The 54,308-nt window shown below is 67.1% G+C and carries 56 protein-coding genes, 1 tRNA gene and 1 pseudogene (1 of these 58 running past the window's edge); 39 read left to right on the top strand and 19 right to left on the bottom strand.

What is annotated here, in order from left to right; genetic code table 11:
• A protein-coding gene (locus WKR98_RS20070) for an acyl-CoA dehydrogenase (protein WP_124690559.1) crosses the window boundary here: on the top strand, window positions 1-338 show its end. It extends 856 nt beyond the left edge of the window; 338 of the gene's 1,194 nt are visible here — the last part of the coding sequence; its start codon lies off the left edge, out of view; its stop codon occupies window positions 336-338.
• A 3-nt stretch (window positions 339-341) separates the two neighbouring features.
• Here WKR98_RS20070 and prpR read toward each other — a convergent pair whose 3' ends face one another.
• Window positions 342-2,315, bottom strand: coding sequence for a propionate catabolism operon regulatory protein PrpR (gene prpR / locus WKR98_RS20065; RefSeq protein WP_341434513.1), 1,974 nt, complete (start codon window positions 2,313-2,315; stop codon window positions 342-344).
• A gap of 210 nt (window positions 2,316-2,525) precedes the next feature.
• On the opposite strand from prpR, the gene prpB reads away from it, so the two are divergent.
• The 4 genes from prpB to WKR98_RS20045 all read left to right on the top strand — a co-directional run bounded on the left by prpB (window position 2,526) and on the right by WKR98_RS20045 (window position 6,454).
• Entirely contained in the window at window positions 2,526-3,416 is an 891-nt protein-coding gene (prpB, locus tag WKR98_RS20060; RefSeq protein ID WP_341434512.1) for a methylisocitrate lyase, read from the top strand.
• Window positions 3,417-3,549: 133 nt separating this feature from the next.
• A complete protein-coding gene (gene prpC, locus WKR98_RS20055; RefSeq protein ID WP_124690556.1) occupies window positions 3,550-4,725 on the top strand; it encodes a bifunctional 2-methylcitrate synthase/citrate synthase in 1,176 nt (391 codons plus the stop codon).
• Window positions 4,726-4,879: 154 nt separating this feature from the next.
• Window positions 4,880-6,331: a bifunctional 2-methylcitrate dehydratase/aconitate hydratase gene (locus WKR98_RS20050; protein WP_341434511.1), complete on the top strand. Its 1,452-nt coding sequence runs from the start codon at window positions 4,880-4,882 to the stop codon at window positions 6,329-6,331.
• 44 nt (window positions 6,332-6,375) lie between these two features.
• Window positions 6,376-6,454, top strand: a tRNA-Ile gene (locus WKR98_RS20045).
• On the opposite strand, the gene WKR98_RS20040 is transcribed toward WKR98_RS20045, so the two are convergent.
• Window positions 6,411-6,749, bottom strand: coding sequence for a tyrosine-type recombinase/integrase (locus WKR98_RS20040; RefSeq protein WP_341434699.1), 339 nt, complete (start codon window positions 6,747-6,749; stop codon window positions 6,411-6,413). The genes WKR98_RS20045 and WKR98_RS20040 overlap by 44 nt on opposite strands.
• 142 nt (window positions 6,750-6,891) lie before the next feature.
• On the opposite strand from WKR98_RS20040, the gene WKR98_RS20035 reads away from it, so the two are divergent.
• From WKR98_RS20035 to WKR98_RS20015, 5 genes and pseudogenes are all read left to right on the top strand, one after another.
• Window positions 6,892-7,122, top strand: a complete 231-nt coding sequence (locus tag WKR98_RS20035; protein ID WP_341434510.1) for a hypothetical protein — start codon at window positions 6,892-6,894, stop codon at window positions 7,120-7,122.
• A 106-nt stretch (window positions 7,123-7,228) separates the two neighbouring features.
• The gene (locus WKR98_RS20030) at window positions 7,229-8,233 is read left to right on the top strand and encodes a hypothetical protein (protein ID WP_341434509.1); all 1,005 of its coding nucleotides are present in this window, start codon (window positions 7,229-7,231) and stop codon (window positions 8,231-8,233) included.
• Window positions 8,234-8,538: 305 nt separating this feature from the next.
• On the top strand, window positions 8,539-8,970 hold the full coding sequence (locus WKR98_RS20025) for a hypothetical protein (protein WP_341434508.1): 432 nt from the start codon (window positions 8,539-8,541) through the stop codon (window positions 8,968-8,970).
• 111 nt (window positions 8,971-9,081) lie between these two features.
• Window positions 9,082-9,768, top strand: coding sequence for an NYN domain-containing protein (locus WKR98_RS20020; RefSeq protein WP_341434507.1), 687 nt, complete (start codon window positions 9,082-9,084; stop codon window positions 9,766-9,768).
• Window positions 9,722-9,895: pseudogene (locus WKR98_RS20015) on the top strand (type II toxin-antitoxin system Phd/YefM family antitoxin); the annotation flags it as partial. The gene WKR98_RS20020 and the pseudogene WKR98_RS20015, both read left to right, overlap by 47 nt.
• Before the next feature lie 88 nt (window positions 9,896-9,983).
• Here WKR98_RS20015 and WKR98_RS20010 read toward each other — a convergent pair.
• From WKR98_RS20010 to WKR98_RS19990, 5 genes are all read right to left on the bottom strand, one after another.
• The gene (locus WKR98_RS20010) at window positions 9,984-10,193 is read right to left on the bottom strand and encodes a DUF4287 domain-containing protein (RefSeq protein WP_341434506.1); all 210 of its coding nucleotides are present in this window, start codon (window positions 10,191-10,193) and stop codon (window positions 9,984-9,986) included.
• Window positions 10,194-10,284: 91 nt separating this feature from the next.
• On the bottom strand, window positions 10,285-12,201 hold the full coding sequence (locus tag WKR98_RS20005) for a putative bifunctional diguanylate cyclase/phosphodiesterase (protein ID WP_124690551.1): 1,917 nt from the start codon (window positions 12,199-12,201) through the stop codon (window positions 10,285-10,287).
• A 118-nt stretch (window positions 12,202-12,319) separates the two neighbouring features.
• Window positions 12,320-13,021, bottom strand: coding sequence for a DUF1028 domain-containing protein (locus WKR98_RS20000; protein WP_341434505.1), 702 nt, complete (start codon window positions 13,019-13,021; stop codon window positions 12,320-12,322).
• Window positions 13,022-13,049: 28 nt separating this feature from the next.
• Entirely contained in the window at window positions 13,050-14,042 is a 993-nt protein-coding gene (locus tag WKR98_RS19995) for a Bug family tripartite tricarboxylate transporter substrate binding protein (protein ID WP_341434504.1), read from the bottom strand.
• Between the two features lie 28 nt (window positions 14,043-14,070).
• Window positions 14,071-14,823: a GntR family transcriptional regulator gene (locus WKR98_RS19990; protein WP_341434503.1), complete on the bottom strand. Its 753-nt coding sequence runs from the start codon at window positions 14,821-14,823 to the stop codon at window positions 14,071-14,073.
• A gap of 177 nt (window positions 14,824-15,000) precedes the next feature.
• Between WKR98_RS19990 and WKR98_RS19985 the strand changes: the two genes are divergently transcribed.
• A complete protein-coding gene (locus tag WKR98_RS19985; protein WP_341434502.1) occupies window positions 15,001-15,978 on the top strand; it encodes a ketopantoate reductase family protein in 978 nt (325 codons plus the stop codon).
• A gap of 11 nt (window positions 15,979-15,989) precedes the next feature.
• On the opposite strand, the gene bla is transcribed toward WKR98_RS19985, so the two are convergent.
• Window positions 15,990-16,904: a class A beta-lactamase gene (gene bla, locus WKR98_RS19980; protein WP_341434501.1), complete on the bottom strand. Its 915-nt coding sequence runs from the start codon at window positions 16,902-16,904 to the stop codon at window positions 15,990-15,992.
• Window positions 16,905-17,046: 142 nt separating this feature from the next.
• Here bla and WKR98_RS19975 point away from each other — a divergent pair, with 142 nt between their 5' ends.
• From WKR98_RS19975 to WKR98_RS19965, 3 genes are read left to right on the top strand one after another with little or no spacing between them, the layout of a single operon-like run.
• Entirely contained in the window at window positions 17,047-17,637 is a 591-nt protein-coding gene (locus WKR98_RS19975) for a chromate transporter (RefSeq protein ID WP_124690546.1), read from the top strand.
• Complete coding sequence (locus WKR98_RS19970) at window positions 17,634-18,161, top strand: chromate transporter (protein ID WP_124690545.1); 528 nt, start codon at window positions 17,634-17,636, stop codon at window positions 18,159-18,161. Before WKR98_RS19975 ends, WKR98_RS19970 begins: the two co-directional genes overlap by 4 nt.
• Before the next feature lie 42 nt (window positions 18,162-18,203).
• Window positions 18,204-18,419 carry a hypothetical protein gene (locus WKR98_RS19965; protein ID WP_124690544.1) on the top strand — a complete coding sequence of 72 codons (216 nt, stop codon included), beginning with the start codon at window positions 18,204-18,206 and terminating at the stop codon, window positions 18,417-18,419.
• A 1-nt stretch (window position 18,420) separates the two neighbouring features.
• On the opposite strand, the gene WKR98_RS19960 is transcribed toward WKR98_RS19965, so the two are convergent.
• Together WKR98_RS19960 and WKR98_RS19955 are read right to left on the bottom strand one after the other, a co-directional pair.
• Window positions 18,421-19,284: an alpha/beta hydrolase gene (locus WKR98_RS19960; RefSeq protein WP_124690543.1), complete on the bottom strand. Its 864-nt coding sequence runs from the start codon at window positions 19,282-19,284 to the stop codon at window positions 18,421-18,423.
• Between the two features lie 49 nt (window positions 19,285-19,333).
• Window positions 19,334-20,341 carry a Bug family tripartite tricarboxylate transporter substrate binding protein gene (locus WKR98_RS19955; RefSeq protein ID WP_341434500.1) on the bottom strand — a complete coding sequence of 336 codons (1,008 nt, stop codon included), beginning with the start codon at window positions 20,339-20,341 and terminating at the stop codon, window positions 19,334-19,336.
• A 306-nt stretch (window positions 20,342-20,647) separates the two neighbouring features.
• On the opposite strand from WKR98_RS19955, the gene WKR98_RS19950 reads away from it, so the two are divergent.
• On the top strand, window positions 20,648-21,373 hold the full coding sequence (locus WKR98_RS19950; RefSeq protein ID WP_124690542.1) for a DUF2238 domain-containing protein: 726 nt from the start codon (window positions 20,648-20,650) through the stop codon (window positions 21,371-21,373).
• 42 nt (window positions 21,374-21,415) lie between these two features.
• Here the strand turns inward: WKR98_RS19950 and WKR98_RS19945 are convergent, their stop codons facing one another.
• From WKR98_RS19945 to prpF, 4 genes are all read right to left on the bottom strand, one after another.
• On the bottom strand, window positions 21,416-22,903 hold the full coding sequence (locus WKR98_RS19945) for a tripartite tricarboxylate transporter permease (RefSeq protein WP_124690541.1): 1,488 nt from the start codon (window positions 22,901-22,903) through the stop codon (window positions 21,416-21,418).
• Window positions 22,904-22,906: 3 nt separating this feature from the next.
• The gene (locus tag WKR98_RS19940) at window positions 22,907-23,389 is read right to left on the bottom strand and encodes a tripartite tricarboxylate transporter TctB family protein (RefSeq protein WP_341434499.1); all 483 of its coding nucleotides are present in this window, start codon (window positions 23,387-23,389) and stop codon (window positions 22,907-22,909) included.
• Between the two features lie 61 nt (window positions 23,390-23,450).
• Complete coding sequence (locus WKR98_RS19935; protein ID WP_124690539.1) at window positions 23,451-24,404, bottom strand: Bug family tripartite tricarboxylate transporter substrate binding protein; 954 nt, start codon at window positions 24,402-24,404, stop codon at window positions 23,451-23,453.
• A gap of 112 nt (window positions 24,405-24,516) precedes the next feature.
• Window positions 24,517-25,683 carry a 2-methylaconitate cis-trans isomerase PrpF gene (gene prpF / locus WKR98_RS19930; protein WP_341434498.1) on the bottom strand — a complete coding sequence of 389 codons (1,167 nt, stop codon included), beginning with the start codon at window positions 25,681-25,683 and terminating at the stop codon, window positions 24,517-24,519.
• Between the two features lie 228 nt (window positions 25,684-25,911).
• Here prpF and fusA point away from each other — a divergent pair, with 228 nt between their 5' ends.
• Complete coding sequence (gene fusA / locus WKR98_RS19925; protein ID WP_341434497.1) at window positions 25,912-28,023, top strand: elongation factor G; 2,112 nt, start codon at window positions 25,912-25,914, stop codon at window positions 28,021-28,023.
• Here the strand turns inward: fusA and WKR98_RS19920 are convergent.
• On the bottom strand, window positions 28,020-29,018 hold the full coding sequence (locus WKR98_RS19920) for an Lnb N-terminal periplasmic domain-containing protein (RefSeq protein ID WP_124690536.1): 999 nt from the start codon (window positions 29,016-29,018) through the stop codon (window positions 28,020-28,022). The genes fusA and WKR98_RS19920 overlap by 4 nt on opposite strands.
• A gap of 122 nt (window positions 29,019-29,140) precedes the next feature.
• Here WKR98_RS19920 and WKR98_RS19915 point away from each other — a divergent pair, with 122 nt between their 5' ends.
• On the top strand, window positions 29,141-30,337 hold the full coding sequence (locus WKR98_RS19915) for an AI-2E family transporter (protein WP_124690535.1): 1,197 nt from the start codon (window positions 29,141-29,143) through the stop codon (window positions 30,335-30,337).
• A 267-nt stretch (window positions 30,338-30,604) separates the two neighbouring features.
• Here WKR98_RS19915 and gdhA read toward each other — a convergent pair whose 3' ends face one another.
• The gene (gdhA, locus tag WKR98_RS19910) at window positions 30,605-31,948 is read right to left on the bottom strand and encodes an NADP-specific glutamate dehydrogenase (RefSeq protein WP_202865552.1); all 1,344 of its coding nucleotides are present in this window, start codon (window positions 31,946-31,948) and stop codon (window positions 30,605-30,607) included.
• A gap of 319 nt (window positions 31,949-32,267) precedes the next feature.
• Between gdhA and sugE the strand changes: the two genes are divergently transcribed.
• From sugE to WKR98_RS19860, 10 genes are all read left to right on the top strand, one after another.
• Complete coding sequence (sugE, locus tag WKR98_RS19905) at window positions 32,268-32,582, top strand: quaternary ammonium compound efflux SMR transporter SugE (RefSeq protein ID WP_124690533.1); 315 nt, start codon at window positions 32,268-32,270, stop codon at window positions 32,580-32,582.
• Between the two features lie 16 nt (window positions 32,583-32,598).
• The gene (gene murI, locus WKR98_RS19900) at window positions 32,599-33,405 is read left to right on the top strand and encodes a glutamate racemase (RefSeq protein ID WP_341434496.1); all 807 of its coding nucleotides are present in this window, start codon (window positions 32,599-32,601) and stop codon (window positions 33,403-33,405) included.
• 148 nt (window positions 33,406-33,553) lie between these two features.
• Window positions 33,554-34,099 (top strand): GTP cyclohydrolase I FolE, encoded by a 546-nt coding sequence (folE, locus tag WKR98_RS19895; RefSeq protein WP_124690531.1) that lies wholly within the window; start codon window positions 33,554-33,556, stop codon window positions 34,097-34,099.
• Between the two features lie 371 nt (window positions 34,100-34,470).
• The gene (locus WKR98_RS19890; RefSeq protein WP_124690530.1) at window positions 34,471-35,256 is read left to right on the top strand and encodes an ABC transporter ATP-binding protein; all 786 of its coding nucleotides are present in this window, start codon (window positions 34,471-34,473) and stop codon (window positions 35,254-35,256) included.
• A gap of 63 nt (window positions 35,257-35,319) precedes the next feature.
• Window positions 35,320-36,315, top strand: a complete 996-nt coding sequence (locus tag WKR98_RS19885) for an ABC transporter substrate-binding protein (protein WP_124690529.1) — start codon at window positions 35,320-35,322, stop codon at window positions 36,313-36,315.
• A complete protein-coding gene (locus WKR98_RS19880) occupies window positions 36,315-37,163 on the top strand; it encodes an ABC transporter permease (RefSeq protein WP_124690528.1) in 849 nt (282 codons plus the stop codon). The genes WKR98_RS19885 and WKR98_RS19880 overlap by 1 nt, the downstream gene beginning before the upstream one ends.
• An 18-nt stretch (window positions 37,164-37,181) precedes the next feature.
• On the top strand, window positions 37,182-37,955 hold the full coding sequence (locus WKR98_RS19875) for an SDR family oxidoreductase (RefSeq protein ID WP_124690527.1): 774 nt from the start codon (window positions 37,182-37,184) through the stop codon (window positions 37,953-37,955).
• Between the two features lie 81 nt (window positions 37,956-38,036).
• The gene (locus tag WKR98_RS19870; protein WP_124690526.1) at window positions 38,037-38,864 is read left to right on the top strand and encodes an IclR family transcriptional regulator; all 828 of its coding nucleotides are present in this window, start codon (window positions 38,037-38,039) and stop codon (window positions 38,862-38,864) included.
• A 19-nt stretch (window positions 38,865-38,883) separates the two neighbouring features.
• Window positions 38,884-40,134 (top strand): TIGR03862 family flavoprotein, encoded by a 1,251-nt coding sequence (locus tag WKR98_RS19865; RefSeq protein ID WP_341434495.1) that lies wholly within the window; start codon window positions 38,884-38,886, stop codon window positions 40,132-40,134.
• Between the two features lie 56 nt (window positions 40,135-40,190).
• A complete protein-coding gene (locus tag WKR98_RS19860) occupies window positions 40,191-40,400 on the top strand; it encodes a heavy-metal-associated domain-containing protein (protein WP_087840800.1) in 210 nt (69 codons plus the stop codon).
• Here WKR98_RS19860 and dinB read toward each other — a convergent pair.
• Both dinB and WKR98_RS19850 read right to left on the bottom strand, forming a co-directional pair.
• Window positions 40,367-41,443: a DNA polymerase IV gene (dinB, locus tag WKR98_RS19855; protein WP_124690524.1), complete on the bottom strand. Its 1,077-nt coding sequence runs from the start codon at window positions 41,441-41,443 to the stop codon at window positions 40,367-40,369. The genes WKR98_RS19860 and dinB overlap by 34 nt on opposite strands.
• Window positions 41,444-41,468: 25 nt before the next feature.
• On the bottom strand, window positions 41,469-42,203 hold the full coding sequence (locus tag WKR98_RS19850) for a glycosyltransferase family 2 protein (protein ID WP_124690523.1): 735 nt from the start codon (window positions 42,201-42,203) through the stop codon (window positions 41,469-41,471).
• 182 nt (window positions 42,204-42,385) lie between these two features.
• On the opposite strand from WKR98_RS19850, the gene WKR98_RS19845 reads away from it, so the two are divergent.
• Window positions 42,386-43,798, top strand: coding sequence for a DEAD/DEAH box helicase (locus WKR98_RS19845; RefSeq protein WP_124690522.1), 1,413 nt, complete (start codon window positions 42,386-42,388; stop codon window positions 43,796-43,798).
• Window positions 43,799-43,836: 38 nt separating this feature from the next.
• On the opposite strand, the gene gluQRS is transcribed toward WKR98_RS19845, so the two are convergent.
• Window positions 43,837-44,727 carry a tRNA glutamyl-Q(34) synthetase GluQRS gene (gene gluQRS, locus WKR98_RS19840; protein WP_341434494.1) on the bottom strand — a complete coding sequence of 297 codons (891 nt, stop codon included), beginning with the start codon at window positions 44,725-44,727 and terminating at the stop codon, window positions 43,837-43,839.
• Window positions 44,728-44,935: 208 nt separating this feature from the next.
• Here gluQRS and WKR98_RS19835 point away from each other — a divergent pair, with 208 nt between their 5' ends.
• The 11 genes from WKR98_RS19835 to WKR98_RS19785 all read left to right on the top strand — a co-directional run bounded on the left by WKR98_RS19835 (window position 44,936) and on the right by WKR98_RS19785 (window position 54,164).
• On the top strand, window positions 44,936-45,865 hold the full coding sequence (locus tag WKR98_RS19835) for a DnaJ C-terminal domain-containing protein (RefSeq protein ID WP_341434493.1): 930 nt from the start codon (window positions 44,936-44,938) through the stop codon (window positions 45,863-45,865).
• A 2-nt stretch (window positions 45,866-45,867) separates the two neighbouring features.
• Window positions 45,868-46,185, top strand: a complete 318-nt coding sequence (locus WKR98_RS19830) for a chaperone modulator CbpM (protein WP_124690519.1) — start codon at window positions 45,868-45,870, stop codon at window positions 46,183-46,185.
• Window positions 46,186-46,328: 143 nt separating this feature from the next.
• Entirely contained in the window at window positions 46,329-47,171 is an 843-nt protein-coding gene (locus WKR98_RS19825; RefSeq protein ID WP_124690518.1) for an IclR family transcriptional regulator, read from the top strand.
• A complete protein-coding gene (locus WKR98_RS19820; protein ID WP_124690517.1) occupies window positions 47,171-47,968 on the top strand; it encodes an SDR family oxidoreductase in 798 nt (265 codons plus the stop codon). The genes WKR98_RS19825 and WKR98_RS19820 overlap by 1 nt, the downstream gene beginning before the upstream one ends.
• The gene (locus WKR98_RS19815; protein WP_124690516.1) at window positions 47,961-49,640 is read left to right on the top strand and encodes a thiamine pyrophosphate-binding protein; all 1,680 of its coding nucleotides are present in this window, start codon (window positions 47,961-47,963) and stop codon (window positions 49,638-49,640) included. Before WKR98_RS19820 ends, WKR98_RS19815 begins: the two co-directional genes overlap by 8 nt.
• A 3-nt stretch (window positions 49,641-49,643) precedes the next feature.
• Window positions 49,644-51,122, top strand: coding sequence for an aldehyde dehydrogenase (locus tag WKR98_RS19810; RefSeq protein WP_445936128.1), 1,479 nt, complete (start codon window positions 49,644-49,646; stop codon window positions 51,120-51,122).
• Window positions 51,123-51,136: 14 nt separating this feature from the next.
• On the top strand, window positions 51,137-52,096 hold the full coding sequence (locus WKR98_RS19805) for a VOC family protein (protein WP_124690515.1): 960 nt from the start codon (window positions 51,137-51,139) through the stop codon (window positions 52,094-52,096).
• Window positions 52,097-52,126: 30 nt separating this feature from the next.
• Window positions 52,127-52,429 (top strand): hypothetical protein, encoded by a 303-nt coding sequence (locus WKR98_RS19800; RefSeq protein WP_371695517.1) that lies wholly within the window; start codon window positions 52,127-52,129, stop codon window positions 52,427-52,429.
• Window positions 52,429-52,656, top strand: a complete 228-nt coding sequence (locus WKR98_RS19795) for a recombinase-like helix-turn-helix domain-containing protein (protein ID WP_124692444.1) — start codon at window positions 52,429-52,431, stop codon at window positions 52,654-52,656. Before WKR98_RS19800 ends, WKR98_RS19795 begins: the two co-directional genes overlap by 1 nt.
• Window positions 52,657-52,666: 10 nt before the next feature.
• Window positions 52,667-53,686, top strand: coding sequence for an aromatic ring-hydroxylating oxygenase subunit alpha (locus tag WKR98_RS19790; RefSeq protein WP_124690513.1), 1,020 nt, complete (start codon window positions 52,667-52,669; stop codon window positions 53,684-53,686).
• Between the two features lie 58 nt (window positions 53,687-53,744).
• Window positions 53,745-54,164 (top strand): RidA family protein, encoded by a 420-nt coding sequence (locus WKR98_RS19785; RefSeq protein WP_341434492.1) that lies wholly within the window; start codon window positions 53,745-53,747, stop codon window positions 54,162-54,164.
• Window positions 54,165-54,308: the final 144 nt, after the last annotated feature.

The following is a 54,308-nucleotide window of genomic DNA, read 5'->3' as shown; positions in this document are numbered from 1 at the left end:
GCCCGCTGGCCGCCAACCAACTGGTGCAGAAGAAGCTGGCCGACATGCAGACCGAGATCACGCTGGGCCTGCAAGGCTGCCTGCAGCTGGGCCGGATGAAGGACGCCGGGACGGCGGCGGTGGAAATCACCTCCATCATGAAGCGCAACTCCTGCGGCAAGTCGCTGGACATCGCCCGCGTGGCGCGCGACATGCTGGGCGGCAACGGGATTTCCGACGAGTTCGGCGTGATCCGCCACGTCGTCAATCTCGAGGTGGTCAACACCTACGAAGGCACGCACGACATCCATGCGCTGATCCTGGGCCGCGCCCAGACGGGCATCCAGGCGTTCTGCTAGGCGTCACGGGGCGCCGGGCGGCGCCTCTTTCAGCTTGCGCCACAGCGTGGCGGGGCTGATGCCCAGTATCCGGCACGCCGCCGCGCGGTCGCCGTGGCAGGCGTCCAATACCCGGCGCGCATGGGCCGCCTGGCTGGCCCGGGCGATCTCGTCCAGCGACGCGAAGGCGGCCCCGTCCGGACCGGCGGGCGCGGTCTCGTCCGTGCCGCCGTACAACTCGGGCACGGTAATTTCCAGTTCCAGCTCCAGTTCCTTGCGGCCGATCTTGCGGCCCGCGTGCGAGACGGCCACCCGCTCCAGCACGTTCTCCATCTCGCGCAGGTTGCCGGGCCAGGCGTAGTTCGCGCACAGCGACCGGACGAAGGCCGGCAGGCGCACGGGCCGCGTCATGCCCAGCCGCCGCTGCGCGCGGGCGTAGAGTTCCTCGGCCAGTTCGTCGATGTCGCCTTCGCGCTCGCGCAGCGGCGGCATGGTGATGCGCAGGATGTTCAGGCGGTAGAACAGGTCCTGCCGGAAGTCGCCGGCGCGCACCATGGCCTGCAGGTCGCGGTGGGTGGCGGCGACCACCCGCACGTTGACCGCCACCGGTTCCAGCGCGCCCACCGGCAGCACCTGCCGTTCCTGCAGCACGCGCAGCAGGCGCACCTGCAGGGCCAGCGGCATGTCGCCGATCTCGTCCAGGAACAGGGTGCCGTTGTGGGCCGCCTCGAACAGCCCCGTCTTGCCGCCCTTGCGGGCGCCGGTGAAGGCGCCTTCCTCGTAGCCGAACAGTTCGCTTTCCAGCAGGGGTTCGGGAAAGGCGGCGCAGTTGATGGCGACGAAGGGAAAGTCGCGGCGGGGGCTGGCGCGGTGCATGCCTTGTGCCAGCACTTCCTTGCCGGTGCCGCTTTCACCCTCGATCAGCACCGTGGAGCTGACGCCGGCGTACAGTCGGGCCAGTTCGCGCACCCGCTGCATGGGACCCGAGCTGCCCAGCAGGTCGTCCAGGTCGTAGCGCGTGCCGGATGGCCGCGCCGGCGCGCCGGTACGCAGGTTGCGGTCCACCCGCTGGATGGCCTGGGCGTCCTGTGCCGTGACCACCGCGCCCAGCAGTTCGCCGCCGCTCAGGATGGGGATGCGGTTCAGGATCAGCACCTTGTCGCGAACCTTCTGGATGGTCTCCAGTTCCTTCTGCCCGTGCCGCAGGGGGCCGTCGAGCGAGATCGCCGGCGCGGCTTCCTCCAGCGGCTGGCCGATGGCCTGCTCGCGCCGCAGGCCCAGCAGGCGCTCCATGGGCGGATTGAGCGACTGGATGCGGCCTTCGGCGTCCACCGCGGCCACGCCCTCGTTCAAGTGGGACAGCACCGTGTTCAGGTATTCGCGGCGGCGCTGCTCGATGCGCGTGAGCCGGGCCGCCTCGATGGCGTCTTCCAGCGCGACCCGGATCGAATTGGTGGAGTACAGGAAAACGCCGGCCAGGCCCTGCTGTTCGGCCAGGTCCGAGACCAGTCCGGGGCCGACGATGACCTCCAGCCCGGCGAGCTTGAGCGCTTGGACCTGCAAGGCGGCGTCCTCGGTCGTGACGTAGCTGTGGCTGGGAAAGTCCAGCCCGAAGGCCTGCTTGAAGGCCTCGGCCTCGGGAAAGGTGGAGGCGTGCGTGACCAGGGCCAGGCGGCTGGACAACTGCCTGGCCGTGGTCAGGGCGTGCATGACGTCGAAGCCCGTGACCTTGATCAGGATGACCGGCACGTCCACGTGCTGGCGCAGGTAGGCGCCGTTCGAGCCGCCCGCGACCACCGCATCGACCAGCCCCTGGCGCGCGGCTTCGTTGATCGAGCGGGCCGCCGTCTCGAAGCCTTCGTCGACGATGCGGAAATCGGCCTGTCCGGCGTAGCCGGGCGCCAGTTCGGCGAAGGCGCGGGACACGCGGCTGATGCCCATGGTCCAGATGACGGGCCGGGATTGCGAGCGGGCGGGAAGGGCGGCTGGAAGTTCCATGGCAAGATCCGGATTGCAGATTTGATTATATAGATTTCAAATATGAAATTAATCCGGCGGTCGAGACAGGGGGACGATGATCAGGATGAATAGGCCCGTCTCCAGGGAAGCCTTGGCCCGTGCGGCTCGGCGCGGGGAAGCGCGGCGCGGGCCCACGCATGGCACGGTCTTTGCAGTAAGCTGAGTTTTCCCCCAGTCCGAGTCATCGCCATGACCTCCTCACGACCCGCCTCGCCCGGCGCCCGCTTCCGCCAAGCCCTGCGCGAAGAACACCCCCTGCAGATCATCGGCGCCATCAACGCCAACCACGCCTTGCTGGCCAAGCGCGCGGGCTTTCGCGCCGTCTACGTGTCGGGCGGCGGCGTGGCCGCCGGGTCGCTGGGCATGCCCGACCTGGGCATCAACACGCTGGACGACGTGCTGATCGACGTGCGCCGCATCACCGACGTGTGCGATCTGCCGCTGATGGTGGACATCGACACCGGCTTTGGTCCGTCGGCCTTCAACATCGCGCGTTCGGTCAAGAGCCTGATCAAGGCCGGCGCGGCCGCCTGCCACATCGAGGACCAGGTCGGCGCCAAGCGCTGCGGCCACCGTCCGGGCAAGGAAATCGTCTCGGCCTCGGAGATGGTGGACCGCGTCAAGGCGGCGGCCGATGCCAAGACCGATCCCGACTTCTTCCTGGTGGCGCGTACCGACGCCATCGCGGTTGAAGGGCTGGACGCCGCCATCGAGCGCGCCCAGGCCTGCGTGGAGGCGGGCGCCGACGGCATCTTCGCCGAGGCCGCCTACGACCTGCCCACCTACCGCAAGTTCGTCGACGCCGTGAAGGTGCCGGTGCTGGCCAACATCACCGAGTTCGGACAGACGCCGCTATTCACGGTGGAGGAACTGCGCAGCGCCGACGTGTCCATGGTGCTGTACCCGCTGTCCGCCTTCCGCGCCATGAACAAGGCCGCGGAAACGGTCTACACGGCCATCCGCCGCGAAGGCCACCAGAAGAACGTGATCGACATGATGCAGACGCGCGAGGAGTTGTACGATCGCATTGGCTATCACGCGTTCGAACAGAGCCTGGATACCCTGTTCAAGAAGAGGTAGACCCCCCCCTTACGCGCTGACGCGCGCCCCCCAGGGGGCGATGCGGGTGGACCGGCGGAGCCGGATCCACCGCATCCTGGGTCTGGTAAGCGTTTCCTGGATGTGTGGCAATTGTTACGGAGCGAGTGAGACGATGAGCGCAACAGTATCGAATCAGAAGGACCAGCCGGCCGCGGGACCGAAGCCGAAGAAGTCGGTGGCCCTGTCGGGCGTGATGGCGGGCAATACCGCCTTGTGCACGGTGGGCCGCAGCGGCAACGACCTGCACTATCGCGGCTACGACATCCTGGATATCGCCGACGAATGCGAGTTCGAGGAAATCGCCTATCTGCTGGTGCACGGCAAGCTGCCCAACCGCAACGAGCTGGCGGCCTACAAGACTAAGCTGAAGGCGCTGCGCGGGCTGCCCGCGAACGTGAAGGCGGCGCTCGAATGGCTGCCCGCGGCCAGCCATCCCATGGACGTGATGCGCACCGGAGTGTCGGCCCTGGGCTGCGTGCTGCCCGAGAAGGACGACCACAACCTGCCCGGCGCGCGCGACATCGCCGACCGGCTGATGGCCTCGCTGGGATCGATGCTGCTGTACTGGTACCACTACAGCCATCGCGGCGAGCGCATCGACGTCGACACCGACGACGACAGCATAGGCGGGCACTTCCTGCACCTGCTGCACGGCAAGCCGGCGCCCGCCTCGTGGGTGCGGGCCATGCACACCTCGCTGAACCTGTACGCCGAGCACGAGTTCAACGCCTCCACCTTCACCGCCCGCGTCATCGCCGGCACCGGCTCGGACATGTACTCGGCCCTGACCGGCGCCATCGGCGCGCTGCGCGGCCCCAAGCATGGCGGCGCCAACGAAGTCGCCTTCGAAGTCCAGAGCCGTTACGACACGCCCGACGAGGCCGAGGCCGACATCCGCCGCCGCGTCGAGAACAAGGAAGTGGTGATCGGCTTCGGCCACCCCGTCTACACCGTGTCCGACCCGCGCAACCAGGTCATCAAGGGCGTGTCGCACCGCCTGTCCAAGGAGTCCGGCAACATGCGGCTGTACGAGATCGCCGAGCGCCTGGAATCGGTGATGTGGAACGTCAAGAAAATGTTCCCCAACCTCGACTGGTTCAGCGCCGTCAGCTACCACGAGATGGGCGTTCCCACCGCGATGTTCACCCCGCTGTTCGTGATCGCCCGCACCGCGGGCTGGTCGGCCCACATCATCGAACAGCGCATCGACAACAAGATCATCCGCCCCAGCGCCAACTACACCGGCCCCGAAGACCGCAAGTTCGTGCCGCTGGCCAAGCGCAAGTAAAGAAAAGACCGCTTCATTCCTGCAATAACCAACATCCTTCAACCAATCAAACCCGCAAAGCGCAAACCGCCCATCCAGGGCACCGCGGATCCGGCTCCGCCGGTCCGCCAGTGCCGCCCCCTGGGGGGCGCGCGAAGCGCGTAGGGGGAGCCCCATGTCTTCCGCTATCTCTACCGTTCGTCCGAAGCCCGACCAGGTCCTGGTCGACATCGTCGACTACGTCCTGAAAAAGCGCATCACCAGCAAGCTGGCCTACGAGACCGCGCGCAACTGCCTGATCGACACCCTGGGCTGCGGCCTGGAGGCGCTGGAGTATCCGGCCTGCACCAAGCTGCTCGGACCCATCGTGCCCGGCACCGTCGTGCCCAACGGCGCCAAGGTGCCCGGCACCCAGTTCCAGCTCGATCCCGTGCAGGCCGCCTTCAACATCGGCACCATCATCCGCTGGCTGGACTTCAACGACACCTGGCTGGCCGCCGAATGGGGTCATCCCTCGGACAACCTGGGCGGCATCCTGGCCACGGCCGATTGGCTGTCGCGCCAGGCCGTCGCCGCGGGCAAGAAGCCGCTGACCATGCGCGACGTCCTGACCGCCATGATCAAGGCGCACGAAATCCAGGGCTGCATCGCGCTGGAGAACTCCTTCAACCGCGTGGGCCTGGACCACGTGGTGCTGGTCAAGGTCGCCTCCACCGCCGTGGTCGGCCAGATGATGGGCCTGACCCGCGATGAACTGATCAACGCCGTGTCGCTGGCCTGGGTCGACGGCCAGAGCCTGCGCACCTATCGCCACGCGCCCAACACCGGCTCGCGCAAGAGCTGGGCCGCCGGCGACGCCACCAGCCGCGCCGTGCGCCTGGCGCTGATCGCGCGCACCGGCGAAATGGGCTATCCCTCGGTGCTGAGCGCCAAGACCTGGGGCTTCTACGACGTCCTGTTCAAGGGCCAGCCCTTCAAGTTCCAGCGCCCCTACGGCAGCTACGTGATGGAGAACGTGCTGTTCAAGATCTCCTTCCCGGCCGAGTTCCACTCGCAGACCGCCGTCGAATGCGCGATGGACATCCACAAGCAGTTGCAGAAGCAGGGCCGCAGCGCGGACGACATCAAGAAAATCACCATCCGCACCCACGAAGCCTGCATCCGCATCATCGACAAGAAGGGCCCGCTGGACAACCCCGCCGACCGCGACCACTGCATCCAGTACATGGTGGCCGTGCCCATCCTGTTCGGCCGGCTGACCGCCGGCGACTACGAGGACGAGATCGCCAAGGATCCGCGCATCGACCAGCTGCGCGACAAGATCGTCTGCGTCGAGGACCCCGCCTTCACCAAGGACTACCACGACCCCGAGAAGCGCTCCATCGCCAACGCGCTGACCGTGGAATTCAAGGACGGCAAGAAGCTCAAGGAAATCGTCTGCGAATACCCCATCGGCCACAAGCGCCGCCGCAAGGACGGCATCCCGCTGCTGGAGGCCAAGTTCCGGACCAACCTGGCCCGCCGCTTCCCGACCAAGCAACAGGACACCATCCTGGGCGTGTCGCTGGACCAGCAGGCGCTGGAGGCCATGCCGGTGCATGAGTACGTGGATCTGTACGTGATCTGACCGGTCCCGGCCCAGGGCGCAACTCGGTGTAGAATTGCGCCCTCGGGCCTCTAGCTCATGCCTGGTTAGAGCAGCGGACTCATAATCCGTTGGTGCTCGGTTCGACTCCGAGGAGGCCCACCAAGTATTGACGCGGGTTCCGAGGCATTTGCCTCGGATTCCTGCGGTGGGGTGGTGGGGATTTCTTGCCGATCTCCCCTACAGCCTTTCTCAGCGCTGCCGTTGCCAGGTGCGCATACCGCTTCGTGGACTGGGCCGACTTGTGCCCCAGGACCGCCCCGACCGTATACAGGTCGATCTCCCGGTTAATCATTTCGCTTGTTGCCGAGTGGCGCAGGTCGTGGAAATGTAGCCAATCCATCCCGACAGCCTCGCGTGCCGCCCGAAAATGCCGGGAAATCGTGCTCTGGTCGGGCATGGCCATGCTGGAGCAGCATCGAATCTTCGGGTGAGTCGGCACGTAGCGCGGGTCGCCGCTCTTGGTGTCCTCGAGCACGGATAGGTCGCCCTCAACCTCTCGTTTCTGGATTTCTCCCATGCGCATGCCGGAGTAGAACGCAATGCGGATGGCGGCCCGGCTCGCGCGGTTTGCCGCCATCTCTCACAACCGCGCGGGCGATATCGGCCGCTGCGACGGCATGCTGGCGGCCGTAGATCAGGATCAGGTTCTGGTCATTGCCTCAGGCCACGGCCCGCGCCACCAAGATCATGATGTCTGCGCCGTGAACCTTGCGGCCCGCTTCGTTGATGTTTTTGATGCCCATTCCCATCCTCTTGGTGTGTGGGGATGAGGTGAATATTAGCGATGCTGCTTGATTGTGGTGAGGCGTGCCGGCTGCACGATGTTGGTGCGACGATGTATTATGAGTTACACAATGAAACGTTAAGGAGGTGGGGATGGTCGCTACGACAGGTGGCGTTGACGAAGCTCGTGAGATGGCGCATGCAATTAAGCGTCCGCGTGACGGATTCGCAGCCGCTATCGTGATCGGGATCTTTCTAGCCGTCGCCGGGTGTGCGCCCGTACCTCCCCGACCCTACCAATCTTCAAGGTATGTGCAGCCCAGTCATCCGACGGTTTCGCACGCTTATGAAGTAAAGGTCGTCGATAGCAACGGGGTTCTGATCCCCGGGGCTGACGTGGAAGTCAAGACTCGAGCGGTGCCCGACGGTCCAGAAAACTTTAACCAATGTAAGGCTAGCGGGGACGGCGCGTGCGCCATAACTGTGACCGCCTCATCTTTCACGAGCTACACGCGAAACTATTCTTCGAGAGCCGTTTTCTCAGCCAAAAAAGAAGGCTTCTACAGCGGGTCAACAACGCTATTCAATGATTTCGGCTCAAGCGACTCAAAAAAGAGTCAGACCGTTAGCGGGCAGGTTGTGCTCTATAGGCCGGATGATTATTTGAGTTCCGCGCTTAAAGAGAACCGGCAGGAGGCGCAGTTGGCGAAGAGTGCCGCTGACCTGGTTTCCATGCTGCGTCTCGAGAGCATCCTCGCAAACGCTGACGTAGTGCTCGGTGGGATAGATTTGTCGTCGTTCAAAGGGAAAAAGTATCTTCAAGTTAAGATTAATAGCACAACTGTCTATAACTATTTGAAGCTCAATAAATATGGAATTGGCAATCGACTCTTTGATGACGTTGTGCGCAAGGTCCTATCGCCATTGAACGACAAGACGCCCCTGCCTCGATCAGTGTTCGGCTATGACTTGATCGTCTATGGGCATGGGCGTAGCTTTGCTGACGAGTATTCGCGTGCCGACAAAATTGAGTATCGTTTCTTAATGCCGGCCTCTACGGTGAAAAAGTACAAGGAAAAAGACATCTCCGGGCAGCAGTTGCTGGACGCGTCGGTAATCCTAATGGATGACGAACGGATTGATCTGAAACTGAATTAGGTAAAAAGGGGGGAGGGAATGAAGCGAGCCCCCTCGCTACTACTTGCAGGCCTGGTGCTGCTCTTCGGCTGTAGCAAGGTCGAGTCAGACCAGGACCACGCGCGTAGCGCCCCTGGCAAAGCGATGCTGCCGACGCTGCTTGGGCCGGGCCCGGATGCGCCTGGCGGCGAGCCCGCAGCGCCATCCCGGCAGCCAGAGTACCGATAGGCGTGCAGACGTCTGCACGCCCGCAACACTCCGTGCATGCGCGCGAGGGCAGGGAAACTAGGCAACAAACGGCCCAGCTCGGACGCTACGAAGAGAATATGACTACGAAATTCAATTGGTGGGCACTTGGAATAGGGCTTGAGGCAGTGCTACTCGCTTTGGCGCCAATGCTGCTGCTGGCCCACCTTCTGGCAATTGCTGTAGCTGCGGCGATGTTTAACGTTGAAGCTGCTGCTGGGTCTGGAGCTGGCGTTGACGACGAGGACTTGAGACTCGCTTTCCTCGCCATCTTGGCCTTCGTGGTCACGATTTGGTCGTTGATCCAGTATTGGATTCTTGCCGTAGCGACCTCAAAGAGGAACCTGTACCGGTTTGGGCTGGGCTTCTGGCTTGCTGTCGTTGGCACGATGGCCCTGACGGTATCGCTCGGGAAGATCGCCCTATTCGGGCTCCCCGTTGTGATCGGGGCCATCCATTTCATCGCTATCCAGGTGCGTTGGCGGCGAAGAGAGGTAACGGTCCGGGTCTAGCCTCCAGCCCAAACGGTTTGTCCAGAGCGGGTTCAGGCAGACGGCGTGCAGACGCCTGCACAGGCACAATACTCCACCAGAGAGCGGCAATGAATACTTTGGGGAGAGGCAATGGCAATTGGTGATGCCCGGAGACTTGCGGTGCTTATCGACGCAGACAGTGCTTCGTCGAAGGTGCTGAAAGCGCTACTTGAAGAAGAGGCCAAGTACGGCACCGCGACGGTGAAGCGGGCGTACGGCGACCGGGCGACGCAGAACCTTGGCGGCTGGAAAGCGCAACTCCATCGGTATGCGGTGCAGCCAATTCAGCAGTTCGCCTACACCGAGGGGAAGAACTCGACTGAGTCGGCGTTCATCATCGACGCGATGGACTTGCTCTACGCTGACAACGTCGATGGTTTCTGCCTGGTATCGTCGGATAGCGACTTCACCAGGCTCGCGACGAGGCTTCGGGAAGCGGGGAAGGTGGTCTACGGGCTAGGAGAGAAGAAGACTCCTGCGGCTTTCATCGCGGCGTGCGACAAATTCATCTTCGTCGAGGTGTTGCAGGAGGCGCCGGAGGCGGCAGCAATGCTATTTTTTGGGGCTATGAACATCGCCCAGGTCCTGGACCAGAGCCAGATCAGTCAAGCCGCTTTCGCTGAAAGCGTCGGTGTTTCCCAGTCGATGGTGTGGCAGTGGATCGAAGGGAGGCGGCCGGTGCCGGAGAAGCGCTGCACTCGGATAGAGCGCATCGCCAACGGTGCGGTAATTCATCACGAATCGGGGCAAATCTACGCATGTGTTGTTGAGCTTTGAGGACTATCAGCGGCTTGCGAAGCAGCGGCGCAATATTGCCGACGCGCCGGCGATGCCGGATGTCGAGGATATCGAGTTCGAGCCGCCTCGTGTGACTATTGAATCTCAGCCGGCCGATCTTTCATAGTGCGCGTGCTGGATACCAACGTGTTATCTAAGCGAAGCAAAGTACGGCCTTGTCAGGCCGTTGGAGTGTGGTGCCAGCGTACGGAAATCTACCGTTGAGCCAGATGCCACGCCACCAGCGCATTGGCATGTCCATGCCCCAACTGATGCTCCGACTTCAAATGTGTCACCAGTTCCATGTGCTTGAGCGGCCCAGCCTTCTTGAGCACCTGCATCCAATGCTCGATGGGTTCGCCGTGCTTCTTCTCGATCGAAGGGAAGTAGGACGCCGGACCGGTGACCTTTTCTTGGGTTGCCATGTGGACCTCGGTAGGATGTGTCGAGAGCCGGCCAGCCTGTGAGGCGACCGGTGCCACGGTACGACGAATGAAGGCGGCCGAAATCGACAGCTTATAGAGCCGATTCCGCGTCCTGGCTCCGGTAGCCTCGCGCCAACCACCCCGCGGCCAACTCATCCCCACTCAACGCCCGCGAAAAATAAAACCCCTGTCCCAAGGTAAACCCGATCTCCCGCAACTGGTTGCGCTGGGCCTCGGTCTCGATGCCTTCGGCCACCATGTCCAGGTGCATCGCGCTTCCCAACCCGTAGATCGCCTGGCAGACGATTTCCGCGTCGTCGCTGGCCCCCAGGTCGTCGATCACGCTCTTGTCGATCTTGATGCAGTCGAACGGCAGGGCTTTCAGGTGGCCGATGTTCGAGGCGCCGCTGCCGAAATCGTCCAGGGACAGCGGGAAGCCCAGGGCCTTGAGGCGGTTGAGCACGTTGATGGACAGGTTGGGGTTCGTCATGACGGAGGATTCGGTCAGTTCGAACTCGATCTGCGTGGGGCTCAGGCCGTGGTCCAGCACGCAGCGCAGGGATTTTTCAGGGAAGTCGTCGTCCAGCAGTTGTTTCGCGGAAAGGTTGACGGACGTTACCGGCGGGGTGAAGCCGCGCCTGCGCCATTCGACGAGTTGGCGGCAGGTTTCCTGGAGCACCCATTCTCCCAGGGGAACGATCAGGCCCGAGGTTTCGGCCACGGGAATGAATTCATCGGGAGCCACCTTGCCCAGGGCGGGTGAATGCCAGCGGCACAGTGCCTCGACGCCGTGGAGCTTGCCGGTATCCAGGTGGACCTTGGGCTGGTATTGCAGCAGGAATTCGTTGCCGGTCTCGACCGCGCGCCGCAGTTCCACTTCGAGTTTCATGGGGCGGACGGCTTGTACGATGGTGTTTTCGTCGTAGACCTGCAGCCGGTTTTCCCCCAGCGTGATGGAGCGCGCCAGGGCCTGGTTGCCGTGTGCGATGAGCGTTTCGAGGGCATCGTGGTCGCCCGAGGACGAACTGATGCCGATGTTCAGGCTAAGGTGCAGGTCGCGGCCATGGGAGTGGAAGGGGCGGCGGAAGGCGGCGAAGACGTTGTCGACCAGCGTGACAGTCTCGTCCAGGCGGTCGGCCATGACGAACAGGCCGAAGGTGCCGTCGTCGAAGCGCGACAGGGTGGGGTTCTTCACCACGTCCTCGAGCCTGCGGGCCGCCTCGGTCAGCAGGGACTCGGACAGGCTGGGGCCCAGCGTCACGCTGACGTTGCGCAGCCGGCGGATGGAGATGAGCAGCACGGTGATCTTGTCGTCGGAGCCGGCGAGTTTTCGCAGCGCGGCATCCAGTTCGAGCCAGAAGCCGGCCCGGTTCAGCAGGCCGGAGGCCCGGTCCCGGACCAGCAGCGTCCTGACCAGGTCCTGCTGTTCGTTGAGCTTGCGGCCGAGGTTGGTCTTCTGCTGGATGAGGATGAGCATGCCCCCGGCGATCATGGTTACGCAGAACTGGGAGAGCGGCATGACGATCAGCAGCGACCCGGTCACGTGGGCCAGCCACAGCGCCGCGGCCTGGTTCAGCGAAGCCCAGGCGCCCATCGTGGCAAGGGAGCCCGCCGAGACCGCGCCGGGTTCGGGCACCAGCCGGGTGCGCCAGCGCGCCAGGACGACGATGCCGAGGAAGATGGTGGCCAGGACGGCCACGCCTATGGGTGCCGCGGGGCCGCCTATCCAGCCGCGGGTGATGGCGCCGATGGCCAGGGACACGACCGCGGGGATGGGGCCGCCGAAAAGGTAGGCCAGCACCAGGATGGCGCCCCGCATGTCGGCGATCGTGTACTGTCCGTGGTGGACCGAGGACATCATGGCCAGCCACATCGCGGCGCCGAACAGCACCGACATGTGGAGATTCCCTTGCCTGCCGCCGGGCAGCCATGCCCTGAGCGCGACATAGACCGAAGTCAGCGCGATTGGAGTCAGGGCGGACAAAAGGAGGGGGAACAGGGTGTTCATACGTTCCCGCGCGGAAGGTGCGACTCCTCACCCCCGGCGCGGCGGATTACGGTCTGGCTTCAAAAGTGTAATCGCATAATCGATCCTGGACGTGGTGGAACGGTATTGTCAGGAACCCTTACCTTGGTCCCCCCTGGACGCCGGTTTCCTTCCTCCAGAGATCATCCCGGGGCATGCTGGGATTGGCCGGCCGCCGGTCGTAGTACGGAATCAGGGGCACATACAGGCCGTACAGGCGGCGCAGCTCGCCGATGGGCTCGTCGTGTTCGTCCACCCGCAGGTCGACCCAGGCGTAGGATTTCCTGTTGTGCACCAGCAGCGCGGCGGAGTGCTGGCCGGCCACCTGGCCGCCGGCGTCGCGCGCCGCTTCCAGCACGCCAACCAGGCGGTCGGCCAGCTCCAGGTCGGCGTGCCGCTCGAAGGCGTCGGACATGGCGGTAAGCGTGCGCTCGCTGGTCAGGCGGTTGCCCAGCACGACATAGTCCTGTTTGGCGACGTGGCCCTTCCAGTCCTCGTTGTCCTTGCCGGTCACGGCGGCGGTCCGGCCGTCCTTGTCGATGACGGCGATCTGCCGCCAGGCGATGTTGTCTTCCCCGTCGCTTTCGATGATGTCGTTCAGCACCTTCCGGGCGGAATAGCCCTGTTCCAGCAGCGACAGGCCCAGCGGCCCCAGGCGGGGGTCGCCGTTGGCCTGCACGACCAGCCCCCCTATGCCGGGCCGCAGGAACGGGCACTTGGCGCCGATGGCCATGGGGCGCGTGGCGATGGCGATGCCGAACATGCCCGTGCGCGGGCAGCGGGCGATCACGGAAAACGTCATGGATACCTCCTTGGGGACGGGGTGGTGGCTAGTCGACCTTGACGTTGGCCGCCTTGATGATGGCGGCCCACTTGGGGATCTCGGCGCGCAGGTAGGTATCGAACTGTTGGGGGCCGGCGCCGATGATCTCGGCGCCGAAGCCGTCCATGCGCGTCTTGATGTCGGGCGAGGCGAGCGCGGCGGCGATGTCCTTGTGCAGCCGTTCGATGACGGGCTTGGGCGTGCCGGCTGGCGCGAAGATGCCGAACCAGACCGCGACGTCGTAGCCGGGCAGGCCGGCCTCGGCCACCGTGGGCAGGTCGGGCAGCGACGCCGACCGCTTGGTGCCCGCCACCGCCAGCGCGCGCAGGCGGCCGGCTTGGATGTGGGGCAGCAGGGCGGGCGGGTTCTCGAAGGCCATCTGCACCTGGCCGGACAGGAGATCGTTCAGCGCCGGGCCCGTGCCCTTGTAGGGAACGTGGACGATGTCGACGTGGGCCAGGTATTTGAAGAGTTCGCCGAACAGGTGCTGCGAGGAACCGTTGCCGGTGGACGAGAAGTTGAGCTGGCGGGGGTGGGCCTTGGCGTAGTCGATCAGCTCGGGCACCGAGCGGATCGGCAGCGAGGGATGGACCACGAGGATGTTGGGCACCACGGCGGCCAGCGTGACGGGCGCGAAGTCGCGCATGGGATCGTAGGGCAGCCGGGGATACAGGCCGGGCGCGATGGAGTGGGTGGGCGAGCTGCCCATGACCAGGGTGTAGCCGTCGGCCGGCGCCTTGGCCGCGTAGTCCGAGCCTATGGTGCCGGCCGCGCCGGGGCGGTTTTCCACGACCACCGGCTGGCCCAGCGATTCGGTCAGCTTCTGCGCCAGCGCCCGGCAGAAGATGTCGTTGGCGCCGCCGGGCGCCCAGGGGCTGACCAGCTTGACCGGCCGCGCCGGATACTCCTGCGCGACCGCCTGACCGCTTCCCGTGGCGACCCCCAGCAACAGGTAGCGGGACCACTTCGACAACTTGCCTTTCCATCTGCTCGAGCGCATGGCGTGTCCTTAGAAAGACGACGAGGGATCAGTTGCCGGCTCCCGCCTTGGGATAGAGGGTGGCCGTGTATCGGTAGCGTTCGGGGTGATAGACCGCATCGACGATCTCCACCGGCCGGTTCTGCACGTCGTAGTAGATGCGGGTGGCGCGCAGCACCGGTGTGTTCCGCGAGATGTCCAGGCGGGCGGCGATCTCGCTGGTGGCCGCCATAGGCTCGACGAGCTGGTCGGCGTGGTCGATGCGGACGTTCAGGTGGGTCTGGAGGTATTTGACCGGCGGCAGCGGGCCGGCCACCTCGGCGGCGCCTATGCCGTCGGCCACGTGTTCGGCGAAGTAGAAATGGGCGTAGTCCAGCGGTTCGCCGGGCGCCACGTGGTTGACCGCGCGCACGCATTTCCATTTCTGCGAGCCCAGGCCGAACAGTTCGCGCAGCCTGGCCGGCAGGGGCGTCCAGGCCTCGTCCACGACGCTGACCTGGTTGCGCGGCAGGACTTCGTCGATCACGCCGACCAAGGTGACATCCTTGGTGGCCCGGCGCGGATCGTTGACGAAGGTGCCGACGCCGCGGCGGCGGACGATCAGGTGGCGGGCCAGCAGTTCCTCGACGGCCTTGCGGACGGTGATGCGGCTGACGCCGAACTCGCGGCACAGGCTGTCTTCCGGGGGCAGGGCGTCCCCGGGGACGAGCTGGCCGCTGGCGATGCGCTGGATGAGGTGCTCGGCCACCTGCCGATACAGCGGCGCGCCGCCTTCGGTCAGCAGCGGGTTGGGAAGGTCCATGCGTGAGTCATGCCGTCATGATGTGAAGGCATCATGACGGCATGACATCATGATGTCAATGGAATGTTGACGAGATCGCGCACGCCGGCGGTTTCATGCCAGGGGGGCGGCATGAAAGAATAGCCATGCCGGTCTTCATCGAGGCCGGGGCCTAGACTCTTTGGATACTCTTTCACCATGAACAAGGTTTGCATCTTCGGCGCCGGGGCGGTGGGCGGATACATGGCGGCTCATCTGGCGCGGGCGGGCGTCGACGTGTCGGTCGTCGCCCGCGGCGAGCACCTGGCGGCCATCCGCCGCGACGGCCTGCGGTTCATCGGCCCCGACGGCGAGTTCACCGTGCGCGTGGCGGCCAGCGACCGTCCCGCCGACCTGGGGCCGCAGGACCTGGTCGTCTCCACGCTCAAGGCCCACGGCCTGCCGCCGGCGGCGTCATCGATGCGGGCGCTGCTGGGAGCCGATACGCCGGTGGTCTTCGCGGTGAACGGCATTCCGTGGTGGTATCTGGCGGCGTTGAGCGGAGGCGCATCCTCGGTATCCCGGCTCGATCCGGAAGGCACGCTTGCGCGCGAGCCGGGCCTGGCGCGGACGCTGGGCTGCGTGATCCGTTCGCCCAACGAGGTCGTCGGGCCAGGCGTGGTGCGCAACAATTCGCGCGCCAGCAGTTTCGTGGTGGGCGAGCCCGGCGGCGCGTTGTCGCCGCGGCTCGAGCAGGTGGTGGCGCTGCTGCGGCGCGGGCTGCCGGGCGCGGCGGCTACCGGGGACATCGGCCGGGAGATCTGGAGGAAGCTTCTGCTCAACGTTCCCAGTTCGCTGCTGTCCTGCCTGACCCAGTCGCCATCGTCGGGCCTGCTCGCGGATTCCGCCACGCGCGAGCTGTATGCCCGCCTTGCCCGGGAGACCTGCGCGGTGGCGGCCCGCTACGGCGTCGCCATGGAGTTCGACCTGGAGGGGCAGGTGGCGGCCACGGGATCGAACCCGCATCCGCCGTCCATGCTGCAGGACCTGCTGGCCGGACGCCCGCTGGAGCTGGACGCGCAGTTGTTCGCGGTCCAGGACCTGGCTCGGTCGGCCGGCGTGGATACGCCCATGCTGGACGTGATGCTGCCCTTGCTGGCGCGCCGTGCGCATGCGCGGCCGCCCGCGCACGGCTGACGGGTGTTCGCCTATCTGTTTTCCGGCCGGCCGTAGAGCCGCCCCGCCAGTTCCGCCACCTTGGCGATGACCTGGTCCTTGACCTCGTCCGATACCCGTGTGCTGGCGACGTAGACCGACATCAGGATCGCGGGCCGTCCGGGCGGCCAGGCGAGCCCGATGTCGTTGGCGCCTACCTTGGCGTAGGTGCCGGTCTTCTCGCCGATGCGCCAGCCGGCCGGTATTCCCGCGCGCAGCCGCTTGTCGCCCGTCGTATTGCCGACCAGCCACGCCTGCAGGCGTTCGCGCGATGCGGGCGACAGGGCCTCGCCCACCGCCAGCCTGCCCAGCGTGCGCGTGATGGCGTGGGGCGTCGTGGTGTCCAGCATGCCGGTGGCATGGGGCACGTTCAGCTCGGGTTCGTAGCGGTCGCAGCGCGTGACGCCGTCGCCCAGGCTGCGGATGAAGCGCGTCAGCGCTTCCGGGCCGCCGAAGCTGCGCAGGATGAGATTGGCGGCGGTGTTGTCGCTGGTGGTCACGGTGGCATGGCAGAGCTCGGCCAGGGTCATGCCGCGATCACCGACGTGTTTCCCGGTCACGGGCGACCAATTGACCAGGTCCTGCCGGCTGTAGCGGATCCGCCGGTCCAGCGAGTCTTCGCCCCGGTCATGCCGGGCCAGCACGAATCCGGCGGCGAGCAGCTTGAAGGTGCTGAGCATCTGGAAGCGTTCGTCGGCGCGGCGGCCGATTTCCTCGCCGGAAGCGGTATCGACGATGCACACGCCCAGTCGTCCGTCGGCCAGCCGTTCCAGGCGCGCCAGCTCGTCCAGGGCGGCGTTGCGAGTCGAGACCGGCAGGGTGCCCGCCGGCTGGCCGGCCCAGGCGCCGCGCGCGCCGCAGGCAAGACCGGAAAGGACGAGGGCATGGAACGAGCGGCGTGTGGTCAAGGATGGTTCCTCCAAGGCAGGGAATGGCAGCCCGCGCGAAGGCGGGGCCGTATTCTAGCCTCGGTGGCGGACCGGCCCGGGCGTTAAGCTATTCGACATCCCAGATCCGTAAGATGACGGTACTTCCCGCGATAGGCCCGCCATGCCCCAGACCTTGCCGCCCGCTTCCGCCGACAGTGGTTCCCGGCTTCCTTCCGTGCTCCAGATCTTCCTTGCTTTCACCAAGATCGGCCTGACCAGCTTCGGCGGCGGGCTGAGCGGCTGGATGCTGCGCGAGTTCGTGCAGCGCCGGAACTGGCTGTCGGAGGCCGAGTTCCTGAGTGGCCTCGCGCTGGCCCAGGCCTTTCCGGGCGTCAACGTGGTCAATCTGGCGATCTGGGTCGGCTTCCGATTGCGCGGCGGCGTGGGCGCGCTGGCCGGCGCGCTGGGCCTGGTGGTGCCCGCCATGGTGCTGGCGCTGGTGGTGGTGGCCGCGTTCGCGACGATGGCGACGTCCGATTCGGTGCACCTGGCGCTGGCCGGCGTGGCGGCCGCGGCCGTGGGATTGTCGCTGCAGACGGGGCTGCGCGCCGCGCGCCGGGCCGCGCGAGGCGTGCCTGCCCTGGCCGTGATGGTCGTCACCTTCGTGGCGATCTTCCTGTTGAAGCTGCCCTTGCTGTGGGTGGTCGGCGCGATGGCGCCGCTGTCCATCGGGCTGGCCTATCTGCGCCTGCGCGAGGGTGGGCAGGCATGAGGCTCGCGCAACTGCTGGAAGTGGTCCTGGTCTTCGCGCCGCTGTCCTTCCTGACGGTGGGGGGCGGGCAGAGCATCGTGGCCGACATCCACCGCCAGTCGGTGGATGTCTATGGCTGGGTGACGAATCCGCAGTTCATGGACCTGTATGCCTTGTCGCGCATCATCCCCGGGCCGGGCGCGCTGCTGGTGACGCTGGTGGGATGGCAGGCGGCGGGGTTGGCGGGCGCATTGCTGGCGTCGGCCGCGATCTTCATTCCCAGTTCGCTGCTGGTCTATGCCCTGGCGCATCTGTGGACCCGGTTCAAGGGCACGCGGTGCATACGCGCGATCGAAGCGGGCCTGGTGCCGGTGGCGGCGGGCATGGTTCTGGCTGCTTCATGCACCGTGCTGCGCGCCGCCGAGGGCGGCGCCTGGGCCTGGGGCGTGGCGGCCGCCTCGACGCTGACGCTGATGTACACGCGGCTCAGCCCGTTCCTGATGCTGGGGATAGGCGCCGTGGTGTTCCTGGTGGCGCTGGGTTGAGGTGTGATGAGGGCGGGCGAATGCCGCGCCAAGGAGTCGAAGATGGAAGACTGGACGTTGCAGGCAAGAGGCTGGGTCAATGAACGCAATTTCGAGATCGATACCTCGCCGGGCGAGGACGGCTACCGGTTCCAGGTGCGGGTGCTGGGATTTCCGTTGATGCGGGACAGCGAGGTCTTCGCTTCCGCGGAGGAAGCCCGGACGGGCGCGGTGGCGTTCCTGGAGCGGCAGTTCCAGGCCCCGGTCGAGCTGGAATGAATCAGCCTGGATAGGCCCGGCGGACCGAGCGGATGAAGCCGCGCACGGCGTCGTCGTAGGCGGCGCCGCTGCGGCTGGCGCCGGAGTGCGACGCTCCTTTCAGCCAGACCAGTTGCTTGCGCGGGGATTGCCGTGCCGCCGCCAGCAGCGCCTCGCTCATGGCGGGCGGGACGACCCGGTCCTCGGTTCCGTGCATCAGCAGCAGCGGCACGCTTAGTGTTTCGATGGCGCCGCGCGAATCGAAGGGCTGCGTGACGAGCAGGCCGAAGCCGGGAATGCCGGCCCAGCGCGTGGTGGCGATCATGTCGCGGATGCTGGTGAAGCTGGCTTCGACGATCAGGCCGGCCACCGGTATCGGCGGATCGAGGCGGGCCATCAGGTCGATCGCGATGGCGCCGCCCAGGCTGTGGCCATAGACGAAGCGGCGGGCGGGATCGGGCTGGAGCCGGGCCAGTTCGCGCAGGGCCACCTGGGCGTCCTGCCGCACGCTGGCCTGGGAGGGCAGCCGGGGCGACGAGGCGCCGAAGCCGCGATAGTCGATGGCGAGCATCGAATAGCCCAGCCCGGCCCAATGGTCCATGCGGAACGCGCTGCCGTTCAGGTTCCAGCGCGAGCCGTGCAGGTACAGCACCGTCGGGGCGCCGGGATCGGGATGCCGCCAGTACCAGGTCCGCAGGGTATCGCCGCCCGGCATGGGCAGGTCATAGACCTGGGTGCCGGCCGGCGGCTCGCGCCACCACGAGCGTTCGCCCAGTTCGACCGAGAAGATCATCCCGCGCTGCCAGCGGTCGAGCGCGACATAGCCCGCGCTGGCAAGCGCGAGCACGCAGGCGAGGGCGGCAAGACGGCGGATCCACATGCTCATTCCGAGCGCCGGATCCGCCGGAGGTTCCCGCATGGGGCGGGAACGCCGGTCAATCGGCCTGGATGCCGAATTCCTTGACGACCTTGCCGAAGAACGCGTATTCGTCGGACGTCAGCTTGCCCAGGGCTTCGGGCGTGCTGGACTTGGCGAAGGCGCCGAAGACGCGCATCTTGGCGACCACGTCGGGCATTTTCAGGATTTCGGCCATGTGCCCGTTCAACGTGCGCACGACCTCGGCCGGCGTGCCCTTGGGCGCGTACAGGCCCTGCCAGGCGGCGATGTTGATGTTCTTGTATCCCAGTTCGGCCATCGACGGCGCGTCCGGGGCGAGCGGGGTGCGTTCCGCCGCGCCGTTGGCCAGGATGCGGATCTTGCCCGAGGCAAGGTAGGGTTCCACCGGGCCGTAGGTCATCCAGCTCAGCGCCACGTGTCCGCCCAGCAGGTCGTTCACGGCGGGCGCGACGCCCTTGTAGGGGACGTGAGTGATCTTGACGCCGGCGGCCTGGTTGAAGAGTTCGCCCAGGATGTGCATGGGCGAGCCCGAGCCGGGGCTGGCGTAGGTCAGGGCCTTGCCCGCCTTGGCGTCCTTCAGGACCTGGGCGATCGAGGTGTAGCCCGAGGCCTGGCCGGCCACCAGCAGCAGGGGCTGGGACGCGGTCTGGGTGATGGGCGAGAAGTCGCGGGCGGGGTTGTAGGTGTCGGCCGAATTGGTCTTGACCACGTGGGTGGCCATCGAGAAGGTGCTGGGGGCCAGCAGCAGCGTGTAGCCGTCGGGCTTGGCGCGCGCGACGTAGTTGCTGCCGATGATGCCGCTCGCGCCGGCGCGGTTCTCGACGATCACGGGCTGGCCCAGGCGCTGCGTCAGCTTTTCGCCGAACAGGCGGGCCATGGCGTCGGTGTCGCCGCCGGCGCCGTAGGCGACGACGATGGTGATGGGCTTGGCCGGATAGTCGGCCGCCATCGCGGGAAGGGATGTGGAGATCGCGCCGGCGGTCGCCAGCGCGGCAGCCAGCGCGAGCGTGGCGCGCCTGCCGGATTGGAGTTGCGTAAACATCATGATGACCATCTGCATAGAAAGGAGAGTGGCTGGCAGGCGGGGACGGGGCTCGTGGCCCAGCCGGGGGACCGGCCGGCGGCGCATGCGCGTGCATGCGTGGCGAGGTTATACCGCAGCCGTTCGCGGCGCGGCTCCCGGCTTTGTATCTTCCAGGGAAAGCGATAGGTTGGCTGTCCGCAACATGCCAGGGGTGAAACGGCGCTGAAACGCGCGGACCCGTGATGGGGCGATCCCGCCGGAGCGGCGCGCGCCGATGGCGTAGACTGGCTGCTCCGCATGGCCGCAGGAGGCAAGATGGAGACAGGCATGGACACGGGGCACCGGCGCTACGTGGCGCGGCTGGCGCTGGCGTTCGCGGTGATCTGGGTGGCTCTGGCCATCGATCCGCTCGACCGTTCGGACTGGGCGCTGGAGAATGTGCTGGTGATTGGATTTTGTATCGGACTGGCCGCGAGTTGGCGGCATTTCCGGTTTTCGCGCCTGTCGTACACGCTGATCTTCCTCTTCCTGTGCCTGCATGCGATCGGCGCGCACTACACCTACGCGAAAGTGCCCTACGACGCCTGGTGGCAGGCGCTGGCCGGCCGCAGCTTCAACAGCCTGTGGGGCTGGGAGCGCAACAATTTCGACCGCGTGGTGCACTTCTCGTATGGCTTGCTGCTGGCCTATCCGATACGCGAGGTCTTCCTGCGCGTGGCCGATGCGCGGGGGTTCTGGGGCTATTTCCTGCCGCTGGAGTTCACGCTGGCGACCTCCGCCATGTTCGAACTGTTCGAGTGGATCGCGGCCGAGGTCTTCGGCGGCGACCTGGGCGTGGCCTACCTGGGTACCCAGGGCGATGTCTGGGACGCGCACAAGGACATGGCCCTGGCCGCCTGCGGGGCCGTGGTGGCGATGATCGCCACGGCGGCCGTGAACCGTTGGCTGCAGCGGGACTTCTCGCGGGAATGGGCGGACAGCCTGCGGGTCAAGGACCCGCGTCCCTACGGCGAGGACGAGATCGCCCGCATGATCCGGCAGGCGCACGAGTAGCGGCAGCCGGCGCCGCGGGCCCGAGCCCGCGGCGGACCGGGCTCAGGCTTCGCGTTTGAGCCTGCGCAGCAGCAGGGGCAGCACCAGCGCGGCTGCGGCCAGCGCGAGCAGCGTGGCCGAGGTCGGCGTCGACACCAGGATCAGCGGATTGCCCTCGCCCACGGCCAGGGCGCGCCGCAGCTGCGTTTCCGCCATGGGCCCCAGGATCAGGCCGATCAGGACCGGCGCGATGGGGAAATCGTAGACCCGCATGACGTAGCCCATCAGGCCGATGCCGAACATCATCGCCAGGTCGGTCCACGAGGTCGCCACGCCCCAGATCCCCACCATCGCGAAGATCAGGATGCCCGCATACAGGTAGGGGCGGGGGATCAGCAGCAGCCGCACCCACAGGCCGACCAGCGGCAGGTTCAGCACCAGCAGCATCAGGTTGCCGATGTACAGCGAAGCGATCAGGCCCCAGACCAGGTCGCCGCTGTTGGTGAAGAGGAATGGGCCGGGCTGCAGGCCGTAGCTCTGGAAGGCGGCCAGCAGCACCGCCGCCGTGGCGGACGTCGGCAGGCCCAGCGTCAGCAACGGCACCAGCACGCCGGCGGCCGCGGCGTTGTTGGCGGCTTCGGGGCCGGCCACGCCTTCGATCGCGCCCTTGCCGAATTCCTCGGGATGCTTGCAGAGCTTGCGTTCGATCGTGTAGGACAGGAAGGTGGGGATTTCGGTGCCGCCGGTGGGCAGCGCGCCGATGGGAAAGCCCAGCGCGGTGCCGCGCACCCAGGGTTTCCAGGACCGCTTCCAGTCCTGGCGCGTCATCCAGGTGCCGCCCGACAGCGGATTGATGCGCGGCGGGGCCTGGCTGTAGCGGCTGGCGACATACAGGATCTCGCCCACCGCGAACAGCGACACCAGCACCACCGTCAGCTCGATGCCGTCGAGCAGGTCGGCCGAGCCGAAGGCCAGGCGGGCCTGCCCGGTCTGGCCGTCGATGCCCACCACGCCCATGGCCAGGCCCAGGAACAGCGCGATGAAGCCGCGCACGCGCGAGGTGCCCAGCACCACCGAGACGGAGGTGAAGGACAGCACCATCAGCGCGAAGTAGTCGGCCGGGCCGAACACGAAGGCCAGCTCGGCGATGGCCGGCGCCACGAAGCTCAGGGCCAGCGTGGCGATGGTGCCGGCCACGAAGGAACCGATGGCGGCGGTGGCCAGCGCGGCGGCGCCGCGGCCGGAGCGTGCCATCTTGTTGCCTTCCAGCGCGGTCATCATGGAGCCGCTCTCGCCCGGCGCGTTGAGCAGGATGGAGGTGGTCGAGCCGCCATACATGGCGCCGTACAGGACGCCGGCGAACATGATGAAGGCGGCGGTGGGCGCGATCTGCACGGTAACCGGCAGCAACAGCGCGATGGTGAGCGCCGGGCCGATGCCGGGCAGCACGCCGATGGCGGTTCCCAGCACCGAGCCGAGGAAGGCCCAGAACAGGTTCATGGGCTGCAGCGCGACGCCGAAGCCGGTCAGCAGGGCGTTGAAGGTATCCATCGATCACCACCCCGCCGGAGGAAAGGCCAGGCCCAGGCTCACGCCCAGGTGCGAGAAACCGAGCCAGCAGATCACGCCCAGCGCGAGGCCGATGGCGCAGTCGAACACCACGCGCCGCGAGCCGAAGGCCCGGGTGACCAGGGCGAACGACCCCATGGCGGTCAGGGGAAAGCCGAGCGGCTGCATGGTCAGCAGCGGCAGCGCGGCGCCCGCGGCGGCCCACAGCAGGGCCGGGCGCGAGGCGCCGGCATCGGCCTCGGCGTTCTCCACTTCCTGGGGCGAGAAGTTCTCGCCGCGGGCGATCTGCACCAGCAGCAGGATGCCCAGGACGATCAACGCCGCGCCGATGGCGCTGACGAAGAAGCCCGGGCCCAGGGCGGCATAGCCGCCGATCTGGGGCAGGGTGCCGCCTTCATAGAGCCAGACCGCGCCTATGGCCATGACGGCCAGGCCCAGCCACCAGGGGCGCCTTCGGGGTGTTGTCATCGTGTCGTCTCCGATGGGCGCCGGCGGCGGCGCCCCGTGCCTTTTTATGTTGGCGTGGACCTTACTTGACCAGTCCGACGTCCTTCAGCACTTCGGCCTGGCGCGCCTTTTCCTTGGTCAGGAAGGCGGCGAAGTCGTCGCCGGCCAGATAGGCGTCGTCCCAGCCGCGATCGGCCAGCGCCTTCTTCCACTCGGCCGAGGCGTGCAGCTTGGCATAGCGCTGCAGCCACATGTCGCGGCCGGCCTTGCTCATGCCGGGCGCGCCGATGATGCCGCGCCAGTTGCCGATGACCACGTCATAGCCGCTTTCCTTGAGCGTGGGCGCGTCGACGCCCGGCAGGCGTTTCTCGGAGGAGACCGCGATGATGCGGATGCGGCCCTGGTCGACGAAGGTCTTCAATTCGGACAGGCCCGAGATGCCGATCTTGGCTTGCCCGCTGGCCAGCGAGGTGACGACTTCCGCGCCGCTGGTGTAGGGCAGGTAGTTGACCTTGGTCGGGTCGAACTTGGCCGCCTTGGCTAGCAGCGCGGCGGTGACGTGGTCGGTGCCGCCTATCGAACCGCCGGCCACGGCGGTGCCGCCGGGGTTGGCCTTCATCGCCTGGACCGCGTCGGCGATGGTCTTGATGGGCGAGTTGGGCGCCACCACGATCGCGCCGGCGTCGTCGGTCAGCCGTACCAGCGGCACGGTCTGGTCCAGCGTGATGGGGGATTTGTTGGTGATGATGGCGCCGATCAGGATCGCGCCCATGGACATGATGGCGTTGTCGTCGCCCTTGCCGGTGCGCACGAACTCGGCCAGCCCGATGGTGCCGCCCGCGCCGCCTTTGTTGGTGACCTGGAAACCGTCGGTGAAGATGCCGGTCTGCTGCATGATCTGCAGCGGCACGCGCGCCGCGCCGTCATAGCCGCCGCCGGGGCCGCCGGGGGCCATGACCTTGGCGGGGGCCGCGATGCCGGCCAGCGGCACGACGGCGATGGCGAGGGCTGCAACCGTTTTCTTGACGAACTTCATGCATGTCTCCTTGCTGCGAGGGGCGGCGGAAAAGCCGCCTGATAAATAGGGAACGGCAAGGGGCCGTTCCGCTACGAATACAGTATCCGTCCAAACGCGCGCGGGCGGGAAGTCATTCCCACGGCGGCACCAGCACCACGCCGTCCATCAGCCTGCGGGCCGTGCGGCTCATGGCCACAAGTGCGACGCTCCAGCGCCCGTCCCGGCCATGCGCCTGGGCGCCCACCTTCAGCGTGCCCGACGGGTGGCCGAAGCGCAGTTCGCCGCGGGCGCCGCCCAGCACGTTGGCCAGGACCGTGCCGGGTACGGCTGCGGTGGCGGCGATCGCCACCGCGCCGGTTCCCGTCATGGCGTGGTGCAGCTTGCCCATGGAAAAAATGCGCACGTTCAGATCGATGTCGCCGGCGCCGACGGCGCGGCCGCTGGCGGCCGTATAGGCCGCGGCCGGGGCGGCGAAGGCGAGCTTGGGCGTGTGCTGGCGGTGTGCGGTGGCCTGGGCGGCGTTGGGCGCCAGTCCCATGGCCACGGCCGCATGGGCGCGGATGGCCTCGGCCCGGGCCAGCAAATCGGCGCGGCTGTTCACATCGGGTTGCAATTCCGTGCCGGCGAGTCCCAGGGACGACGCGGCGACGAAAACCGTGGGGTTGCCGGCGTTCACCAGCGTTGCGCGGATTTCCCCCACTCCCGGAACGGTCAGCACGTCGGCCGCGCGGCCGGTGGGAAACATCGCGCTGCCGGGGCCTTCGCCGCCGCCGGGGTCCAGGAATTCCAGCCGCACTTCGGCCGCCGGGAAGGTCACGCCGTCCAGTTCGAAATCGCCCAGTTCCTGGACCTGGCCGCCCCGCACCGGTACGTGGGCGATGATGCGCTTGCCCAGGTTGGCCTGCCAGATGCGGACCACGGCGAGGCCGTCGCCCGCCGGCCGCACCAATCCGCGATGGATCGCGAAGGGGCCGACGGCGGCGCTGAGGTTGCCGCAGTTGCCGCTCCAGTCGATGACGGGCTGGCCGATGGCGACCTGGCCGAACCAGTAGTCGACGTCGCAGTCGGGGCGGGTGCTGGGGCCCACGATGACCACCTTGCTGGTGCTGGAGGTGGCGCCGCCCATGCCGTCTATCTGTTTCTCGTAGGGGTCGGGGCTGCCGACGACGCGCATCAGGACGCGGTCGCGGGTGGAGGGATCGGGGGGGAGGTCGGCGGGCAGGAAGAACACGCCCTTGCTGGTGCCGCCGCGCATGTAGAGGGCGGGAATGGCACGCTGTCTGTCGGTGGCGGTCATGGCGGGTCGAAGTGCCGGTTTCAGATTGTTTTCAGGAAACGCGCCCATATTTACGAGATTACTACGAGGCGCGCGGCGCGCGGGAATGCCCCGGCTGCCATCAGGGGTGTGGTACGCAGCCCCTCCCGGCCTGGCCCGAATCGGTGCAAACTAGCTTCCTTCGCCGTTTCCTACCCGGAACCGGCGCGGCTCGCGTTTCGTTCCATCAACCCTTTCGACGAGATAGCCATGACCCGCAAGACCCCCATCGAGCGCTACCGGAACATCGGCATCAGCGCGCATATCGACGCCGGCAAGACCACGACGACCGAGCGCATCCTGTTCTACACCGGGGTCAATCACAAGATCGGGGAAGTCCATGACGGCAATGCCACCATGGACTGGATGGAGCAGGAACAGGAGCGCGGCATCACCATCACGTCCGCCGCCACCACGGCGTTCTGGAAGGGGATGGCGGGCAATTATCCCGAGCATCGCATCAACATCATCGACACCCCGGGGCACGTGGACTTCACGATCGAGGTCGAGCGCTCGATGCGGGTGCTCGACGGCGCCGTCATGGTCTACGACTCGGTCGGCGGCGTGCAGCCGCAGTCCGAGACCGTCTGGCGCCAGGCCAACAAATACCATGTGCCGCGCATGGCTTTCGTCAACAAGATGGACCGCGTGGGCGCGGACTTCTTCCGCGTGCAGCGGCAGATCGTCGACCGCCTGAAGGGGCGGGCCGTCCCCATCCAGATCCCGGTGGGCGCCGAGGACCATTTCGAGGGCGTGGTGGACCTGGTCAAGATGAAGGCCATCATCTGGGACGAGGCCAGCCAGGGCGTGCGCTTCGAGTACCGGGACATCCCGGCCGGGCTGCAGGCCACGGCCGTCGAGTGGCACGACAAGATGGTGGCCGAGGCGGCCGAGGCCGACGACGAGCTGATGGACAAGTACCTGAACGGCGACACGCTGACCGAGGACGAGATCAGGCGCGGGCTGCGCAAGCGCACCGTGGCGGGCGAGATCGTGCCCATGCTGTGCGGCAGCGCGTTCAAGAACAAGGGCGTGCAGGCCATGCTCGATGCCGTCATCGATTACCTGCCGTCGCCGGTGGACGTTCCGGCCATCAAGGGCGTGGACCTGCACGACCTCGAGATCGAACGCCATCCGTCGGACGACGAGCCGTTCTCGGCGCTGGCCTTCAAGATCATGACCGATCCCTTCGTCGGCCAGTTGATCTTCTTCCGGGTGTATTCGGGCATCGTGCGCTCGGGCGACACGGTGTTCAATCCGCTCAAGGGCAAGCGCGAGCGGCTGGGCCGCATCGTGCAGATGCACGCCAACGAGCGCCGCGAGATCAAGGAAGTCTACGCGGGCGACATCGCGGCCGCCGTGGGGCTGAAGGAAGCCACCACCGGCGATACGCTGTGCGAGCCGGACCATCCCATCATCCTCGAGCGCATGGTGTTTCCCGAGCCGGTCATCTCGCAGGCGGTGGAGCCCAAGACCCAGGTCGATCAGGAAAAGATGGGCATGGCGCTGAACCGGCTGGCGCAGGAGGACCCGTCCTTCCGCGTGCGCACCGACGAGGAGTCGGGCCAGACCATCATCTCCGGCATGGGCGAGCTGCACCTGGAGATCCTGGTCGATCGCATGAAGCGCGAGTTCGGCGTCGAGGCCACGGTGGGCAAGCCGCAGGTCGCCTACCGGGAAACGGTGCGCTCGGCGGTGCGCGACGTCGAGGGCAAGTTCATCAAGCAGTCGGGCGGGCGCGGCCAGTACGGCCACGTGGTGATTTCGCTGGAGCCGCAGCCGGCCGGCTCGGGCTATGCGTTCGTCGACGCCATCAAGGGCGGCGTGGTGCCGCGCGAGTTCATCCCCGCGGTCGACAAAGGCATCCAGGACACGCTGGGCTCGGGCGTGCTGGCGGGCTATCCGGTGGTGGACGTGAAGGTCACGCTGACCTTCGGTTCGTATCACGACGTGGACTCGAACGAGAACGCGTTCCGCATGGCCGGCTCGATGGCTTTCAAGGAAGCCATGCGGCGCGCGAACCCGGTGCTGCTCGAGCCCATGATGAGCGTCGAGGTCGAGACGCCCGAGGACTTCATGGGCAACGTGATGGGCGACCTGTCGTCGCGGCGGGGCATGGTGCAGGGCATGGAGGACATCGCGGGCGGAGGCGGCAAGCTGGTGCGCGCCGAGGTGCCGCTGGCCGAGATGTTCGGCTACTCCACCACGCTGCGTTCGCTCACGCAGGGGCGCGCCACCTACACCATGGAGTTCAAGCACTACGCCGAGGTGCCGCGCATGGTGGCCGACGTGGTCATCGGCCAGCGCAAGCAAGGGGGTTAGGGCTGCGCGATGCCCGGCACGCCGCGCCGTATGGCGGCCGAGAAATCCGGATCGGCGTCGGCGTCCCGCGCCCGCTGGGTGATGCGGCCCAGCCGCTTCAGTTCCGCCAGCGGGTGCGAGGTGTCCAGCCCGCGCACGTCGTAGATGTAGCCCGGCAGGTAGCCGGCCAGGACCAGCCGGTAGTCCATGGGCAGGCCGGGAATGATCCGCGTCATCATGTGATAGACGATGGTCGTGCAGTTGGCCGTGATGGTGTGGTAGAAGCGTGGCGTCGACACCAGCTTGTTGGCTTCGTCCACGTAGGCCAGGAACAGCGACATCATGGCCTCGCGCGGCATGGATACCCGGTACAGGTAGTCGTCTTCCTCGCGGATGTTGGTGCGCACGCGGACGATGTCGCGTTCGTCCGCGGCCACGACGCTGGTCTCGAACTCCTTGAAGAAACCGCCGATGGACGAGAATTTCTCGTGCCGCTCCTTGCGGATCTCGACCGAGAACACCAACTGCCGGCCGTCCTCGAAGCCGAACGACACCAGCGTGTGAGCGATGGCCTCGATGGTCCAGTAGGACAGGATCAGGTCCACGCTGGCCAGTTTGGTCAGGTCGTAGCTGCGCGTCTCCCAGCGCGGGGTGTAGTCGGCCGGGCCGCGCCAGTCGAAGTTGCGCACGTTGCGCAGCGTGACCACGTGGCCGTCGACCTGGCCCGTGGTCATCTGGGCGACGTCGTCGGCCCAGACCCTGTCGTTCGACGGCGCGATGCTGTGCCACCAGGCCAGCAGCAGGCCGAAGCCCACGACGTACGCGCCCACGCCCCAGGCGGGCCGTCCCGCCAGCGTCAGCCACAGCATGCCCAGGCCGAAAGCCGCGCCGGCCACGGCCGCCGCGATCCGGACGGGCAACGGACCGGGGACCTGATAGCGCAGGGCGAAAGCGGCCCACAGCGTGGTGGGCAGGAAAACCAGGACGGCCAGCGCCGACAGTAGAAAAGTTCGCATGGACCCGAACATACCACCGCCCGCGACGATGCGGCAGTCCCCTCGAGAAGCCGCCCCGCAATGCGCTTGCTAGCTGGTACAGTTGTCGGCGACGTTCCTCGGCTTACCGCTCGCGACCATTCATGACGCTTCCTGTCTTTTCCGCCCGCCTCGTGGCCCGCTGGCTGCTGATTCTCATGCTGCTGGCCGGCGCCTACTTCTTCAGCGGGTTCCTGGTTCCTGGCCTGGCCGCGCTGATCATCGGCCTGGCCAGTTGGCCGCTGTACCGGCGCTGGGTCCGCATCTGCGGCGGCCGCACGGCGCTGGCGGCCTCCAGCGCGCTGCTGGTCATCGTCGTCGGGCTGATCGTGCCCTTCGCCTATTGCCTGTCCTATGCGATCCAGGAGGCCAGCAACCTCATCCGCTGGCTGCTCGAGGCCAACCGCGAGGGGCTGGCCGTCCCGCACTGGGTGGCCGGGCTGCCGCTGGTGGGCGAGCGCCTGGCGGGATACTGGGAGGAACACCTGACGCGGCCGCACGCGCTGGGCGCCTGGGTGCAACTGATCAGCGGCGAACACCTGGGCAACATCTACCGGGTCGTGCTGTCCACCACGGGCAACGTCTTCCACCTGGCGCTGACGGTGGTGTTCATGCTGATCATCCTGTTCTTCGTCTACAAAGACGGCGAACGCATGGTCGGCCAGCTCGACACCGTGGGCGAGCGCGTGCTGCCGGCCCGTTGGACCCGCCTCTCGCGCGTGGTGCCGGCCACCATCAGCGCGACCGTGACCGGCATGGGCCTGATCGCCATCGGCGAAGCCGTGGTGCTGGGCACCGCCTACTGGATCGCCGGCGTCCCGTCACCGGCCCTGCTGGGCCTGATCACCGGTTTCATGGCGCTGGTGCCCGGCGGCGCCCCGCTGGCCTTCACCATGGTTTCGCTGTACCTGATCGGCTCGGGCAAGCTCATCGCCGGCATCGGCCTGTTCGCCTGGGGCACGCTGGAACTCTTCATCGTCGACAAGACCCTGCGCCCCCGTCTGGTGGGCGGCCCCGTCAAGCTCCCTTTCCTGCCCACCTTCATCGGCCTGGTGGGCGGCGTACAGACCATGGGCCTGGTCGGCCTTTTCGTCGGCCCCGTCCTGATGGCCCTGCTGGTCGCGATCTGGCGCGAATGGCTACGAGAGGAAAGCCCCCCCCTACGCGCTTACGCGCGCCCCCCAGGGGGCGGCACTGGCGGACCGGAAGGAAAGCCCACCCCCATGCGGCCTCCGGCCGCTCCCCCTCAAGGGGGCGGCACTGGCGGACCGGCAAAGCCGGATCCGCGGCGCCCTGGGTAGGGGGCAAAACAAAATGGCCTCGCTTCAAAAAAGCGAGGCCATTTTTTTCATTTCCAACCGCCGGTAGCCAGCGAAGCACCGGCGCTACAACCCACGAAACCCGTACTAGACCCAGGATGCGGAGGATCCGGCTCCGCCGGTCCTCGCGCATCGCCCCCGGGACCCGGTGCCGGGCCGCCCCAAGGCGGGTCCCGGCCCCCTTGGGGGGCTGCCGCGTAGCGGCTGGGGGCTCACCAGACTGGGCGCCCGTAAGGGCGTAGGGGGGGGCTAGTACACCCCTTGAGCCATCATCGCGTCGGCCACCTTCACGAAGCCGGCGATGTTCGCGCCGTCCACGTAGTTGATGGAGCCGTCGGCGCGGCTGCCGTGGCGCACGCAGTTTTCGTGGATGTCCTTCATGATGGCGCGCAGGCGTTCGTCGACTTCGGCGTGGTGCCACGACAGGCGTTGCGAGTTCTGCGCCATTTCCAGGCCTGACACGGCCACGCCGCCGGCGTTGCTGGCCTTGCCGGGGGCATACAGGGTGCCCGCATGGGTGAAGACGTCCACGGCTTCCAGCGTCGAGGGCATGTTCGCGCCCTCGGCCACGCACAGCACGCCGTTGCCGACCAGGGTCTCGGCGTCCTTGTGGTCGAGTTCGTTCTGGGTGGCGCACGGCAGGGCGATGTCGACCGGGATGTGCCAGGGGCGCTTGCCGGCCTCGAACGACAGCTTGTTGCGCGCGGCGAAGTCGGTCAGGCGGCCGCGCTGGACGTTCTTGAGATCCATGATCTCCTTGAGCATGTCGACGCTGATGCCATCCTTCACGTACAGCGTGCCGTCGGAGTCGGACAGGCTCACGACCTTCGCGCCCAGGTCCAGCGCCTTTTCGGCGGCATACTGCGCGACGTTGCCCGAGCCGGAGATCGACACGGACTTGCCGTCGAAGCTCTGGTTCTTGCGATACAGCATCTGTTCGGCGAAGTAGATGGTGCCGTAGCCGGTGGCCTCGGGACGCATCAGGCTGCCGCCGAAGGCCAGGCCCTTGCCCGTGAACACCGCCGAGGCGCTGTTGGACAGCTTCTTCATCATGCCGGCCATGAAGCCCACTTCGCGGGCGCCCACGCCGATGTCGCCGGCCGGCACGTCGGTGTCGGGGCCGAGATGGCGGTAGAGTTCCAGCATCAGGGCCTGGCAGAAGCGCATGACTTCGCCGTCGCTCTTGCCCTTCGGGTCGAAGTCGGAGCCGCCCTTGCCGCCGCCCATGGGCAGGGTGGTGAGCGAATTCTTGAAAGTCTGTTCGAACGCCAGGAAGCGCAGGATGGACAGGTTGACCGACGGGTGCAGCCGCATGCCGCCCTTGAAGGGACCGATGGCCGAGTTGTGCTGGATGCGGAAGCCGCGATTGACCTGGGTCTGGCCCCGGTCATCGACCCAGCATACGCGGAACTGGATGATGCGCTCGGATTCCACCAACCGCTCCAGCAGGCCGTGCTCGGCGTAGCGCGGGTGCTTCTGCAGGAAAGGCCAGAGGCTGGTCATGACCTCCTTGACGGCTTGCAGGAACTCCGGCTGATGAGGATCGCGCAGGGCGACCTGCGAGAGAAAGCTGTCTAGGCTGGCGTGTTTCAATATCGGCTCCGTTGAATGTCCGGGCGCTTGGGGTCGTCCTGCCGCAATCAGCTGCGAGCGGCGTCGAGGGCTGCACCTTTTGCGTGCGGCAATTGCTCTGATGTGGTGCGTTACACCGAAAAAACGCGGCATTGTAATCGCGTTTTTCCGTCATCATGTCGGTAAACCCCGACTTTATGCACGTATTTAGTGCGATCTTTAAAAAGGGACGGAGCGGGGTGGTGAAGTGTTTTTCCCTATTTAAATAGGGACGGAACGAGGTGGGGACGACCCCGCTGGGCATGACGAATGGGGACGGCCCCGCAATGAGGATAAAACCATGGCTTGGACCCTTTTGATCATCGCCGGACTGATGGAGGTCGGCTGGGCGATCGGTTTGAAATACACCCACGGATTCACGCGATTGTGGCCGTCGGTGGGCACCATCGCCGCCATCGTCGTCAGCATGGCGCTGCTGGGCGTGGCGATGCGCACGCTGCCGGTAGGGACCGCCTACGCCATCTGGGTGGGCGTGGGCGCGGTGGGTACCGCGGCGCTGGGCATCCTGCTGTTCGGCGAGGCCGCCAGCCCGGCGCGCCTGGCCAGCCTGGGGCTGATCCTGGCGGGTATCATAGGGCTGAAACTGGCTTCCTAGCGCGCATTTCCATCCCATGACCACCGCCGCTCACGACGGATCCCTAGGCATTTTCGACTCCGGCGTGGGCGGCATCAGCGTGCTGAGCGCCATCCGGCAGTCCTTGCCGCACGAAAACCTCCTCTACGTGGCCGATAGCGGCCATTTGCCGTATGGCGAGAAAACGCCGGCCTACATCGTGTCGCGCGCCCTGCGCCTGGCCGAGTTTTTCCTGTCGCACCGGGCCAAGGCGGTGGCCATACCCTGCAACACGGCCACGGCGGTCGCGGTGGAGGCCCTGCGCGACCGCTACCCGGACCTGCCCATCGTCGGCATCGAGCCCGCCGTCAAGCCGGCGGCCCGGCTGACGCGTTCCGGCGTGATCGGCGTGCTGGCCACCACCGGCACGCTGCTCAGCGACCGCTTCCACGCGCTGGTCCGGCGCGAGGCGCCGGACGTGGAAGTGCTCCTCAAGCCTTGCCCCGGCTGGGTATCGCTGGCCGAAGAAGGCTGGACGCCGGACCAGGACCGTCTCGTGGCCGAGCCGCTGGCGGAGCTGGTCGAGCGCGGCGCCGACGTGCTGGTCCTGGGCTGCACGCATTTCCCCTTCCTGATCGATCCGATCCGGCGCCACGTGGGGCCGGACGTGGCGGTGCTGGAAACCGGCGTCCCCTTCGCCCGCCAGTTGCAGCGGCAATTGCTGGCCCATGGACTGGCGCGCGAGGCGGGCGGGGGCGGCGTTTCCTTCATGACCAGCGGGGATCCGGCCGAGACCGCGCGGCGCATCGCGCGCCTGACGGGGCAAGAGGCCGCCGTGGCGCGCCTGCCCCGGGAATATTGCTGAACCGCGGCGGCGGCCGGGATTCGGGATCGAGGTAGGGCCTTTCCGGCTACGCCCGGGGCGATGGGGTATCCTCACGCCTTCCGCGGGCCTTCGCGCCGCGCCCGGTCGGTCCAGCGCCGCCGTTTCCACGGATACCTCGGGAGCCTTCATGTCGCTCGAACAGAACTACACCTCCATACTCGAACAGCTCGGCGAGGACCCGGGCCGGGAGGGCCTGCGCGATACGCCCAAGCGCGCCGCCAAGGCCATGAAATACCTGTGCCAGGGCTATACGCAGAACCTGGACGAGATCGTCAATGGCGCCCTGTTTTCGTCCGACACCAACGAAATGGTGCTGGTCAAGAACATCGAGCTGTATTCCCTGTGCGAGCACCACCTGCTGCCCTTCATCGGCAAGGCCCATGTGGCCTACCTGCCCAACGGCAAGGTGCTCGGCCTGTCCAAGGTGGCGCGCATCGTCGACATGTACGCCCGGCGCCTCCAGATCCAGGAGAACCTCTGCCTGCAGATCGCCGAGGCCGTCCAGGAAGTGACCGACGCCCTGGGCGTGGCCGTGGTCATCGAGGCCCAGCACATGTGCATGATGATGCGCGGGGTCGAGAAGCAGAACTCGTCCATGGTCAGTTCCGTCATGCTGGGCGCGTTCCGCGAGAATCCCTCGACGCGGGCCGAGTTCCTCGAACTGATCCGCTAGCCGGCACGGCCGCGCCGCGCGGCCTGGCGCACCGGCCGGGTGCGGTTTCCTTTCTTCCCGCCCGTGGATGGTGCGATGCCGCACCGCCACGGCGCCTTGCGCCTCGTCGTAGGGGCCGGTTTTGCCCTGGTCCGGAGTTTGCTACGGCATCGGTAGTGGTTTACCCCAGTCGCGCCTCCAAAATCGAGGCGCTATATTTTTGCCACTGTTCCGTATATGAGATGAGGTTTCGTATTTAAGACGACGAACGATGCCGGCCCAGCGATCGAATAACACTATCGCAGTGTCCGGCCCCCCGCAACCACGGGGATGGGGCAGTTCCGCTCCCGTTCGCCGCCGGATCGAAGCTTCGGTTCCTACAGGCCCGCAACATGAATGAAATCGAGTTCCGCAAGGTTGGCAAGCGCTTCATGGATCGCCAGACGGGAGAACCCCGCACCGCGGTCACCGACGTCAATCTCAGCATACGCAGCGGCGAGGTGGTGTCCATCATCGGCCCGTCGGGTTGCGGCAAGAGTACGTTGCTGAACATGGGCGCCGGCCTCTACCTGCCCAGCGAGGGCGAGGTCTACGTGGGCGGCGAGCGCGTCACCAAGCCCGTGCGCAAGGTGGCGTTCATGCTGCAGAAGGATTTGCTGATGCCGTGGCGCACCATCCGCGCCAACGTCGAGCTGGGACTGGAAATCGACGGTGCCCCGGCCCGCGAGCGCAAGGTGATCGCCGACGAGCTGTTGGCCAAGTGCCACCTGAAGGGCTTCGAGGAACACTATCCCTACCAGTTGTCGGGCGGCATGCGCCAGCGTGCCGCGCTGGCTCGCACGCTGGCCGTGGACCCGCAGGTGCTGCTGCTGGACGAACCGTTCTCGGCCCTGGATGCGCAGACCAAGATGGTGCTGCAGCAGGACCTGGCCAAGATGGTGTACGAGAAGCGCAAGACGGCGCTGTTCATCACCCACGACCTGGTGGAGGCCATCGCGCTGTCCGACCGCCTGCTGGTCATGAGCGAGCGTCCCGGCACCATCATCGAGGAAATCGTCGTCGACCTGCCCATGCGGGACAACCCGCTGGAGCGGCGCAAGCTGCCGGAAATCGGCCCGCTGCAGGGGCGCCTGATGGAGTTGCTGAAGGTCGGCAAGGAAACCGCCGAACTGCACTGACCGTCCATTTCTCCCGATCACGCACGTCGCGCCCGTGGGCGCCCATTCTTTACAGGAAGCCCTATGAAAAAAGCTCTGGTCTCGTTCAGCTTCAAACTGGCCGCCGTCGCCGTGGCTGTCGCCTCGCCCTTCGCCGTCCACGCCGCGCCCGAGGAAGTGAACTATCTGCTGCCCGCGCCGCCCACGCTGCCGGCCTTCGCCCCGTGGATGATCGCGCAGCAGCGCGGCTACTACGCCGATGAGAACATCAAGGTCAATTTCGTGCTGGGCAAGGGCGGCGTCGACGTCGCCAAGCAGATCGGCGCCGGCAATGCCGTGATCGGCGGCGCCATCGGCGACACGCCCATCATCGTCCGCGCCAACGGCGTGCCGGTGAAGGCCGTCGCCGTGCTGGGCGCAGGCTCGCTGTCGGCGCTGGCGGTCAAGAAGAACGGTCCGATCAAGTCGGTTCCTGATCTCAAGGGCAAGACCCTGACCGTGATCTCGTACAGCGACACGACCTACTACGCGCTGCTGGGCACGCTCAAGAAGTACAACCTGAGCAAGAACGACGTGTCCATTCAGGCCGCGGGCCCGGCCGGCGTCTGGCAGCTGTTCGCCGCCGGCAAGTCCGAGGGCATGGCCGCCACGCCCGACTGGCTGGTCGATGCCGACGAGGCCACCAACGGCAACGTCGAGTACCTGAAGGTCGACAAACCGTTCAACAGCATGGCGCAGGCCATCATCGCCTCGGACGAAACGATCAAGAACAACCCGGACCTGATCAAGCGCCTGGTGCGCGCGACCCTGCGCGGCATGCAGGACGTGATGAAGGATCCCAAGAGCGCCGCCGCCACCTACGCCCAGGCCGCGCCGGCCTTCAAGGGCAAGGAAGAGAAGCTCGAGCGCATCCTGCGCCTGTACAACAAGTACGTGTACGCCGACCAGAAGGTGCTGGGCCAGATGGACACCGCCCGCCTGGCGGAAGTGCAGAAGTTCTACGTGTCGGAAGGCATCGTGTCCAAGGCCGCACCCTTGACCGATCTTTATACGAACCAGTTCGTCGGGGTTGAGCGGTAATGTCTGTATCCGTATCCAACGAAAACGCGCCCGCCGCGGCGGGCGCCGCCAAGCCGGCGGCCCGCCCGTTCTTCTCGGGCAAAGTCGCCACGGCCGCCGGCAGCCTGCTGGTCCTGGTGGTGTTCCTGGCCGCCTGGGAATGGGGTCCCGGCCTGCTCAAGATGCCGGAATTCATCCTGCCCCGCTTCAGCCGCGTGGTCCAGGAATTCGGCCATATGTGGCAGACCAGCGAGCTGCTCATGCACAGCGGCATCACCGCGTTCGAGGTGATCGTCGGCTTCATCCTGGGCGCCTTGCTGGGCCTGGTGGTGGGCGTGGTGCTGGGCCTGTCGCCCACCACCGAATCCATCCTGTCGCCGTACATCCTGGCGCTGCAGATCGCGCCCAAGGTGGCCTTCGCGCCGCTGTTCGTGATGTGGCTGGGCTACACCATCTATCCCAAGATCCTGGTCGCCATCCTGATCGTGTTCTTCCCGGTCATGATCAACGTGCTGTCGGCGGTGCGCACCGTGGATCCGGACATGGTCAACCTGGTCCGCACGCTCAACGCCAGCCGCTGGCAGATCTTCCGCCTGGTCGAGTTCCCGTCGGCGCTGCCGGCGCTGTTCTCGGGCCTGCGCATCGCCTCGACGCTGGCCGTCATCGGCGTGACCGTGGGCGAACTGGTCGGGGGCAACCTGGGCCTGGGCTTCCTGCTGGTCGACGGCGAGGGACAGGGCAATACCTCGGCCGTGTTCGTCACGATCGCGGTGCTTACGCTGATCGGCATCGTCGCCTACGCGGGCGTCGTCTGGGCCGAGAAGCGCGTACTTCACTATCTGCCGCGCGCGGCCACCACCACGGTCTGAGCGCGGGTAATGGGAGCAATGTTGGATTCAAGCACTATCGGTAATCTCCTGCGGGGCCGCCGCATCCTGGTGACGGGCGCGGCGCGCGGGCTGGGCTACGAGTTCGCGGTGGCGCTGTGCCAGGCCGGCGCGCAGGTGGCCATGGCCGACATCCTGGCCGACACGCTGAAAGAGGCGGTCGAGTCGCTGCAGGCGCGGGGCTTTCCGGTGCACGGCATCGAAGTCGACCTGGGCGACAAGGCCTCGGTCGAGCGGTGCGCGGCGCGCGCCGTCGAACTGCTGGGCGGGTTGGACGGGCTGGTGAACAACGCCGCCATCACCAACTCGGGCGGGCGCACGGCGCACCAGCTCGAGGTCGAGGTGTGGGACAAGGTCATGCAGGTCAACGTGCGCGGCACCTGGCTGATGTCCGTCGCCTGCCACGCGGCGCTCAAGGCGTCGGGCCGGGGCGCCATCGTCAACCTGGCGTCGGACACGGCCCTGTGGGGCGCGCCCAACCTGATGGCCTACGTCGCCAGCAAGGGCGCGGTCACGGCGATGACGCGGTCGCTGGCGCGCGAGTTCGGCGCCGACAACATCACCGTCAATGCCATTGCCCCGGGGCTGACCCTGGTCGAGGCGACGGAGTACGTGCCCGAGGCGCGGCACCAGCTCTACCATGACCAGCGGGCGATCCACCGCGAACAGGTGCCCGAGGACGTGAGCGGATCGGTGCTGTTCGCGCTGTCGGACCTCGCGCGCTTCGTTACCGGGCAACTCCTTCCGGTCAACGGCGGTTTCGTGATGAATTGAAAAAAGCGGGCGGCGTGGCCGGCACCGCCCGTCGGGACCGGTATCATTCCGTCCGCAAGCCATCAGACAGTCGGTCACACCATGAGCAAAGGGAATATCTCGGAGGTCGCGCAGGACAAGTATCTCGTCCCGGCGCTGGAGCGCGGCCTGCTGTTGCTGGGACAATTCAGCCACGTCGACCGCAAGCTGTCGGCCCCCGAACTGGCGCGCCGCCTCAGCCTGCCGCGATCCACCGTCTTCCGGCTGCTGATGACCCTGGAGTCCATGGGCTTCGTCCAGCGGGCCGAGGGCGGGCACGACTACCGGCTCGGACTGGCCGTGCTGCGGCTGGGCTTCGAATATCTGGCCTCGCTCGAACTGACCGAACTGGGCGCGCCCCTGCTGGAGCGCCTGCGCGGCGAGATCGGGTTCTCGTGCAACCTGGTCGTGCGCGATGGCCGCTCCATCGTCTACGTCGCCAAGTCGTCGGCGCCCACGCCCTTCACCAGCTCGGTCCACGTCGGCACGCGGCTGCCCGCGCACGCCACGGTGCTGGGCCGCGTCCTGCTGGAGGATCTCACGCTGGACGAACTGCGCGAGCTGTTCCCCGAGGAACACCTGGCCAGCTATTCCTCCAGCACGCCCACGACCGTGATGGATTTGTACGAGCTGGTGCAGAAGGACCGTGAACGCGGCTATGTGCTGCAGGAAGCCTTCTTCGAGGCGCGGGTCTCGACCATCGCCGCGCCGGTGCGCGACGCCACCGGCCGCATCGTGGCCGCGCTGGGCGCCACGATCCCCTCGTCGCGCTTCGAGCCCGAGCGTATCGACGACCTGGTCGGCCGGGTGCGCAACACCGCCATGGAGTTGTCCCGCCTGTTGAATTATTCGCCCGAGAAACTGGCCATGGGCCGGGTCGTCAACCTGTGAACGGTGCGCCGTGCCGGCCATGGCCGGGCCGTTGACCGCGTCCGGTCGCGCCGCTGTGGTGGGCGCCGGGCCGGCGGGCCTGATGGCCGCCGAGGTACTGGCCGGGGCGGGCATCGCGGTGGACGTCTACGACGCCATGCCGTCGGTGGGCCGCAAGTTCCTGCTGGCAGGCATAGGCGGCCTGAACATCACCCATTCCGAACCGGCGGCGGCCTTCCTGGCCCGCTATGGCGATCGCGCCGAGGCGCTGGCACCCATGCTCGAAGCGTTCGGCGCCCGGGCCATATGCGATTGGGTGCATGGCCTGGGCATCGAGACCTTCGTCGGCTCCTCGGGCCGGGTCTTTCCCAAGGAAATGAAGGCCGCGCCGCTGTTGCGCGCGTGGCTGCACCGGCTGCGGGGGCAGGGCGTGCGCCTGCACATGCGGCATCGATGGCTGGGATGGGAGGAAGGCGGTGCGCTGGCCTTCGACACGCCGGCCGGCCGCGCGGTCCAGCACCACGATGCCGTGGTGCTGGCCCTGGGCGGCGCGAGCTGGCCGCGGCTGGGATCGGACGCGGCCTGGGTGCCGTGGCTGGCTGGGCGCGGCGTGCGCATCGCACCGCTGGCGCCTGCCAACTGCGGTTTCGAGATCGACTGGAGTCCGCATTTCCGCGAACGCTACGCGGGGCAGCCGGTACGCGCGGTCACGCTCGCCATGTCCGACGAGCAGGGCGAGTGGCGCCGCGGCGGCGAGTTCGTCGTGTCCGGCTACGGCGTCGAGGGCAGCCTGGTCTATGCCGCCTCGGCCCGCCTGCGCGAGGCCGTCGCTCGCCACGGCCACGCCGAATTGCGGCTCGACCTGGCGCCCGGGCTGGGCATGGAGCGTGTCGCCGAGGAACTGGCGTGGCCGCGCGGCAGCAAATCCATGGCCAACCATCTGCGCGCGCGTATCAAGGTGGATGGCGTGAAGGCGGGCCTGCTGCGCGAGATCGTGCCGGCCGCCGATTTCCACGATCCCGCCAGGCTGGCCGCCTGGGTGAAGTCGCTGCCCTTGACGCTGCGCGCGCCGCGTCCCATCGACGAGGCCATCAGCAGCGCCGGCGGCGTGGCGTTCGACGGCATGGACGAACACGGCATGCTGGGCGCGCTGCCCGGTGTCTTCTGCGCCGGCGAGATGCTGGATTGGGAGGCGCCCACCGGCGGCTATCTGCTCACGGCCTGCCTTGCCAGCGGCCGCTGGTCGGGGCAGGGTGCCGCCCGTTGGTTGGCGCGGCGCAACGGCGCTTGACCTTGCCATCGTGGGAAGGGAAATACTGGCTACACCATCAAGAAAGGAGTCATGCCATGTTTGAATTCCAGGTGCAGGGAATGAGCTGCGGACACTGCGTCAAGTCCGTCACCCAGGCGGTGCAGTCCGCCTACCCCCAGGCCCATGTCGAGGTCGACCTGGGCGCCGGGAAGGTGCGCGTCGACCAGGCCGGCGATGCCGCGCGCATCGCCAAGCTGATCGAAGAGGCCGGCTACACGGTGTCGGGTTCCGAAACCGTCGGCTGATCGCCGAACAGCGCGAGCTGTCCGCCGGGGGCGCCCAGGCGCACGCCCAAGCCCATCAGCCGCACGGCGCGCGGGTTGCGGCGGAAGGCCGTGGCCAGCAGGATGCGGAATTGTTCCTCGTCCAGCGCCGCGCCCACGCCTTCGGCGGTGGTGCGGTTGAAGTCCGAGAAGCGCAGTTTCACGAACAGTTTCTGGATGTGGTTCTGGGCATCGGCGCGCCGCACGCGCGCGTCGAGCTGGTCCAGCATCTCGCGCAGGAGCGCCTGGCACGCCTCCAGCGTGTGCAGGTCGGTCACGAAGGTCTGCTCCACGCTGACCGACTTGCGTTCACGGGTGGGCGAGACCTCGCGCAGGTCGATGCCGCGGCACAGGTCGTGCAGGCGTTCGCCGAACGCGCCGAATTCGTCGCGCAGCCGGTCGTGTTCCCATTCCCGCAGGTCGGCGCAGGTCTCGACGCCCAGCGCCTTGAGCCGCGCGCCGGTCACCTTGCCCACGCCGTGAAGCTTGGCGACGGGCAGGGCCGCCACGAAGGTGTCCACGTCCTGCGGGCGCACCACGAACAGGCCGTCGGGCTTGTTCCAGTCGCTGGCGATCTTGGCCACGAACTTGCTGGGCGCCACGCCCGCCGAGACGGTGATGCCGACGGCCTGGGCCACGCGCTGCCGGATCTCGCTGGCGATCCGCGTGGCGCTGCCCTGCAGCCGGTCGCTGCCGGTCACGTCCAGGTAGGCCTCGTCCAGCGACAGCGGTTCGACCAGTTCGGTGTAGTCGCGGTAGATGTCCATGATCTGCGCCGAGGCCACGCGGTACATCTCCATCCTGGGCGGAATGATGAGCAGGTCCGGGCACAGCCGCACCGCGCGCGCCGACGACATCGCCGAATGGACGCCGTACTTGCGCGCCTCGTAGTTGCAGGTGGCCACCACGCCCCGGGTCTCGGGCCGCCCGCCCACGGCCAGCGGCCGGCCGCGCAGGCTGGGGTCGTCGCGCATTTCTATCGATGCGTAGAAGCAGTCGCAATCGCAGTGGATGATCTTGCGCATGGCCGCATTCGCCGGTTGGCCGCGCCTATTTCAGGCTGAGCTTCGCATAGCGATAGAAGCTGCCGGCGGCCGCGGTGGCCGCGAGCAGGAACCCGTGGCGGCCGTCCAGGAAGCCGCGCTTGAAGACGTACAGCCGCACGAAGGTCCAGGCGCCATGCCCGATCGCGGCACCCACGCCGGCGCGCCGGCCGCGCGCGTGCAGGGCCTGCGCGCTGTCCGTGGAATAGCGGTTCATCTTGGCGATGGCGCTGTCCAGGTCGGGATAGGTGTAGTGCAGCAGATGCGGCGCCAGGTGTCCCACCGCGCCGTCGGCGACCACCTTTTCGTGCACCAGGTCGTCGCTGAAGCGGGCCGTGCCGCGCCGGAACAGGCGCAGCACGCGGTCGGGCCACCAGCCGCTGTGGCGGATGAAGCGGCCGCAGAAACTGGACAGCCGTGGCATGTCGTAGGCGTCGTGGCGCGGTGCGCGCAGGACGTCGGCGATCGCGGCGGCCAGTTCGGGCGTCACCCGTTCGTCGGCATCGATCGACAGCACCCAGTCGCCGGTGGCCAGGGCCAGCGCGCGGTTCTTCTGCGGGCCGAAGCCGGGCCAGTCGGGGGTGGTCTCGACCCGGGCGCCGTGCTGGCGCGCGATGTCCACCGTCTCGTCGGTGCTGCCCGAATCGACCACGACGATCTCGTCGGCGAAGCGGACCGATTCCAGGCAGTCGGCCAGGTTGCGGGCCTCGTTGCGGGCAATGATGATGACGGACAGGCGCATGTCGCATGCGGAGCAGGGTGGCGATGCCGCCATTACAGCATGGTGCGCCGGGGCGGCGGGCCCGTCCGCCGCCGGTTTTTCCTTCTGGCTGACAGGCTGGCTTTTGGGGTAAAATCTAAGTCTTTGATTTTTCTGGACTATTGATACGCATCATCGTGTTGCGGCATTGGTGGTCCCCCACCATGACAGATACAGCGGCATCAGGGCCCAGTTCTTTTGCCGATTTCGGCCTGCACCCCGACATACTCAAGGCGGTCGTCGCCACTGGGTACACCATTCCGACGCCTATCCAGGCGCAAGCAATTCCGGTCGTCACCAGCGGCCGCGACGTAATGGGCGCAGCGCAAACCGGAACCGGCAAGACCGCGGCTTTCACCCTTCCCATCCTCCATCGGCTCATGCCCTTGGCCAACCACAGCGCATCGCCTGCCCGGCATCCCGTGCGCGCGCTGATCCTCACGCCCACGCGCGAGCTGGCCGACCAGGTGGCCGATAACGTCAAGCGCTACAGCCAGTTCACGCCCCTGCGCGCGGCCGTGGTCTTCGGCGGGGTCGACATCGGCCCCCAGAAGGAAGAAGTGCGGCGCGGCTGCGAGGTGCTGATCGCGACCCCGGGACGCCTGCTCGACCACGTCGAGCAGAAAACCATCAATCTGGGCCAGGTCGGCATGCTGGTGCTGGACGAGGCCGACCGGATGCTCGACATGGGCTTCCTGCCGGACCTTGAACGCATCATCCGCCTGCTGCCCCAGCAGCGCCAGACGCTGCTGTTCTCGGCCACCTTCAGCAACGAGATCCGCAAGCTGGCGCGCTCCTACCTGACGCAGCCGGTCGAGATCGAGGTCGCGGCGCGCAACGCCACGGCCGACACCGTCAGCCAGATCGCCTACAAGCTGAGCGGCGACGCCAAGCGCGCGGCGGTCGTGCACCTGGTCAAGTCGCGCGGCCTGAAGCAGGTCATCGTGTTCTCCAACACGAAGATCGGCACCGCCCGCCTGGCGCGGCAGCTCGAGCGCGACGGCGTGCGGGCCGAGTCCATCCACGGCGACAAGACCCAGGCCGATCGCATGAAGGCGCTCGAGGCCTTCAAGGCCGGCGAACTGGAGGTGCTGGTGGCGACCGACGTCGCGGCCCGCGGCCTGGACGTGGCCGGCGTGCCCTGCGTGATCAACTACGACCTGCCCTACAACGCCGAGGACTACGTGCACCGCATCGGGCGCACCGGCCGTGCCGGCGCGACGGGCGAGGCCATCGCGCTGTTCGCGCCCGAGGAAGAGCGCTTCCTGCTCGACGTCGAGAAGCTGATCAAGCGCGAGATCCCGCGCGGCCAGCTGGACCTGCCGGCGTCGGTGCTGGCATCGTCGCGCGGCGAACGCGATCGCGAACGTCCGGTCCGCAGCCATGGCGGACGCGGCGAACGTGGCGAGCGCCATCGCTACGAGCCGCCGGCCAAGCCCGTCGACGATTTCTTCTTCCGCCCCTACGTGCCCGCGAACGGCACCGAGCCGGTCCACAGCGAGGCGCCTCCCGTGCCGCCCCGCACTTCCGCCAAGCGGCCGCTGGCCGTGCTGCTGGGCGGCGGCAAGAAGGACTGACCTCCGGCCATCGTCGGGGCGCTTGCCGCGCCCCGGCCTCATCCCCGACGTATTGCCCATCGCCGCGCCCAGCGGTCCGTCGCCTCGGCCAGGAAGGCGGGGACGTCCGCCGCCGGCAGCGGCTCGCATTGCAGGTGGCGCCACGCGGCCTGCAACGCGGCCAGCGGCCGCTGCGTATCGATCGCGGCCGCGCCGGTCTGTTTCGACAGTTTCTGCCCGTCGGCATTGACCACCACCGGCACGTGCATCCACCGGGGGACCGGCAGCGCCAGCAGCGTCTGCAGGATTTTCTGCCTGGGCGTGGAGCCGATCAGGTCCTTGCCGCGCACGACGTCGGTGACGCCCTGCTCGGCGTCGTCCACCACCACAGCCAGTTGGTAGGCCCACATCCCGTCCGCGCGGAACAGCACGAAGTCGCCCACCTCGTCCGCCACGTCCTGTTCGATCACCCCCATCCATCGATCGTCGATGCGCACGGTGCCCGGCGGCACGCGCAGCCGCCAGGCGCGGGCCGGCTTGCCGTGCAGCCCGCCGCGGCAGGTGCCCGGATAGGGCAGTTCGCCGGCCGGCAGGTAGCCGCGCGCGCTCAGGACGGAATCGGCGATTTCCTTGCGCGTGCAGCCGCAGGCGTAGACCATGCCCTGGCGCCGCAGCGTATCGAAGGCCGCGCGGTAGGCCTGGTGGCGCGAGGACTGGTAGAGCACCTCGCCGTCCCAGTGCAGGCCCAGGGCCCGCAACTGGTCCAGGATGACGCGGTCGGCGCCTTCCACGACCCGCGGCGCGTCCAGGTCCTCGACACGCACCAGCCAGCGTCCGCCATGGGCGCGGGCGTCCAGATGGCTGGCCAGCGCGGCCGCCAGCGAGCCCTGGTGCAGGGGGCCGGTGGGGCTGGGGGCGAAGCGGCCGACGTAGTCCGATGGCGCGTGCATGGGGAGGCGTCGTTCCTTGAGTTCGAATGAGGTCCTCGAAGGATACGGCACAAATCGCCAAGGTTCTGCTGTCCGGCCCGCCCTGATAGACTGGAAGCCGACGAGGGTCCTCCTTCGCCCCGGGCGATTGAAATCGGTCGGCGTGTCCCACATATAAGACGGTAACCCCCCCGGCAGGGGCGGCACTTTACTTTGCGAGACCGCGGCTATGGAGTTCAAGGACTACTACGCTACTCTGGGCGTCGAGCAGGGGGCGTCGGACGACGATATCCGGCATGCCTACCGCAAGCTGGCCCGCAAGTACCATCCCGACGTCAGCAAGGAAGCCGACGCCGAGCAGCGCATGCGCGACGTCAACGAGGCCTACCAGGTGCTGAAGGATCCCGAGAAGCGGGCCGCCTACGACAACCTGGCGGCCGGCGTCTCGTCCGGCGGCGATTTCCGCCCGCCGCCCGACTGGGACAGCGGGTTCGAGTTCCGCGGGGCCAGCCCCAACGACGATGCGGCGTTCAGCGAGTTCTTCTCGTCGCTGTTCGGCGCGCGCCAGCGTCCGGGCGGCGCGCAGATGCGCGCCCGCGGCGAGGACCACCACGCCGCCATCGAGATCGACCTGGACGACGCCCTGCACGGCGCGACCCGCGACATCTCGCTGCGCTCCATCGGCCACGACGAGAACGGCCAGCCCCGGCTGCAGACGCGCACGCTGAGCGTGCGCATCCCGGCCGGGATACGGGAAGGGCAATTCATCCGGCTGGCGGGGCAGGGCATGCCGGGCCTGGGCGGCGGCGAGAACGGCGACCTCTACCTCGAGATCCGGATCAAGCCCCACCCGCGCTATCGGGTCGAGGGCCGCGACCTGTACATGGACCTGCCGGTCGCCCCCTGGGAGGCCGCGCTGGGCGCCACGGTGCGGGCGCCCACGCCGCACGGGCCGGTCGAGGTCAACGTGCCGGCGAATTCGCGCGACGGCCGCAAGCTGCGTCTGAAGGGCAAGGGCATCCCGGGGGACCCGGCCGGCGATTTCTATCTGGTACTGGAGATCGCCTGGCCGCCCGCCGACACCGAGAAGGCGAAGGCGGCGTATAGACACCTGGCGCAGGAAGTGCCCTTCGACCCGCGCCGGAACCTGGGAGACTGACGATGAAGACGGTTGCCGTCACCGCCACCCTGGTGGGCAAGGAACAGCCGCTCAGCACCGGGGAGCTGGCCCGGGCCTGCGGCGCGGAAGAGACCTGGGTGCTGCAGCTGGTCCGGGTCGGCATCATCGAGGCCAGCGGCCGTCCGGCCGACTGGTGTTTCGACAGCGCCGCGCTGCGGCAGGCGCTGGCGGCGCGCGACCTGCAGCGCGATTTCGACGCCAGCCTGGACGCGGCGGCCCTGATCCTCGACATGAGCAACGAAATACGGCGGCTGCGCGCGCGGTTGCGCGTGCTGGGCCTGGACGCCGAAGGCCGCTGAGCGTTATCTAGGGTTTACCCTAGTGACGACGGGAAGGCGGAGCGGCTATATTTCGTTCTGTTCCGTGTATGGATTGTCAGTTCATATTTGAAACGACATTCATGCCCATCCCTTAGCTGCTCGAACGAACCCTGGCGCGCGCCGTGAACCCGCTTCTTCCTCAGGAAACTTCGCAGGACAAGTACGTCGTTCCCGGCCTGGAGCGCGGCCTGCGCGTGCTGTGCGAGGTCGGCCAGGCCCAGGGCGCCATGAACGCCCCCGAACTGGCGCGCCGGCTGGGCGTGCCCCGCACCACGGTATTCCGGCTGCTGGCCACGCTCGAGCGCATGGGATTCATCCATCGCGCGGACAACGGCCGCGACTACTTCCTGGGCATGGCCGTGCTGCGCCTGGGCTTCGAATACCTCGCCTCGCTCGAACTGACCCAACTGGGGGCCCCCCTGCTGGAGCGGGTGCGCAACGAGTTCAATCTTTCCTGTCACCTGGTGGTGCGCGACGGCGCGGACATCGTCTATGTCGCCAAGGCGGCCGCCAATACCCCGCTCGCCAGCTCGGTGAACGTCGGCACGCGCCTGCCCGCCCACGCCACGGTGCTGGGCCGGGTGCTGATGGCCGACATGTCCCTGGACGAACTGCGCGAGCTGTATCCGCAGGGCACGCTGCCCATCGTCAACGCGTTCACGCCGCGCTCCGTGGAGCAATTGCACGCGCTGCTGGCGGAGGACCGCCGGCGGCCCTACCTACTGCACGAAGGCTTTTTCGAATCGGGCATCTCGACCCTGGCCGCGCCGGTGCGCGAGCAGGGCGGAGCCATCGCCGCCGCGCTGGGCGTGGCGATGCCCGCCGTGCCGCTGGAAGCCGGCCGCCTGGAGCGCCTGGCCGACAGCGTGTGCGAAAGCGCCGCCGAACTCTCTTCTTTGCTCAACTACCGTGGGCAGGATGCCGCCTACGGTCTCGATGAAAAACTGAACGGAATGGTTGCCTAATGACTATGTATAAGCTTGACGGGAAAGTCGCCGTCGTCACGGGGGGTACCTCGGGCATCGGTCTCGCGACGGTCGGCTTGTTGCTGGAAGCCGGCGCGGCGGTCGCCTTCTGCGGCCGCAACGAGGACAAGCTCAAGGAAGCCAGGGAAGGCCTCCTTGCCCGTTTTCCCGGCGCCCGCATCCTTGCGGCCCGCTGCGACGTGCTGGTGCCCGAACAGGTCGAGGCCTTCGCCGCCCAGGTGCAAAAGGAACTGGGAACGGCGTCCATCCTGGTCAACAACGCCGGCCAGGGCCGTGTATCCACGTTCGCCAGCACCGAGAACTCGGCCTGGCTGGACGAAGTCCAATTGAAGTTCTTCTCGGTCATCAACCCGACCCGCACCTTCATTCCGCAGCTTGAGCAGAGCGAGGATGCCGCGATCGTGTGCGTGAATTCGCTGCTGGCCATCCAGCCCGAACCGCACATGGTGGCCACGTCGGCCGCGCGCGCCGGCATCCACAACCTGGTGCGCTCGCTGGCCTTCGAACTGGCTCCCAAGAAGATCCGCGTGAACGGCATCCTGCTGGGCCTGGTCGAGTCGGGCCAATGGCGCCGCCGCTACGAGGAGCGCAAGGACCGCGCGCTGACCTGGGAGCAATGGACGGGCCGCATCGCCGCCGAAAAACAGATTCCGCTGGGCCGCCTCGGCCGTCCCGAAGAGCCCGCGCGGGCCATTTTCTTCCTTGCCACGCCCTTGTCTTCCTACACGACGGGCAGCCATATCGATATCTCCGGAGGGGTTTGCCGTCATGCCTAATGTCAACCGTATCACCGTCGGCGCAGCCATTGCGCAGTTCCTCGAGAACTGCGGCGTCAAGGCGGCATTCGGGGTCATCTCGATCCACAACATGCCCATCCTGGACGCCTTCGGCGAACGCGGGAACATCCGCTTCGTCATGGCCCGCGGCGAAGCCGGCGCGACCAACATGGCCGACGCCTATGCCCGCACCACCGGCGGCCTGGGCGTGACCGTGACCAGCACCGGCACCGCCGCCGGCAATGCCGCCGGCTCGATGGTCGAGGCCATCACCGCCGGCACGCCGCTGCTGCACCTGACCGGCCAGATCGATAGCCCCTACCTGGACCAGAACCTGGGCTTCATCCACGAAGCCAACCACCAGCTCGACATGCTGCAGGCCGTGTCCAAGGCCGCCTTCCGCATCCGCACGCCCGAGACCGCCATCGGCATCGTCAAGCGCGCGGTGCAGATCGCCATGACGGCCCCGACCGGTCCGGTCAGCATCGAGATCCCCATCGACGTGCAGGCCGCCCTGATCGACGAACCCGCCGACCTGAGCCCGCTGCCCGTGGCGGCGCTGGTGCCGTCCGAGGCCGCGCTGGACGAGCTGGCCCGGCGCCTGGCCCAGGCCAAGCGTCCGCTGCTGTGGCTGGGCGGCGGTGCCCGCCAGGCCGGCGAGCAGGTTCGCCGCCTGGTCAAGCTGGGCTTCGGCGTGATCACCAGCACGCAGGGCCGAGGCGTGATCCCGGAAAACGATCCGGCCTGCCTGGGTTCGTTCACGGTCGCCAAGCCGGTCGAGAACCTCTACCAGACCGTGGACGCGCTGCTGGTGGTCGGTTCGCGCCTGCGCAGCAACGAGACGCTGAAGTACGCGATCAAGCTGCCCGCCACCCGTTACCGCATCGATGCCGATTCGCAGGCGGACGGCCGTGCCTACACGACCGATTTCTTCGTCAACGGCGATGCCACCCTGGCGCTCAAGGGCCTGGCCGACCGGCTGGAAGGCAAGATGTCGGTCGACCCCAAGTTCCTGGACGACATCCAGTCCGCCAAGCAGGGCGCGATGGCCAAGCTGCGCGACGACGTCGGCCCCTACACCAGGCTGATCGACACCCTGCAATCCGTGGTGGGCGAATCCTTCAACTGGGTGCGCGACGTCACGCTGTCCAACAGCATCTGGGGCAACCGCCTGCCGTGCCTGCATGAGCCCAAGGCCGGCGTGCACGCCCTGGGCGGCGGCATCGGCCTGGGCCTGGCGATGGGCGTGGGCGCCGCCGTGGGCGCGGCCGTCAGCGGCTCGGGCAAGAAGACCTTCACGCTGGCCGGCGACGGCGGCTTCATCCTGAACCTGGGCGAGCTGGCGACGGCCGTGCAGGAACAGGCCGACATGCTGATCGTCCTGATGAACGACCAGGCGTACGGCGTCATCAAGAACATCCAGGACGCGGTCTACGGCGGGCGCAAGCACTACGTGCAGCTGCACACCCCGGACTACGCGCTGCTGACCCAGGCCATGGGCCTGGGCCATGCCCGCGTCAGGAACCTGGACGAGCTGGAAGGCGCGCTCAAGCAGGGCCTGGCCGCCAAGGGGCCGTTCATCGTCGAGATCGACATGCTGTCGGTCGGCGGCTTCAACACCAAGTTCGCGGGTCCCCCGGTCAAGGCCGCGACCGACAAGGCGGGAGCCTGAACCATGCTGATTTCCGACAAGAATCTTCCCATCTGCGTCGCCGGCGTCTGGCGCGAGGGCGGCGGCGACCGCTACGCCACGCTCTATCCGGCCACCGGCGAGCCCGTGGCCTACCTGAACGCGGCCAGCCTGGACGACGTCGAAGAGGCGATCCAGGGCGCGCACCAGGCCTTCCGCACCAGCGGCTGGGCCCAGCGCAAGCCGCACGAACGCGCCGCCGTGCTGTACCGGATCGCGCAACTGATCCGCGAGCGCGCCGAGGACCTGGCCCAGCGCCAGCGCCTGGACAACGGCAAGCCCATCAGCGAAACGCGCGCGCTGGTGGCCAGCGCGGCCGGCACCTTCCAGTTCTTCGCCGCCGCCTGCGAGACGCTGGAGGAAGTGATCACCCCGTCGCGCGGCGACTACATGTCCATGAGCGTGTACGACCCCATGGGCGTGGTGGCCGCCATCACCCCGTGGAACTCGCCCATCGCCAGCGAGGCCCAGAAGATGGCTCCGGCGCTGGCCGCCGGCAACGCCCTCGTGGTCAAGCCCGCCGAAGTCACGCCGCTGATGGCGCTGGACATGGCCGCCATCTGCGAGGAAGCCGGCGTGCCCAAGGGCATCATCAGCGTGCTGCCCGGCAAGGGTTCGGTCATCGGCGACGCCATCACCAAGCATCCGCTGGTCAAGCGCGTGTCCTTCACCGGCGGCACGACCACCGGCCGGCACATCGCCCACATCGCCGCCGACAAGATGATGCCGGTGTCGCTGGAGCTGGGCGGCAAGTCGCCCACCATGGTGTTCGAGGACGCCGACCTGGACCATGCCGTCAACGGCGTGCTGTACGGCATCTTCAGCTCGTCGGGCGAGTCCTGCATCGCCGGTTCGCGCCTGTTCGTCGCCTCGTCCATCTATGAGCAGTTCCTGGACCGACTGACCCAGCGTGCCGCCGCGCTGCGCGTGGGCGACCCCGCCGACGAGCGCACCCAGATGGGCCCGCTCATCACCGGCCGCCATCGCGAGTCGATCGAGCGCTACGTCGAGATGGGCGTGTCCGAAGGCGGCCGCATCCGCACCGGCGGCCAGCGTCCGGAAGGCGGCATCTACGACAAGGGTTATTTCTATCGCCCCACCATCATCGAAGGCCTGGACAACCAGGCGCGCATCAGCCAGGAGGAAATCTTCGGGCCGGTGCTGGTGGCGATGCCCTTCGACAACGAAGAGAACCTGATCGAGCAGGCCAACGACAGCGTGTACGCGCTGGCGGCCGGCATCTGGACGAGCGACTACAAGCGCGCCTGGCGCGTCGGCCGCGCCGTGCAGGCCGGTACGGTGTGGATCAACACCTACAAGTTCTTCTCGATCTCCACGCCGTTCGGCGGCTGGCGCGACAGCGGCCTCGGCCGCGAGAAGGGCCGACTCGGCATCCTGCAGTACATGGAACAGAAAGGCATGTACTGGGGCATGAACCAGAATCCGTTGCCTTGGGCAAACTGAGGTAGGAGAGCAAAATGGACGTATTGGGTATAGACGAAATCACCTACGGCGCCGACGATCTGGCCGCCTGCAGGAAATTCCTGTCCGACTGGGGCCTGACGCTGGCCGAGGAAACGGACAAGTCGCTGGTGTTCGAGTCGATGAACAAGTGCCGGGTGATCGTGAAGACCACCGATTTCCCGGGACTGCCGCCGGCGATCGAGGACGGCCCGACGCTGCGTGAAGTGGTGTGGGGCGTGTCCAGCGACGAGGTGCTGGAGCGTTTCGCGGCTCGCCTGAAGGACAAGCCGGGCTACGTGAACGAAGGCGGCCGGGTCGGTTGTACCGATCCCAACGGCCTGGCCGTGCGTTTCCAGACCACCCGCAAGATCGACCTCGATCTCGACAGCCCGGGCATGAACACCTGGGGTACCAAGGCCCGCCGCAACGAGCGCAGCCCGATCTACGAGCGCGCCACCCCCATCGAAGTCGGGCATGTGGTGTTCTTCGTGAAGGATGTGAAAGCCTGCGAGCAGTTCTATACCGAGAACTTCGGTTTCGTGGCTTCCGACCGCTATCCGGGCAAGGGCGCCTTCCTGCGCTGCGCGCCCGAGGGCGGCCACCACGACCTGTTCCTGCTGCAGCCGCCGCAGCCGCGCGCCGGCCTGAACCACGTCGCTTTCGCCGTGCGCGACATCCACGAAGTGTTCGGCGGCGGCATGGCGATGGCCCGCGATGGCTGGAGCACGCAGCTCGGCCCGGGCCGGCATCCGATCTCGTCGGCCTACTTCTGGTACTTCAATTTCCCGGGCGGTGGCCTGATCGAGTACTACGCCGACGACGACTACCTGGATGCCGAGTGGGAAGCCCGCGACTTCGAGCCCGGTCCCACCGTGTTCGCCGAATGGGCGATCGATGGCGGCCTGGACGGCAATACCCGCCGCCAGAAGAACGCCAAGGCGCCCGACGGCAAGTTTCTTACCGAGAAGAAGTAGGGGCGACGTATGGCCGAGCCGGCGAATGTGATGTTGACCGTGCTGCTCAAGCACGATCAGTCGAACAATCTGGACGCGGTCCAGACCAAGCTGAAAGAAGCCGACTGGTGGGAGCGGTTCCCACCCGAGGGCGTGAAGATCGTGTCCTGGACCGTGGCGATGGGGCTGGGGCAGATCGTGACGCTCGAGGTGCCGCCGCATCTGCTGGCCACGGTCAACGTCGAACTCGAGCGCTCGGCCTGGGGTGTGTTCCGCACCGAGTGCTATCCCACTTATGACTTTGTTCCCGTTCGCGAACGCATCCGCGAACGCGTACGCAACGGAGGTAAATGATGCAACAAGACCGTTATCTGGACCCGCATCAGGCACGGCGCCGCACGCCCACCGAGTGGGAAAGCCTGCTGGGCGATTCGCTCGAGCGCGCCTTCGCGGCGGGCAAGCATGAACTCGCGCCCATCGTCGAATACCTGAACCATGCCGGCCCTCCGGCGCCCAACGGCGTGCCCTGGACCGAGGACCTGCTGCAATCCGAACTGGCCCGCCTGGCCGAGACCGCCTGAGGAGTCCGCCATGATCAAGATCGATAGCCCCGACACCCTGCTCGCGAACGGCCTGAAAGACACCTGGTACGCGATCTGTCCGTCCAACTTCATCGCCGACAAGCCCGTGTCGCTGCGCCGCCTGGGCATGAAGCTGGTGTTCTGGCGCGACGAGGCCGGCAAGCTGTACGCGCTGGAAGACCATTGCCCGCACCGCGGCGCGCCGCTGTCGCGCGGCATCCTGCTGGGTGACCGCATCGCCTGCGGCTACCATGGCGTGCAGGTGCGCGCCGACGGCGTGGTGACCAACGTGCCGGGCAGCCCCGGCTGCAGCCTGGAAGGCAAGCGCGCCGCGCGTTCCTTCCACGTGGTCGAGCGCAACGGCGCGGTGTTCCTGTACAACTCGGCCACCAACGTGGACGAGGCGCCCGACTTCACGCTGCCCGAAGAACTGGTCTCGGACGAGTACGCGGCCTTCCTGTGCTACACCGAATGGCGCGGCGACTATCGCTACGTCATCGACAACGTCATGGACCCGATGCACGGGACCTATCTGCACAAGCAGTCGCACTCGATGGCCGAGGGTTCCTCGGTGGCCGATTTCGGCGTGCGCGACACCGAGCACGGCTTCGTCTTCGAGAAGAAGGGCCAGCGCGGCGTGAACTTCGACTGGACCGAATGGGCGAACACCGGCCTGCACTGGCTGCGGCTCGAAATCCCGTATCCGTCCACCGGCGGCCCCGGCGGCAGCTTCGCCATCGTCGGCACCTACACTCCCATCTCCGAGAACCTCGCCGCCGTGTTCCACTGGCGCTGCCGCAAGGTCTCGGGCTGGCAGCGCCATGCGTGGCAGTTCCTGTACCGCAACCGGCTGGAAGCGCGCCACTGGGCGGTGCTGGAGCAGGACCGCGAAGTGCTGGAAGTCATGGAGCCCGACGCCAATCAGCGCGAGAACCTGTACCAGCACGACATCGGGCTGGTTCGCCTGCGCCGCCACCTGCGCAACCTGGCGACCGAGCAGTTCGAGCAACTGAAAGGGAAGACGGCGTGAGCCGCCTTGCCGGGTACGGATTCCCCGTCCGGGGAATCCGCGGCGCCTGGAGGCCCCGATGAGCGGCGGCGCGGCCGCGCGCCGCGTCGTCGCGCCGTCGGTGCCCGAGCGCGAAACGGCCACCTGGTCCAATTGCCTGGTCCTGGGCAATGAAATCTCGATGTCGGGCATGACGGCCAACCCCGAATCGACGGCCGCGTCGCCCCTCGGTACCTACGAACAAACCCTGATTGTGCTAGGCAAAATCCGAGCTTTGGTCGAGGCCGCTGGCGGAGGGGTGCAAAATATTTATAAACTGGTGATTTACGTGACGAACATTCAGGACAAGGATGAAGTCGGAAGGGCCCGCAAGGAGTTCTTCCAGTCGCCTTATCCGTGTTCCACGTTGGTCGAGGTGCGTGGCCTCGTTTTTCCCGGTCTGACCGTGGAGATCGATGCGTTTGCGCGGCTCGACATCGCCCTGCGTGCCGACGCATAACCGTTTCTTTCGACCTTTCATGAACAGCAGCTCACTCCTTACGGTACTGGTTCACGCCATCCGCCTTGAAGCGCAGGGCATCATCAGTGTCGAGTTCCGCTCGCCCACGGGCGATGAACTGCCTGCCTTCGCCGCGGGCTCCCA

Origin of the sequence: Pigmentiphaga sp. YJ18, from assembly GCF_038066655.1 — a bacterium.
In the GTDB taxonomy this organism is placed as follows: Bacteria; Pseudomonadota; Gammaproteobacteria; order Burkholderiales; family Burkholderiaceae_B; genus Pigmentiphaga.
The sequence above is the reverse complement of the archived record's forward strand: the minus strand, read 5'-3'. Positions and strand labels throughout refer to the sequence as shown.

What these genes read in the sequence shown, in the direction of transcription:
- WKR98_RS20040 (WP_341434699.1), bottom strand. Translation starts at nt 6,749, where the DNA reads ATGCCCGACCAGAGCACGATTTCCCGGCATTTTCGGGCGGCACGCGAG.
- WKR98_RS19985 (WP_341434502.1), top strand. Translation starts at nt 15,001, where the DNA reads ATGAACAAGGTTTGCATCTTCGGCGCCGGGGCGGTGGGCGGATACATG.
- WKR98_RS19920 (WP_124690536.1), bottom strand. Translation starts at nt 29,018, where the DNA reads ATGCGAACTTTTCTACTGTCGGCGCTGGCCGTCCTGGTTTTCCTGCCC.
- gluQRS (WP_341434494.1), bottom strand. Translation starts at nt 44,727, where the DNA reads ATGCACGCGCCATCGGACTACGTCGGCCGCTTCGCCCCCAGCCCCACC.
- WKR98_RS19815 (WP_124690516.1), top strand. Translation starts at nt 47,961, where the DNA reads ATGCCTAATGTCAACCGTATCACCGTCGGCGCAGCCATTGCGCAGTTC.
- prpF (WP_341434498.1), bottom strand. Translation starts at nt 25,683, where the DNA reads ATGACCGCCACCGACAGACAGCGTGCCATTCCCGCCCTCTACATGCGC.
- folE (WP_124690531.1), top strand. Translation starts at nt 33,554, where the DNA reads ATGTCGCTCGAACAGAACTACACCTCCATACTCGAACAGCTCGGCGAG.
- WKR98_RS20000 (WP_341434505.1), bottom strand. Translation starts at nt 13,021, where the DNA reads ATGACGTTTTCCGTGATCGCCCGCTGCCCGCGCACGGGCATGTTCGGC.
- WKR98_RS20025 (WP_341434508.1), top strand. Translation starts at nt 8,539, where the DNA reads ATGACTACGAAATTCAATTGGTGGGCACTTGGAATAGGGCTTGAGGCA.
- WKR98_RS19960 (WP_124690543.1), bottom strand. Translation starts at nt 19,284, where the DNA reads ATGAGCATGTGGATCCGCCGTCTTGCCGCCCTCGCCTGCGTGCTCGCG.
- murI (WP_341434496.1), top strand. Translation starts at nt 32,599, where the DNA reads ATGACCACCGCCGCTCACGACGGATCCCTAGGCATTTTCGACTCCGGC.
- WKR98_RS20020 (WP_341434507.1), top strand. Translation starts at nt 9,082, where the DNA reads ATGGCAATTGGTGATGCCCGGAGACTTGCGGTGCTTATCGACGCAGAC.
- WKR98_RS19990 (WP_341434503.1), bottom strand. Translation starts at nt 14,823, where the DNA reads ATGGACCTTCCCAACCCGCTGCTGACCGAAGGCGGCGCGCCGCTGTAT.
- WKR98_RS19950 (WP_124690542.1), top strand. Translation starts at nt 20,648, where the DNA reads ATGGACACGGGGCACCGGCGCTACGTGGCGCGGCTGGCGCTGGCGTTC.
- WKR98_RS19790 (WP_124690513.1), top strand. Translation starts at nt 52,667, where the DNA reads ATGATCAAGATCGATAGCCCCGACACCCTGCTCGCGAACGGCCTGAAA.
- prpR (WP_341434513.1), bottom strand. Translation starts at nt 2,315, where the DNA reads ATGGAACTTCCAGCCGCCCTTCCCGCCCGCTCGCAATCCCGGCCCGTC.
- WKR98_RS19875 (WP_124690527.1), top strand. Translation starts at nt 37,182, where the DNA reads ATGTTGGATTCAAGCACTATCGGTAATCTCCTGCGGGGCCGCCGCATC.
- WKR98_RS19970 (WP_124690545.1), top strand. Translation starts at nt 17,634, where the DNA reads ATGAGGCTCGCGCAACTGCTGGAAGTGGTCCTGGTCTTCGCGCCGCTG.
- WKR98_RS19940 (WP_341434499.1), bottom strand. Translation starts at nt 23,389, where the DNA reads ATGACAACACCCCGAAGGCGCCCCTGGTGGCTGGGCCTGGCCGTCATG.
- WKR98_RS19870 (WP_124690526.1), top strand. Translation starts at nt 38,037, where the DNA reads ATGAGCAAAGGGAATATCTCGGAGGTCGCGCAGGACAAGTATCTCGTC.
- WKR98_RS19845 (WP_124690522.1), top strand. Translation starts at nt 42,386, where the DNA reads ATGACAGATACAGCGGCATCAGGGCCCAGTTCTTTTGCCGATTTCGGC.
- sugE (WP_124690533.1), top strand. Translation starts at nt 32,268, where the DNA reads ATGGCTTGGACCCTTTTGATCATCGCCGGACTGATGGAGGTCGGCTGG.
- WKR98_RS19835 (WP_341434493.1), top strand. Translation starts at nt 44,936, where the DNA reads ATGGAGTTCAAGGACTACTACGCTACTCTGGGCGTCGAGCAGGGGGCG.
- dinB (WP_124690524.1), bottom strand. Translation starts at nt 41,443, where the DNA reads ATGCGCAAGATCATCCACTGCGATTGCGACTGCTTCTACGCATCGATA.
- WKR98_RS19800 (WP_371695517.1), top strand. Translation starts at nt 52,127, where the DNA reads ATGTTGACCGTGCTGCTCAAGCACGATCAGTCGAACAATCTGGACGCG.
- WKR98_RS19975 (WP_124690546.1), top strand. Translation starts at nt 17,047, where the DNA reads ATGCCCCAGACCTTGCCGCCCGCTTCCGCCGACAGTGGTTCCCGGCTT.
- WKR98_RS19820 (WP_124690517.1), top strand. Translation starts at nt 47,171, where the DNA reads ATGACTATGTATAAGCTTGACGGGAAAGTCGCCGTCGTCACGGGGGGT.
- prpC (WP_124690556.1), top strand. Translation starts at nt 3,550, where the DNA reads ATGAGCGCAACAGTATCGAATCAGAAGGACCAGCCGGCCGCGGGACCG.
- WKR98_RS20050 (WP_341434511.1), top strand. Translation starts at nt 4,880, where the DNA reads ATGTCTTCCGCTATCTCTACCGTTCGTCCGAAGCCCGACCAGGTCCTG.
- WKR98_RS19865 (WP_341434495.1), top strand. Translation starts at nt 38,884, where the DNA reads ATGGCCGGGCCGTTGACCGCGTCCGGTCGCGCCGCTGTGGTGGGCGCC.
- WKR98_RS19830 (WP_124690519.1), top strand. Translation starts at nt 45,868, where the DNA reads ATGAAGACGGTTGCCGTCACCGCCACCCTGGTGGGCAAGGAACAGCCG.
- WKR98_RS19995 (WP_341434504.1), bottom strand. Translation starts at nt 14,042, where the DNA reads ATGCGCTCGAGCAGATGGAAAGGCAAGTTGTCGAAGTGGTCCCGCTAC.
- prpB (WP_341434512.1), top strand. Translation starts at nt 2,526, where the DNA reads ATGACCTCCTCACGACCCGCCTCGCCCGGCGCCCGCTTCCGCCAAGCC.
- WKR98_RS20030 (WP_341434509.1), top strand. Translation starts at nt 7,229, where the DNA reads ATGGTCGCTACGACAGGTGGCGTTGACGAAGCTCGTGAGATGGCGCAT.
- WKR98_RS19805 (WP_124690515.1), top strand. Translation starts at nt 51,137, where the DNA reads ATGGACGTATTGGGTATAGACGAAATCACCTACGGCGCCGACGATCTG.
- WKR98_RS19965 (WP_124690544.1), top strand. Translation starts at nt 18,204, where the DNA reads ATGGAAGACTGGACGTTGCAGGCAAGAGGCTGGGTCAATGAACGCAAT.
- fusA (WP_341434497.1), top strand. Translation starts at nt 25,912, where the DNA reads ATGACCCGCAAGACCCCCATCGAGCGCTACCGGAACATCGGCATCAGC.
- WKR98_RS19915 (WP_124690535.1), top strand. Translation starts at nt 29,141, where the DNA reads ATGACGCTTCCTGTCTTTTCCGCCCGCCTCGTGGCCCGCTGGCTGCTG.
- WKR98_RS19810 (WP_445936128.1), top strand. Translation starts at nt 49,644, where the DNA reads ATGCTGATTTCCGACAAGAATCTTCCCATCTGCGTCGCCGGCGTCTGG.
- WKR98_RS20035 (WP_341434510.1), top strand. Translation starts at nt 6,892, where the DNA reads ATGCGGATGGCGGCCCGGCTCGCGCGGTTTGCCGCCATCTCTCACAAC.
- WKR98_RS19850 (WP_124690523.1), bottom strand. Translation starts at nt 42,203, where the DNA reads ATGCGCCTGTCCGTCATCATCATTGCCCGCAACGAGGCCCGCAACCTG.
- WKR98_RS19955 (WP_341434500.1), bottom strand. Translation starts at nt 20,341, where the DNA reads ATGATGTTTACGCAACTCCAATCCGGCAGGCGCGCCACGCTCGCGCTG.
- WKR98_RS20005 (WP_124690551.1), bottom strand. Translation starts at nt 12,201, where the DNA reads ATGAACACCCTGTTCCCCCTCCTTTTGTCCGCCCTGACTCCAATCGCG.
- WKR98_RS19885 (WP_124690529.1), top strand. Translation starts at nt 35,320, where the DNA reads ATGAAAAAAGCTCTGGTCTCGTTCAGCTTCAAACTGGCCGCCGTCGCC.
- WKR98_RS19785 (WP_341434492.1), top strand. Translation starts at nt 53,745, where the DNA reads ATGAGCGGCGGCGCGGCCGCGCGCCGCGTCGTCGCGCCGTCGGTGCCC.
- WKR98_RS19880 (WP_124690528.1), top strand. Translation starts at nt 36,315, where the DNA reads ATGTCTGTATCCGTATCCAACGAAAACGCGCCCGCCGCGGCGGGCGCC.
- WKR98_RS19795 (WP_124692444.1), top strand. Translation starts at nt 52,429, where the DNA reads ATGCAACAAGACCGTTATCTGGACCCGCATCAGGCACGGCGCCGCACG.
- WKR98_RS19935 (WP_124690539.1), bottom strand. Translation starts at nt 24,404, where the DNA reads ATGAAGTTCGTCAAGAAAACGGTTGCAGCCCTCGCCATCGCCGTCGTG.
- WKR98_RS19890 (WP_124690530.1), top strand. Translation starts at nt 34,471, where the DNA reads ATGAATGAAATCGAGTTCCGCAAGGTTGGCAAGCGCTTCATGGATCGC.
- WKR98_RS20010 (WP_341434506.1), bottom strand. Translation starts at nt 10,193, where the DNA reads ATGGCAACCCAAGAAAAGGTCACCGGTCCGGCGTCCTACTTCCCTTCG.
- WKR98_RS19945 (WP_124690541.1), bottom strand. Translation starts at nt 22,903, where the DNA reads ATGGATACCTTCAACGCCCTGCTGACCGGCTTCGGCGTCGCGCTGCAG.
- WKR98_RS19860 (WP_087840800.1), top strand. Translation starts at nt 40,191, where the DNA reads ATGTTTGAATTCCAGGTGCAGGGAATGAGCTGCGGACACTGCGTCAAG.